46 protein-coding genes and 1 pseudogene are annotated in these 41374 nt (G+C 33.9%); 25 read left to right on the forward strand and 22 right to left on the reverse strand.

Going from position 1 to position 41374, the window contains the following annotated elements; all coding sequences use genetic code 11:
• The 4 genes and pseudogenes from QXW15_RS05750 to QXW15_RS05765 form a co-directional block, all read right to left on the reverse strand.
• Nucleotides 1-200: pseudogene (locus tag QXW15_RS05750) on the reverse strand (MFS transporter); the annotation flags it as partial.
• 124 nt (nucleotides 201-324) lie between these two features.
• On the reverse strand, nucleotides 325-2715 hold the full coding sequence (locus QXW15_RS05755; RefSeq protein ID WP_342790130.1) for a M1 family metallopeptidase: 2391 nt from the start codon (nucleotides 2713-2715) through the stop codon (nucleotides 325-327).
• Between the two features lie 297 nt (nucleotides 2716-3012).
• The gene (locus QXW15_RS05760) at nucleotides 3013-3138 is read right to left on the reverse strand and encodes a hypothetical protein (RefSeq protein WP_255350850.1); all 126 of its coding nucleotides are present in this window, start codon (nucleotides 3136-3138) and stop codon (nucleotides 3013-3015) included.
• A gap of 240 nt (nucleotides 3139-3378) precedes the next feature.
• Nucleotides 3379-4395: a zinc-dependent alcohol dehydrogenase family protein gene (locus tag QXW15_RS05765; RefSeq protein ID WP_048100910.1), complete on the reverse strand. Its 1017-nt coding sequence runs from the start codon at nucleotides 4393-4395 to the stop codon at nucleotides 3379-3381.
• 195 nt (nucleotides 4396-4590) lie between these two features.
• Between QXW15_RS05765 and serS the strand changes: the two genes are divergently transcribed.
• Nucleotides 4591-5919: a serine--tRNA ligase gene (gene serS / locus QXW15_RS05770; RefSeq protein ID WP_054964179.1), complete on the forward strand. Its 1329-nt coding sequence runs from the start codon at nucleotides 4591-4593 to the stop codon at nucleotides 5917-5919.
• 4 nt (nucleotides 5920-5923) lie between these two features.
• Nucleotides 5924-7093 carry a mechanosensitive ion channel family protein gene (locus QXW15_RS05775; RefSeq protein WP_054964180.1) on the forward strand — a complete coding sequence of 390 codons (1170 nt, stop codon included), beginning with the start codon at nucleotides 5924-5926 and terminating at the stop codon, nucleotides 7091-7093.
• 1 nt (nucleotide 7094) lies between these two features.
• Here QXW15_RS05775 and QXW15_RS05780 read toward each other — a convergent pair whose 3' ends face one another.
• From QXW15_RS05780 to QXW15_RS05790, 3 genes are read right to left on the reverse strand one after another with little or no spacing between them, the layout of a single operon-like run.
• Entirely contained in the window at nucleotides 7095-8015 is a 921-nt protein-coding gene (locus tag QXW15_RS05780) for an MBL fold metallo-hydrolase (RefSeq protein WP_054964181.1), read from the reverse strand.
• Nucleotides 8016-8061: 46 nt separating this feature from the next.
• On the reverse strand, nucleotides 8062-9243 hold the full coding sequence (locus tag QXW15_RS05785; protein ID WP_054964182.1) for a CaiB/BaiF CoA-transferase family protein: 1182 nt from the start codon (nucleotides 9241-9243) through the stop codon (nucleotides 8062-8064).
• 49 nt (nucleotides 9244-9292) lie between these two features.
• Nucleotides 9293-9901: a DUF996 domain-containing protein gene (locus tag QXW15_RS05790; protein ID WP_054964183.1), complete on the reverse strand. Its 609-nt coding sequence runs from the start codon at nucleotides 9899-9901 to the stop codon at nucleotides 9293-9295.
• 180 nt (nucleotides 9902-10081) lie between these two features.
• Between QXW15_RS05790 and QXW15_RS05795 the strand changes: the two genes are divergently transcribed.
• Both QXW15_RS05795 and QXW15_RS05800 read left to right on the forward strand, forming a co-directional pair.
• The gene (locus tag QXW15_RS05795) at nucleotides 10082-11473 is read left to right on the forward strand and encodes a glycosyltransferase family 2 protein (protein ID WP_342790131.1); all 1392 of its coding nucleotides are present in this window, start codon (nucleotides 10082-10084) and stop codon (nucleotides 11471-11473) included.
• A gap of 28 nt (nucleotides 11474-11501) precedes the next feature.
• Nucleotides 11502-12116 (forward strand): CDP-alcohol phosphatidyltransferase family protein, encoded by a 615-nt coding sequence (locus tag QXW15_RS05800; RefSeq protein ID WP_048100918.1) that lies wholly within the window; start codon nucleotides 11502-11504, stop codon nucleotides 12114-12116.
• On the opposite strand, the gene glmM is transcribed toward QXW15_RS05800, so the two are convergent.
• The 4 genes from glmM to QXW15_RS05820 are packed head-to-tail and all read right to left on the reverse strand — an operon-like array spanning nucleotide 12111 to nucleotide 14999.
• Nucleotides 12111-13448 carry a phosphoglucosamine mutase gene (gene glmM, locus QXW15_RS05805; RefSeq protein ID WP_342790133.1) on the reverse strand — a complete coding sequence of 446 codons (1338 nt, stop codon included), beginning with the start codon at nucleotides 13446-13448 and terminating at the stop codon, nucleotides 12111-12113. The two genes, QXW15_RS05800 and glmM, sit on opposite strands and share 6 nt — an antisense overlap.
• A 19-nt stretch (nucleotides 13449-13467) precedes the next feature.
• Nucleotides 13468-14550, reverse strand: a complete 1083-nt coding sequence (locus QXW15_RS05810; protein WP_055041117.1) for a glycosyltransferase family 2 protein — start codon at nucleotides 14548-14550, stop codon at nucleotides 13468-13470.
• Entirely contained in the window at nucleotides 14551-14817 is a 267-nt protein-coding gene (locus QXW15_RS05815) for an elongation factor 1-beta (RefSeq protein ID WP_342790134.1), read from the reverse strand.
• Nucleotides 14818-14822: 5 nt separating this feature from the next.
• Entirely contained in the window at nucleotides 14823-14999 is a 177-nt protein-coding gene (locus tag QXW15_RS05820) for a zinc finger domain-containing protein (protein WP_231563387.1), read from the reverse strand.
• Nucleotides 15000-15077: 78 nt separating this feature from the next.
• Here QXW15_RS05820 and QXW15_RS05825 point away from each other — a divergent pair, with 78 nt between their 5' ends.
• Entirely contained in the window at nucleotides 15078-15302 is a 225-nt protein-coding gene (locus tag QXW15_RS05825) for a hypothetical protein (protein ID WP_048100921.1), read from the forward strand.
• Nucleotides 15303-15333: 31 nt separating this feature from the next.
• Here the strand turns inward: QXW15_RS05825 and QXW15_RS05830 are convergent, their stop codons facing one another.
• From QXW15_RS05830 to QXW15_RS05850, 5 genes are all read right to left on the reverse strand, one after another.
• Nucleotides 15334-15942: a peptidase gene (locus QXW15_RS05830; protein ID WP_342790135.1), complete on the reverse strand. Its 609-nt coding sequence runs from the start codon at nucleotides 15940-15942 to the stop codon at nucleotides 15334-15336.
• Complete coding sequence (locus QXW15_RS05835; RefSeq protein WP_342790136.1) at nucleotides 15932-19435, reverse strand: hypothetical protein; 3504 nt, start codon at nucleotides 19433-19435, stop codon at nucleotides 15932-15934. Before QXW15_RS05835 ends, QXW15_RS05830 begins: the two co-directional genes overlap by 11 nt.
• A gap of 139 nt (nucleotides 19436-19574) precedes the next feature.
• Nucleotides 19575-19910, reverse strand: a complete 336-nt coding sequence (locus tag QXW15_RS05840; RefSeq protein ID WP_048100924.1) for a hypothetical protein — start codon at nucleotides 19908-19910, stop codon at nucleotides 19575-19577.
• 23 nt (nucleotides 19911-19933) lie between these two features.
• On the reverse strand, nucleotides 19934-20569 hold the full coding sequence (locus QXW15_RS05845) for an isochorismatase family cysteine hydrolase (RefSeq protein ID WP_342790137.1): 636 nt from the start codon (nucleotides 20567-20569) through the stop codon (nucleotides 19934-19936).
• A 10-nt stretch (nucleotides 20570-20579) separates the two neighbouring features.
• Nucleotides 20580-21071 (reverse strand): bifunctional precorrin-2 dehydrogenase/sirohydrochlorin ferrochelatase, encoded by a 492-nt coding sequence (locus tag QXW15_RS05850; protein ID WP_342790138.1) that lies wholly within the window; start codon nucleotides 21069-21071, stop codon nucleotides 20580-20582.
• 74 nt (nucleotides 21072-21145) lie between these two features.
• Between QXW15_RS05850 and QXW15_RS05855 the strand changes: the two genes are divergently transcribed.
• The 17 genes from QXW15_RS05855 to QXW15_RS05935 all read left to right on the forward strand — a co-directional run bounded on the left by QXW15_RS05855 (nucleotide 21146) and on the right by QXW15_RS05935 (nucleotide 35661).
• Nucleotides 21146-22288, forward strand: a complete 1143-nt coding sequence (locus QXW15_RS05855; RefSeq protein WP_342790139.1) for an acyl-CoA dehydrogenase family protein — start codon at nucleotides 21146-21148, stop codon at nucleotides 22286-22288.
• Between the two features lie 54 nt (nucleotides 22289-22342).
• On the forward strand, nucleotides 22343-23557 hold the full coding sequence (gene gatD / locus QXW15_RS05860) for a Glu-tRNA(Gln) amidotransferase subunit GatD (RefSeq protein WP_342790140.1): 1215 nt from the start codon (nucleotides 22343-22345) through the stop codon (nucleotides 23555-23557).
• Nucleotides 23558-23559: 2 nt separating this feature from the next.
• On the forward strand, nucleotides 23560-25356 hold the full coding sequence (gatE, locus tag QXW15_RS05865; protein ID WP_342790141.1) for a Glu-tRNA(Gln) amidotransferase subunit GatE: 1797 nt from the start codon (nucleotides 23560-23562) through the stop codon (nucleotides 25354-25356).
• Nucleotides 25357-25511: 155 nt separating this feature from the next.
• The gene (gene ndhC / locus QXW15_RS05870; protein WP_061950506.1) at nucleotides 25512-25946 is read left to right on the forward strand and encodes an NADH-quinone oxidoreductase subunit A; all 435 of its coding nucleotides are present in this window, start codon (nucleotides 25512-25514) and stop codon (nucleotides 25944-25946) included.
• Complete coding sequence (locus QXW15_RS05875) at nucleotides 25943-26407, forward strand: NADH-quinone oxidoreductase subunit B (RefSeq protein WP_048100931.1); 465 nt, start codon at nucleotides 25943-25945, stop codon at nucleotides 26405-26407. Before ndhC ends, QXW15_RS05875 begins: the two co-directional genes overlap by 4 nt.
• Before the next feature lie 4 nt (nucleotides 26408-26411).
• On the forward strand, nucleotides 26412-26867 hold the full coding sequence (locus QXW15_RS05880; RefSeq protein ID WP_048100932.1) for an NADH-quinone oxidoreductase subunit C: 456 nt from the start codon (nucleotides 26412-26414) through the stop codon (nucleotides 26865-26867).
• The gene (locus tag QXW15_RS05885) at nucleotides 26867-27970 is read left to right on the forward strand and encodes an NADH-quinone oxidoreductase subunit D (RefSeq protein WP_342790143.1); all 1104 of its coding nucleotides are present in this window, start codon (nucleotides 26867-26869) and stop codon (nucleotides 27968-27970) included. Before QXW15_RS05880 ends, QXW15_RS05885 begins: the two co-directional genes overlap by 1 nt.
• On the forward strand, nucleotides 27967-29022 hold the full coding sequence (locus QXW15_RS05890; RefSeq protein ID WP_342790144.1) for an NADH-quinone oxidoreductase subunit H: 1056 nt from the start codon (nucleotides 27967-27969) through the stop codon (nucleotides 29020-29022). The genes QXW15_RS05885 and QXW15_RS05890 overlap by 4 nt, the downstream gene beginning before the upstream one ends.
• 6 nt (nucleotides 29023-29028) lie before the next feature.
• A complete protein-coding gene (gene nuoI, locus QXW15_RS05895) occupies nucleotides 29029-29532 on the forward strand; it encodes an NADH-quinone oxidoreductase subunit NuoI (protein WP_048100935.1) in 504 nt (167 codons plus the stop codon).
• Nucleotides 29529-29780, forward strand: coding sequence for an NADH-quinone oxidoreductase subunit J (locus tag QXW15_RS05900; RefSeq protein WP_048100936.1), 252 nt, complete (start codon nucleotides 29529-29531; stop codon nucleotides 29778-29780). Before nuoI ends, QXW15_RS05900 begins: the two co-directional genes overlap by 4 nt.
• Complete coding sequence (locus tag QXW15_RS05905) at nucleotides 29770-29988, forward strand: NADH-quinone oxidoreductase subunit J (protein WP_048101330.1); 219 nt, start codon at nucleotides 29770-29772, stop codon at nucleotides 29986-29988. Before QXW15_RS05900 ends, QXW15_RS05905 begins: the two co-directional genes overlap by 11 nt.
• Nucleotides 29985-30284, forward strand: a complete 300-nt coding sequence (nuoK, locus tag QXW15_RS05910) for an NADH-quinone oxidoreductase subunit NuoK (RefSeq protein ID WP_048100937.1) — start codon at nucleotides 29985-29987, stop codon at nucleotides 30282-30284. Before QXW15_RS05905 ends, nuoK begins: the two co-directional genes overlap by 4 nt.
• Nucleotides 30278-32158, forward strand: a complete 1881-nt coding sequence (locus QXW15_RS05915; RefSeq protein WP_048100938.1) for an NADH-quinone oxidoreductase subunit L — start codon at nucleotides 30278-30280, stop codon at nucleotides 32156-32158. The genes nuoK and QXW15_RS05915 overlap by 7 nt, the downstream gene beginning before the upstream one ends.
• Entirely contained in the window at nucleotides 32158-33654 is a 1497-nt protein-coding gene (locus QXW15_RS05920; RefSeq protein WP_048100939.1) for an NADH-quinone oxidoreductase subunit M, read from the forward strand. The genes QXW15_RS05915 and QXW15_RS05920 overlap by 1 nt, the downstream gene beginning before the upstream one ends.
• A gap of 1 nt (nucleotide 33655) precedes the next feature.
• Nucleotides 33656-35065: an NADH-quinone oxidoreductase subunit NuoN gene (gene nuoN / locus QXW15_RS05925; protein WP_342790146.1), complete on the forward strand. Its 1410-nt coding sequence runs from the start codon at nucleotides 33656-33658 to the stop codon at nucleotides 35063-35065.
• A gap of 9 nt (nucleotides 35066-35074) precedes the next feature.
• Nucleotides 35075-35413, forward strand: coding sequence for a hypothetical protein (locus tag QXW15_RS05930; protein ID WP_342790147.1), 339 nt, complete (start codon nucleotides 35075-35077; stop codon nucleotides 35411-35413).
• Entirely contained in the window at nucleotides 35410-35661 is a 252-nt protein-coding gene (locus QXW15_RS05935; protein WP_342790148.1) for a hypothetical protein, read from the forward strand. Before QXW15_RS05930 ends, QXW15_RS05935 begins: the two co-directional genes overlap by 4 nt.
• On the opposite strand, the gene QXW15_RS05940 is transcribed toward QXW15_RS05935, so the two are convergent.
• The 4 genes from QXW15_RS05940 to QXW15_RS05955 form a co-directional block, all read right to left on the reverse strand.
• A complete protein-coding gene (locus QXW15_RS05940) occupies nucleotides 35658-36008 on the reverse strand; it encodes a TA0956 family protein (RefSeq protein WP_048100942.1) in 351 nt (116 codons plus the stop codon). The genes QXW15_RS05935 and QXW15_RS05940 overlap by 4 nt on opposite strands.
• A 111-nt stretch (nucleotides 36009-36119) precedes the next feature.
• On the reverse strand, nucleotides 36120-36362 hold the full coding sequence (locus QXW15_RS05945; protein WP_342790150.1) for a hypothetical protein: 243 nt from the start codon (nucleotides 36360-36362) through the stop codon (nucleotides 36120-36122).
• A 38-nt stretch (nucleotides 36363-36400) separates the two neighbouring features.
• Entirely contained in the window at nucleotides 36401-36928 is a 528-nt protein-coding gene (locus tag QXW15_RS05950) for a class I SAM-dependent methyltransferase (protein ID WP_342790151.1), read from the reverse strand.
• Between the two features lie 32 nt (nucleotides 36929-36960).
• On the reverse strand, nucleotides 36961-37581 hold the full coding sequence (locus QXW15_RS05955; RefSeq protein WP_342790152.1) for a hypothetical protein: 621 nt from the start codon (nucleotides 37579-37581) through the stop codon (nucleotides 36961-36963).
• Between the two features lie 84 nt (nucleotides 37582-37665).
• On the opposite strand from QXW15_RS05955, the gene QXW15_RS05960 reads away from it, so the two are divergent.
• From QXW15_RS05960 to QXW15_RS05970, 3 genes are read left to right on the forward strand one after another with little or no spacing between them, the layout of a single operon-like run.
• Entirely contained in the window at nucleotides 37666-38322 is a 657-nt protein-coding gene (locus QXW15_RS05960) for a radical SAM protein (RefSeq protein WP_048100946.1), read from the forward strand.
• Nucleotides 38322-38903, forward strand: coding sequence for a GTP cyclohydrolase I (gene folE, locus QXW15_RS05965; RefSeq protein ID WP_048100947.1), 582 nt, complete (start codon nucleotides 38322-38324; stop codon nucleotides 38901-38903). Before QXW15_RS05960 ends, folE begins: the two co-directional genes overlap by 1 nt.
• A gap of 2 nt (nucleotides 38904-38905) precedes the next feature.
• Entirely contained in the window at nucleotides 38906-39373 is a 468-nt protein-coding gene (locus tag QXW15_RS05970) for a 6-carboxytetrahydropterin synthase (RefSeq protein WP_342790153.1), read from the forward strand.
• A 3-nt stretch (nucleotides 39374-39376) separates the two neighbouring features.
• On the opposite strand, the gene QXW15_RS05975 is transcribed toward QXW15_RS05970, so the two are convergent.
• Both QXW15_RS05975 and QXW15_RS05980 read right to left on the reverse strand, forming a co-directional pair.
• Nucleotides 39377-40294, reverse strand: coding sequence for a hypothetical protein (locus tag QXW15_RS05975; protein WP_342790154.1), 918 nt, complete (start codon nucleotides 40292-40294; stop codon nucleotides 39377-39379).
• Between the two features lie 40 nt (nucleotides 40295-40334).
• The coding region (locus QXW15_RS05980) for a glycosyltransferase family 2 protein (protein WP_342790155.1) at nucleotides 40335-41374 on the reverse strand (1040 nt) is incomplete at its 5' end.

The raw sequence follows: 41374 nt of genomic DNA on the forward strand, positions 1-41374 counted from the left end.
ATTCCAATAATCAGCCATAGTGGAGACCATGATAGCAGCAAGGATCTAAGGCTTGCTGGCATTGCGACCCAGCCTGTCGCAATTGTTGACATCCCAAATATATATGCCTCAAGGAACATTCCCATTGAAAATGATATAAATGCCCATGTATCAACACGTGTCCAGTGCCCGAAACTTAAATTTCCAGCATTACCATCCATGGTATGATAAGATTATTTAATATTTAAAAGCATAAGTTTACATATTATACATTTATTTCAATTTATCAAAAAGTTTTAAAATTATTTACATTGTTTTAAAAATAAAAATGCTGTTATTAAATATTTACTGCCTTGACCTGGATATTAATTCGGAGTAAATGCTTAAATATTCCAGCCCCTTTTTTATTCCCCTTGATATCTCACTGAATTCCATGCCCTTTAATTTTTCCTCTATGGCATTTAGGTGGTTCAGGCCAATAAATGGTACGGCAACCTCAACAACCCTGGAGGCGTATCCTGATCCCTGAAATACCTTTTGTATACCATAGATTATATCCTCAAAATTCTCATAAATGTATTCCCTTGCCTCCGGGTTCATGGATGCATTTGTGTAAAACCTTATGGAATCCTGCTGCTTGATTTCATGATTTTCAATTAATCTTGATACATTTTCATAATTTTTATCTCCAGAAAGCCATGACATTGCCTGTATAACCTTTATTTTATCCTCGTCATTATTAAAATCATTAAGCATTTTATGAAGTCCATCAAAATCATTCTTAATAATTGCATATGCTGTTAGCACTGAAGACCTTAAATCAGGATCCATACTGGTAATATTATTTATATTTTCCGCAATTTTTGTGGCATAATCACGGTCTAAAATTGCAAGCCTGTATGATATCATTCCCCTTAATATGGATTTATTGATTTCCTCATTTTCCTCCTTGCTGCCAAGCATGTCAAGTTTATTTTTAAGAAGTTCAACAGTGAAATTGTGCAATTTTTCATTGTTTGTTAGTATTAAATTTAATATAAATAATTCCCCTGCTATTTCCTGATCAACCATTAATCTATTCTCACCGGAAAGTGCCTTTATTACATCCAGATATGAGTTTAGGTTAATTTTACCGGATATGAGAAATGAATAATAGTCATTTGCAATTCCCCATAAATCACGGTCTGAAAGCTTCTTTAAATTATTTACCAGTGATTTAAGGAGTTCATCCGAGTATAAAACCCTGTAAAATCCAGCCTCATCATCATTAAGCTTTAAAAATCCGTCAGTGTCTTCTATAATCATTTCAGATGCATCAAAAATAAGAGATTTTACACTGTTTTCATATTTTAACGTCAGCGGTATTTTCCATGTAACTTTTTGTGTCTTGCCATTAAGGAAAAATCTTGACTGTTTTAATAACAATTTTCCATCCACAATGCTGGCATCTATATATGGATATCCAGGTCTTTTAATAAATGATTCCATGACCTCCCTTACAGGAAGATCTGATACCTTTCCAATAAATTCCCAAAGATCAGAACCCTCTGCATTTTTATATTTAAAATTTTCAAGGTATAAATTAAGCCCTTTTCTAAAAACATCATCGGTTACAAATGAATTAATCATTCTTAATATGCTTCCTCCCTTCCCATAGCTTATTTCATCGAAGATCTGTGCTATATCATCAGGAGATTTAACATCAACCTGTATTGGATGGGAATTAACCAGTGAATCCCCAGCAAGGGCCCCGGAGGTTTCACTGATAAGAAAATCTGAGAACATGTCATAGTCTGGATATAATTTATCCACTGCCTTATATGACATAAATGTGGCAAAACTCTCATTTAACCATAAATCATCCCACCATTTCATTGTCACAAGGTCTCCGAACCACTGGTGTGCCAGTTCATGGGCTATTACATCTGCAATTGACCTCTTTACAGAAGTGCTTGTTGATGAATCGACATTGAGATATATTTCCCTGAATGTTATTGCCCCCCAGTTTTCCATTGCACCTGCCGCAAATTCAGGTACTGATATTAAATCCTCCTTTGGAAGTGGATATTTTATATTGAAATAATCCTCATAGAATCCAATTGATTTTTTGGCAATTTCCAGTGGATAATCCGATTGGGTTAGCCTGCCCCTGAGTGCTACAAGCCCTATTTCCTTTCCATCTTCCAATTTTTTAGTTTTTCTATCGAAATGTCCAATACCGAGGTAAAGTAGGTATGTTGACATTCTCGGAGTCTGCATAAATTTTACTTCCTTTTTCCCATCAATTTCTTTTATTGTTTCCACCGGCATATTTGAAACTGCATCAAGTCCACCATCAATTTTAATAGTTATATCAAATGTGGCCTTATATGATGGATTATCTATGCAGGGTATAAATTTTCTGGCCCCGGTTGGCTCAAACTGGGTTGTTATCATAAAACCATCCGGTGTTCTGGCAAGATATATCCCCTCAAGTTTTTCAGGTATCTCACCTGTAAAGTCTATATCCACCTGTGTTTTTGATGTTATTATCCCATCAACCACAATCTCCTGCTCATTTTTGTATTCTTTAAACCCTCTTATTACACCATTTACTGCAAGCCTTTTAATTTTATGCCCTATTGAGTTAAGTATTAATTTCTCCTCATTACCCTCCAATGTTATTTTTTCATGGCATGTGTAAGTAAATTTTTCTGTGTCAAAATCCAAATACAGGTTGTAGTTTATAATATTCATAATTACATATTGCATGGTATATTATAATTTTTATCAAATAAATAATTATATTATGAAATATCAAAAATTAATATTTTATTTATTTGTCATAAGGTTATGGTTTCTTTTAAAAATTTTAACATAGACCCTGGGAAGTTATCATCTCCATGATGCTTAAATTTACTGAATACAATATATTACATCAAATGATTCTGGGACTGCCTTTTTAATTATATTAATGATACCAATGCTATTATTCTTACATAACTTAATCCTGTTATCAACTCCAAATAGATTATCCATGTCGATTTTAATATTTCAATTATCTATAAGGTTTGTGGCATTCTCCACCATCTTAAAGATAGGAGCTTCAAGCTTCCATGGAAAAGCATGCCTAATCAGGTAAATATTATCATATACTGCATTTATTGTATAACCATTCATAAAGCATGAATGTTATAAAGCATGTATATGATTTTCCAGTTCTCTTGTTTTCTTTATTGTTGATACCCCTGAATATATCCTATCTTTCCTTTAAGGTTCCTGTTTAATAAATCCATAAACATACCAATATATTGTAATAAATGTAATTATAATGGCCACTGGGTATAACTGTAAACCTTATTGTACTTATTGAATATATAACATTAAGTCTTTTTAGGAAATACCTGTAAGGTTTAATACTCATTTGCATAAATGGTTATCAGAATTATTGACAATGACCTTTATTGAATCCTTTATACTGCCATTTAATGCTGACTCAATATTATTAATATCCACCTTTTTGTTTAATAGTATGTCAAGATTAATTGCGCCTGAAGATATGAGATTAAGGGACCTTTCCATGGTGTATGGATTTGTAAATTCACCGGCTATCTTAATCTCCTTTTGATATATTAGTGACGGTTTAATACTTGCGTAGGCATCAGGGTCATAAACAGCAAAGGCCAGAATTCGGCCATCATTTGAAATTATATCAATTGATTCCTCTAATAGTTTCATGCTTCCTGTTGTGTCTACTATAAGATCAACACCATAATTTCCCGTTTTTTCCTTTACATAGTTTTTAATATTCCCTATTACCACATCGGCACCAAGTTCCCTGGCAATATTTTTTCTGTACTCATTTAATTCAGCAACGATTAATGGATTATAACCCATGTTTTTAAGTATCTGAAAAAATGTTAATCCTATGAACCCCGCACCAAGTATTAGGGCTGATTCACCTATTTTGGCATTTACAATGTCCAGGCCGTGTATAATGCAGGCAACTGGTTCGGTAACCGATGCCCTTTCATATGATAAATTATCTGGAATTTTGTATACCTGGCTGTCAGGAACATTCACATACTCAGCAAAGCCCCCATAAATATTGTTCCCAATGCTAGTAAAATGCTCGCAAAAATTTTTTTTACCAGACCTGCAATACCTGCACTTATTGCACGGAATATTTGGATCAACAACCACCCTGTCTCCAGAATGAAACAAACTGCTTTTTGATTCAACCACAATTCCGCTTAGTTCATGGCCGGGTACCACAGGATATTTAATTAATGGATTTTTGCCATAATAGGAATGAATGTCGGAACCACAGACACCGCAGGCCATTACCCTAATTTTTACCTCATTTTCTTTTAAATCAGGCTCATCTATGTCCAAAACAGAAACATTTTTAACACCATTTAGGAAAAATGCCCTCATAAATTAATATAATTCATTTAATAGTATAAATAGATTTTTATTACCATAATATATTTATATAAATGCCCTAAATAAGGAAAATGCTTTAATTTCTCACATCGCCTAAAATATATAATAGATATATCACTTCTAAATTTTATAATTATCATAAAAATGAAATATTATTAACGTATTATTGATAAAAATGGTGTTGCAATGATAGACATAAAATTATTAAGATCAAACAGTGAGATATTTTACAAGTCCTGCCAGGCCAGGGGTTTTGATACAAAAGTACTTGATAACTTTTTTGTTCTGGATGATAAATGGCGATCGAATCTTAGGGATATCAATGGTTTAAAACATGAAAAAAACGAAATTACAGTTGAGATATCAAAAATTATAAAAAATGGCGGTGACCCTGAACCATTAAAAAATAAGGTAAATGAAATTAATAAAAAAATAGGGGAGCTTGAAAATCAGCAGAAAGAAATTGAAAAGGATAGGGATAATACGCTGAGGTTAATACCAAATCTACTGGCAGATGATGTCCCCCACTGCTTTGGAGATGAAAATAATAAACTCGTTCGATATTATGGTACAGCTAATGTTTATAGGGAAGATTTGGATTATTTTAAACAAAATAGTGGAAATAGCAGTGATTTTAATATAATAGACAGCAGACCAATGAGCCATGTTGATTTAATGGAGCAGTTAAACCTTGTTGACCTTGAAAGGGCAGGTAAAATAGCCGGGGCCAGATTTTATTTCCTTAAAAACAGATTATTTAAGCTTGAACTGGCACTTATAAACTACGCTGTGGATTTTTTATCGCAGAGAGGTTTTTCTGTTCTCGAACCACCATTTATGATAAACTATGCCTCAATGTCCGGTGCCACAGATATAGAGACATTCAAAGATACACTTTATAAAATAGAGGGTGATGACCTTTATTTAATTGCAACAGCAGAGCATCCCATAGCATCCATGCTTTCTGGAGAAATTCTTAATGAGGACGAGCTTCCCATTCGTGTTGCCGGTGTATCCTCATGTTTTAGGCGCGAGGCAGGTGCCCATGGAAAGGATACAAAGGGTATTTTCAGGGTTCATCAGTTTAATAAGATTGAGCAATTCATATTCTGCAGGCCAGAAGAATCATGGGATTACTTTGATGAGCTTGTAAAAAATGCAGAGGATATATACAAATCACTTGAGATACCATATAGAATAGTTAATGTTTGTTCAGGGGAGCTTGGGAATCTGGCAGCAAAAAAGTATGATATAGAGGCATGGTTCCCATCCCAGGGGAAGTTCAGGGAAATAGTTTCCGCCTCCAATGATACAGATTATCAGGCGAGATCATTAAATATTAAATACAGAACAAAAAATGGAAATGAATTTGTTCACACACTGAACAGCACTGCAATAGCCACAACAAGAATACTTGTGGCCATTATGGAGAATTATCAGAAGGATGGGTACATACAGGTTCCAAGGGCTTTGGTTCCATACACAGGATTTGACAGAATAGAGAGGGAGGATTAAAACTATGCTTAATAATGCAAGGAAAAGCAGGAGTGAACTTGCAAAAATTATTACAGAAATTATAATAGGCATCATACTTGCAATTCTTGCAGGCTTTGTGGTTGATTTTATCATTACCAGATTTTTGCCCGAGTATAAAAGCTATGAAATATATATAAACGAGGGTGTAAGGGCAGTAATAGTCCTGATAATAGGAATGATGATAACAAGGTCAACCATAAGATTCATAGAATACAAAATAAAGACATCAAGAAAGGAGCTTTATGGAATCTCGTTAATAATAAGAATAATAATGTACATTATAGTAATAGCCATCGTGCTGTCAATATTCCATGTTAGCGTTACAGGAATACTTGCAGGCAGCGCGGTTGGCGGTGTTGTCCTCGGCCTTGCCGTTCAAACAGTTGCATCCAATCTTATTGCAAGCATCTTTGTAACATCATCAAGAACATTAAAGTATGGAGATGTTGTTGGAATAAACTCTTGGGTATGGAGCATAGATACAACTGGAAAAATTATTGATGTTAAGACCCTTTTTTCCAAGATGTTAACAAAGGACAATAATGTGATTTCAATACCGAATTCCGCACTGCTTGGCAACTCGGTTATTACAGAATTTAAAACTGAGGATTCCTCATATATTTATCCACTAAATATTATCACACCATCTGATGTTCCAGCCGATAAGGTTATTGAGAATTTTAAGGCAATATCCAATAATAATGATATGACAATTTTTCTCTCCGCAAAAGGTGGTACAACAAATACGTATCTTATAATGTTCAAATTTCAGGATATTAATGAATTAAATAAAATTATATCAATTGCAAATATGAATCTGGACAGGGCATACTGGACTGTAAAATCACAGGCAAATGTGCTTGGAAACAATGCAATTTATGAGAGCATATACGAATTAAATTATTACCCGGTAACTGTTATATTAAACTCCGATGTTAAATCTGATGAGATATTGAAATACGTCAGTGAAAACCATGGGGATCTTGATTTAAAAGGTATACTAATGTCCAAATCAGGGTCAACAAACACCTACCTAATTTTTGCAAAAATAAAAGGTCCAGAGGATATAAATTCAACAATTAATGCTGTAAATATATTTATGGAAAACGCATACAATACATTAAAAGCCTCTCAGAGTAATCAGGGAAAATAAATTATAAAGAATAATATTTTATTCCATTCTTTTCAATTCCCCTTATGATTCCTGAATTTTCCATATAAATTAAATGTGCTGCAGTTTCCATGATTGCAAAATTTTTTTCCATAAAATTCATTGTATCCATATGCCGACCCCTGCTCCATTCCATGGTTGATGCTATATCATATACTGTTTTCCATGAATTAAGATAATTTTTAATAACTGTTATTCTATTACCATGATGTTTTTTTATTTGAATTATCCTTTCATGATAATTATTAAAAACATTTCCATGGCCGGGATAAACATTGCTGACATTTAAATTCTGAATTTTCTCAAGGCTTTCAAGATACATTTTCAGGCTATCCATTTCAGGTAAATACACACTAATATTTGGCGTTATCCTGCCAAGTATATGATCACCTGATAATAGTGATAATGAATTTTTATTATAAAGAACAATTGAACCGGGAGTATGTCCTGGCACATCAATAATATCAAAACCCTCTGGTTTGTTATTTACCGGCTTAATATCAAGTCCCTCATAATAATTTATATATTTCACAATTGGATTATAATCCATAATCATGTCTATAATTGAATCAGGTGTACCGTTTGATCTTAAGAAGTCTGTGTAAAATTTAAAATATGCTTCAGGGTTTTCATTAATCCTCTCTATATAATTGTAATCATTCTGGCTTATAAAAACTGGTATTCCATAATTTTTATTAAAATATCCGGCACCACCTATATGATCTATGTGCAGATGTGATATAATTATATATTTTATTTCCCCTGGATTTATTTTGGATATTATCTCCCTGTAAGAATTCTCAGACATGCCTGTATCAAACAGAATGCTGCCATTTATTAAATATGAATTTGCTGTTTTCAGCGCCCTTATTTCTATTGGGACCTCTATTTTTTGTATATCCATTGGCTATAATTTCTAAATGATAAATAATTATTATTGTTTGCACATATTATTTTACTGTTTTATTATTTATTAAATCTTTTATTTTTTCATCACTAAATCCCAGATTTTTTAGTATTTCCCTTGAATGCTCGCCTAGCCTTGGTGACATTAATCTAATTCCTCCCGGGGTTTCAGACATTTTAAACGGGGAATTTAGCATTTTTATATTTTTATTGCCAAAATGCACATCTTTTATCATTTCCCTGTAATTTAACTGTTTATCCATTATAACATCGCTTATCTTATTTACCCTGGAACACGGTATGCCATACTCATTAAATTTTTTAATAAGTTCATCAACAGTATATTTTTTAAACTCATTATTTATAATATTTATCAGTTCATCCCTGTTTTCAAGCCTTTTTTCATTTGTGCTGAACCTATCATCATTTTTTAAATTCTCAATATTTAATGCCGAGCAGAAAAGCCCCCATAATTTTTCAGTACCAACTGTTACGGCTATATAATCATCTCCAGCTTTAAAAACCTGGTATGGCACTATGCTTGGGTGGGCTGAACCAAGTCTCTCTGGATTTATACCTGTTGCTATATAATTCATGAATTGATTTACAAGGAGATATGAATTTACATCCAGCATTGATATATCTATGTACTGCCCCCTTCCTGTGATATTTCTGTAATTAAGGGCCGCAAGTATGGAAATGGTTGCAAATAAACCGCTGGTAATATCTGTAATTGGCACACCAAATTTTACAGGATCACCATTTTTTTCTCCTGTTATGCTCATAAGCCCGGATCTTGCAAGTGCTATAAGGTCATATGAGGGCATTGAAGCATCAGGGCCCGTCTGCCCAAATCCAGATATGCTGCAGTAAATTATTTTATTATTATAATTTTTAAGTGATTCATAATCTATTCCAAGTTTTTTGGCTGTGCCAGGCCTGAAATTTTCAATAACAATATCAGATTTTTCAACAAGTTTTTTAATTATTTCAGTGGCATCAGGATGCTTTAGGTCCATGCATATACTTTTTTTGTTTCTGTTTACACTTATGTAATATGCAGATTCATCATCAATAAATGGGGGTGCCCAGCTTCTGGACTGATCTCCAGCAGGTGGTTCAACCTTGATAACATCTGCACCGAGGTCGCCAAGTATCATAGATGCAACCGGTCCCGACATGGCCTGTGTAAAATCAAGAACTTTTAAACCTTTTAATGATTCCATATTAAGCTAAAAAAATAAAACAACTTAAATTTATGTTTTTATACAATATTTAGAAGTTCATATCATCATATATGCCTTCTTCAGGATTAACCGGATTCCTTGGTTTTGCATCACTGGGCAGTTTATTAAATCCTAGTATAACAAATATTATACCAATAAATATTAGAAGTATTCCTATTATAATTATTGTCAGTATTACACCGATTAAAAGCATGTTTGCTGCAGTATTAAAATCCCTCACACCTGTTAGTTCATATACAGATTTATATGCGAAATATTCAAAAATAATGGATGCTATAACACCGAGCAATAATATAAATAATGATACCAGCAGGCCATAGGCCGGACTTACTGGAGGGGCCGTGCCAGCATGTGTGGTTAAAGCATAGCTGGAAATGCCAAAAACCAGAATTACAATTAAACCGATTAAAATTCCAGATATTACACTTGCAAGCATATATTTGAATGGTTTTTTATTATCATAATAGTTGGATATCAAATTCATGGAATTCAGAAGCAGTATAAGACCCAGTACCTCTGCAATTAGGCCTGCATAATTTATGAAGATGTTTAAGATCCCGCCAAAGAATTCTAATATAATTCCAAGAATTCCATATGTTCTTGCAGGTTCAAGTTCAGGTATTCTCTGCGAGTACATTCTTGGGTATGCAAATTGAAATTAATAAATTTATTGTATTTTTCTAAATTAATATGTAAAAATTAAATAATAACTTTTGATTACGCCAGTAAATGTACATTCAATCAAATATTCAATATAAAATCAATGGTATTTCACACATTATAGAACAGGAATTACATGAATTGAGGAGTGGAACCAATGAATGATGCCTATTATATTATTCCAGTTTTAATATTTTTGCCCACAATACTGCTTATTCTGGCACAGCTGGTTTATTATTACCTAGGAGTAAATCATAAATATAAGGACCTTCAGGTTGCATCCATGCCATCATTATCCATACTGGTGCCAACAAAGGGTGAAAAAATAGAGACTGTGCAGGGACTTCTTGAAAATATTGATAATGCTGAATGGGATAAATCCAAAATTGAAGTAATTATAATTTCTGATGATACAGAGGAATATTTTAAGGAGATGCAGCAGAGGGTAAAAATACCTGAAAATCTAAAGGTTATCTTTTACAGGCGTGGAATTAATAAAAGGGGTTATAAAAGCGGCGCGCTGCATGACGGTTTTAAAAAATCAACGGGGGAACTTATACTTACAATGGATGTTGATGCAAGGATATATACAGATTCAATAAAAAAGGGGTATGCCCAGATAATGGCCGAAAATGCAGATGCCGTTACCATGAACTGGATTGGCTATGGAAGTGTGGAATCAACAACCGTAAATTCTCTTATAATATCAACATATTACACAAATACTTCGATAATAAATGGCAGGGACCATGCAGGCATGCCTGTAATGCCTGTTGGATGTGGAACACTTTTCAAGAGGGATGCCCTTAATGCTGTGGATTCGTGGGACCCTGAAATGATACAGGATGATCTGGAGATCGGCACAAGGCTTATACATGCTGGCAAAAAAATAAAAAGTTCTGATGCCAATATAAAAATAGAGGTTCCAGACACATTCAATGCATTTTATACCCAGCAGACACGCTGGGCCATGGGAAGCATGGAGGTTTTAAGCCGGCGGTTTAGGTACATAATATCATCAAAAATAGGAATTATTAAAAGGCTGGACATTATTGCATTTTTATTACAGTACATACCGCTTGTTCTTACATTTTTAATGGCCATTGCCCTTGTAATAATATCACCATTTATACATTTTGACATATTATTTAATCCACTGTTCTTTCTATGGATAATCCTCCTTGGGTTATATGCATATGTTTTCGTTAAAATCGGCGATAAATTTAATATAAATGCCAAAAAGGCAGTTTCTGCCATGGGCAGGTTATCATCCTACACTGTTGCCATCTCCCCATTTGTTCTGCTATGGATATTCAGGGCATTTAAATCAAGGAGGATTTACAGGATAACACCAAAGGGTGCCGGTCATAAAATGCCATCAAATATCTATGCCATTCTGGCATTTGGAATCTTTTTCATTGCCGGATCTTTATTTTATTTAATACACTTTTATCTTTTAACAGGACTCTGGCTTTTATATTATTCCATGGGTTACATATCAACATTTTATCTTGTTTATAAGGATACATGGCAAAAAAATAAAGAATAATTTAATAATTAATTATTAATATATGTATATGGTTCTGGATTCCTACAGATCAAAGGCAGATAAAATACTGGTGCCATTATCCAAAAAATTTTTAATGCTCAATCCCAATACAATTTCTGTTTCATCATTGATTTTTGCAGCATTTGCCGGTATATTTTATTATTTATCATTTTTTAGTAAGTATATTCTATTTTTATCATTTATATTCTTAATTTTTTCCGCCCTTTTTGATGCGCTGGATGGCAAGATTGCCAGGCTAAAAAATATTGCATCCAAAAAGGGAGACCTTATAGACCATGTTTTTGACAGGTATTCAGATATATTTATTGTCCTCGGCATGTCGTTTTCTATTTTCGGTAACATATACCTTGGTCTGTTTGCAATTTTAGGTATATTACTGACAAGCTACATGGGTACACAGTCACAGGCGCTGGGGCTAAAAAGGGATTACTCGGGTATAGCAGGCAGGGCCGACAGGCTCGTTTTAATGATGATTTTTACATTAATACAGATATTTGTAACCGGACATTTTGATGTTTATAATATAAAACTGTATGTTACCGGCATCCTTCTAATATGGTTTGGCATAGCCGGAAATATAAATGCAATAACCAGATTTTTTGACATATATAAAAATTTATAATTTGTTTATTATATTAATATATTTTTCATTAAGATCCATTGCAGTTTTTTCGTCTTTAGATTCTGTGAATATTCTTAATATTTTTTCCGTGCCCGATGGCCTTATTAAAACCCAGCCTGAATCCTCATATATCTTTATTCCGTCAAGTAGATCTGTTTTTTTATTTCCCAGTGCATCAAGTAATTTATTTTTAATAACATCCCAGTCATATTTTCTGGGTACTGACTTTTTTACCATGTAATATTTTGGTATCTCCTTTAGCAGTTCACTTATTTTTTTATTCTCACAGGCAAGCAGGTTGAGCATTAATGACATTGTCATGGCGCCATCTCTGCAGAACTGATGTTTACCATATATGACACCACCATTCTCCTCTCCGCCAATCACAGCATTGTTTTCTATCATGGTTCTGGCCACAATCGGGGCACCCACCCTTGTTACAATTATTTTTGCATTTTTTTGCTGGCACACATCCTTTAATGCATCAGAGCTGCTTGTTGGGGTAACAAGAGTTTCCCCGGCCCTTAATGTATATTTTGCTATTAAGGCCAGGCTTTCATTTCCATCTATAAAATTACCATTTTCATCTATGAATACGCATCTGTCAGCATCACCATCGTGTGCTATGCCTATATCGAATTTGCCAGTTTTCATAATGTTTATAAGATCCTGCAGATTTTCTGGTTTTGGCTCAGAATTTCGTCCTGTAAATTTTCCATCAGGGTTTGAATTTAATGTTACTATATGGCAGTTGAGCCTGGAAAGTAAAAGCGGGCTTGTATAATATGATGCACCGTTTCCGGTATCTATGGCCACATTTAATTTTCTCTCTGAGATCTTTTTAAAATTAATCAGTGATATTATGCCATTTATGTATAAATCCACTGCAGTATCATCATAATAAAATCTTCCTGCATTTTCCCATGAAACATTTTTAAATTTTTTATTCATTATTAATTTTTCTATTTCATATTCCTTTTTTTCATCTATTTCTGTTCCATCCATATCTATTGCCTTTATGCCATTATACTGTGGTGGATTATGTGATGCAGTTATCATAATTCCCGGAACATGATTTTTTTTGCAGTAATACTGCAGTGCAGGTGTTGGCAGTATACCAAGATAAACCACATCAGTGCCTGCGGACATTACTGCAGATGAGACCGCATTTAATATCATATCGCCGGTTATCCTTGTATCCTTTGCCATGGCTATTTTTTTAGCACTGAAGAATGTTGCCATGGCCTTTCCAACATCCATGGAGAATTCAGCTGACAGATCATCATTTGGTATACCTCTTATCCCATTGGTTCCAAAAAAATGTAATTCCATATAATGGTATTGTATGCATTTATAATAATTTTTTATTTTTTATATTGTAAACCCTGCCACGCCATGTAATATCTTTCATTCTGTTTGCCATGAAAAGATTAAGTGTATAAATAAATGGCATTAAAATTGCGGCAATTACATTTTCAGGCGATACCTTATTGAGACGCCTAATCATGTTCAAAATATATAATATCTCCGGTATTAAAAATAATAAAAAGAGTTTGTTATAAAATATGCCTGCAAATATGGCAGAGAAAAACAGAAACATGTAAGAAAAATAGAATAAAATTCCATAATAAAATATCTTTTTTGATGCAGCAATTGAAAGAGCAGTCTGCCTGTTTGCCCACTCAAAAAACTGCTCAAAATTTTCTGGAGAATTTACCACAGGCATTGCCCTTTTTACATAATAAAGATCCAGATTTTTATCCTTGGCTATTTTTGTTAGTGCTGTATCATCCGATATATTGCTGCAAAAATAATCAAAATAATTGTTAAGCAGAGATTTTTTGAATGCAAGAGAACCTCCCCACCCAAATCTTGTTAATTTTGCCTCCATAAGGCCCATGCCAACAAACCCCCAAACCTCCTTAACCCTGCTCCAGAATCCTCCAACAGGTTTAAAATATGGAAAGGTTGTGGAAATTCCGGCATTATCAATTCCAAGTGGCATAATAAGATATTTAAGCCACTGTGATGAGACCAGAATGTCAGAATCAGCAATAACATAAACTTCATAATCGGGATATTTTTCAATTGCAGTGCATAGGGCCCGCACCTTACCACTGCATTTACCGCACTGAAAATCTGATACAATGCAGTCTATTTTTAGTTTATTTATAATACTGCATGCAGGGTCATCAGGGGAATCAACAATTGTAACAGCATGGTAATCTGGATAATCCTGATTAATTATAGATTTAAGGTTCTCCTCCAGTGAATAATCCACACCACGGCATGGTATCATAACAAGCGTCCTTGGCCTGTAATTGTTTTCTATATCATCATTTACATTTTTATGTGTTTCTATTAAAATAAATCCAAGAGATACAAGCAGTAAAATGATTATATATATTACAAGCAAAATAAAATAAATTAACATTTATATTAATGAGATATCCCTTGTATCAACCTGGCTTACATTCTTTACAGAGGAGATTGCATCCTCAACCCTGTCTATTTTTCCCTCCTCATCTGGAACAATAACCTGAAACATTAGAGCCTTAAGGCCGAAGCCTATCTCCTCCTCATTAACACTATTTATCTTGCACAAATCCTTTATTTTCTCAGTAATGTCATTCTTTAGGCTTTCCAGGTCAATATCCACAGACTCTGGAAGCACTCTCAATAAAACCATTACATCTCCCATTTTAATCACGGCCCCATAAATCCACATTTTGGGCAAACATATGGCGTGGAATGTTCCCTGCACTGTTTGCACCTTCCTATAATCTCTTCCCCACAGTTTGGACATGGAAATATTGAATAACCGACCTCCACGAGTCCTATACCACATGATGTACAAGTATCCTTTGTATTTATATTAATCACTTCCAGTTCCTCATTATTTAAAAATATATAACCTTTATTTTATCAAAAAAATAATGACCATATTAATAATTACATTATATGGAAATAAAAATAGGGGAAAAAAATTTTTTAATAAAAGAGAATCAGATTTTTGTCGCATCTGAAAGGCCATTATATTACGGTATTATCTCAAGGCAAATGTCGAATATATGGAACGCACTTACAGACGCCAATTCTCTGGTATTAAACGAAAGGAATATGAATATAAAATACAGGATAGATGTTGGTGAAAATTCGATATTTTTTGCAACACCTGAAGAATAAATATTTGTACCATATAAAAGACTCATAACGGTTAAAGCCCGAATAATGATGGTATAAAGCCATCAACCACATTTAGGACCAGTGAAAGTATGAACAGGAATGCAAAAACCTTGCTGTTCCAGTAAAATACCTTGCTCCCATCAAGTGGGGGAACAGGTATTAGGTTGAAGAGCGCGAACCAGAAATTAAGAAGTGCAACATAATATAATATAAAACCAGCTATGCCGGTGCTTATAAAGATATATATAAGGTAAAATAACGCTCCCAGAGCAATATTTGTTCCCGGCCCTGCTGCGGCTATTTTTCCCTCACTTTCAGAATCATAAAGTCCGGCAAATTCAACCGCACCTGGCGCTGCTATGATGAAGCCAAATAATGAGGTTATAAGCGCAAGAATTATTCCGAGATTCCATAATTTAAAAAATGCAACAGCGCCGAGCCTTCTTGCAACAGTTCTGTGTGCAAGCTCATGAAGCAGAAATGCAGTAACTGTTACACTAAAGCCAGTAAGGGCAAAAATTGGCAGAAATGCCACGTTAATATGGTATATTCCACCTGTTAAAAACATTGTAAATGCCAGTGTTAATACTAGTACCGCAATAAATATATCATTTCTTTCATTAAATCTATTATACATCATTTTTAATCTCTCTGTTAACCGAATCCAGTATATTTATGGCATCAAGAACGCCTATATTAAACCTGGATACAATATCCATAATTGATCCTGGTTTATTTTCCAGGTCTTTATACATTGCAAGGGCGGCCTTTGAAATATTAATATTTATTTCATTATTCATGGCCCAATTAAGAAATATATAAAAATTTTTTGATTTTATAACATCATTTAAAATATGATTTATGTGATATATCTTAATCTCATGTATATTTTTAATGCCCATATTACGAAGCGCCCTTAATACTTCTATTGACATCTGGTTATACTTATATTTATCTATGAATGTGTACGGTTCTCTGGATTCCAGAAAATCATAAACCTCATTTATGAAATATTCCGGAATAATTGATGTTGCAAGCTCTCTGTCAATTATTTTATTATTATCATACTCTTTTTTCAGAATTAATTTTGCGTATTCTATAACGTTTTTAAATTTCAATGAGGCTATTTTTCTATTTTTTAATTCAGATTTTACCTCATGGTTTATCATGCCTTGGTACTTTGTTTCCATTAAATATAAATCATTATACATAAAAAGTCTCGCATATGAATATAAAATATATTTAATATTATTTGAATTTATAAGATTCTGGAATTTTTTGCTTACGTTTAATATACCCTCATAATTCCTGATTGAATAATAAAAATCTATTAATAAATTAAATAAATAAATGGATTTAAACCTTCTGAAACCTGCTTTTAAAAGGTACATGGATTCCTCCTCATTATTATTTAGATACTCTGCATGTGCCAGCTTTAAAAGAATGGCCTGGCTATTTCTGTTGTAATAATAAACAACCTTGAGTGTTTTTTCAGCCTCATTATAATTTTCATTATGTATAAAACCATCGGCAATCAGCTCACCAATAACATTATCATGTGTTTCATTGAAAACGTCCTTAAGGGCATTCATAATTACAGGCGAATCAAAATCCTTTAAAATTGCAAATGAATAAATTCTTCTTAATTTCTTTTCCACTAGTAGATCACCGAGGGGTATTAAATCACCCTTTACAATATATAAAACAGATAAAAGGAAATAATTACCAATTGATTTCAGGTAATCAACTGAATTGCCATAAATATCTACGGATTCAAGCAGCGTTTTAAGGTTAATTAAGTTCGCTTCAGGTTTTCTTATATATGCCATAAGATAATTAAATATGGCCTCATTATACATTTTTTTCGAGAAATAATAATCACCCAAAATTGAATAAATTTTATAATTTACAAGACCTGTTTTTAATAAAAATCTGGCTGCATTATCAGGATTTTTCTCATAAATTATATAATAGTGCTTGATCACATCGCTTACATTTAATCCATTTTTTAGAATTAATGCAGAATATTGAATTCTGTCTTTAAAATTATTTGCAAAATATCTCTTTATTCTAAGCAAATTTATATCCTCAATATTCAGGTTTTTAAGTCTAACATAAATATCCTCATTAGGAACAATGTTTGCCTGAAGTATCATATCATAAACATACTGATAAACACATGACATATCTTTATCAGAAATTGTATTGGCTATATCTACCATATCTGAATTTTTATCTATTAAGTATATTAAAAATTTCACAGCCATAAATTTTTCATTGTCAAGCTTTTCTATGGCATAATTAATGTAACGTTTTGCATCTGAATACTCCTTTTTATAATATTTAATAAGTGCCATGAAATAATTTATGAACGGATCATTATCGAATCCATCCATGCTTCCAAGCAAAGAAAGGGCCTGATCCATCCTCCCTGATCTTATTAATGTTTCCGTAACAGGGTATATAAAATATTTGGAATCATGCTCAGCAGTATCAATAATTCCAGAATAGATATCCATGATGTTCTCAATTAAAATTTTTATATCCCTAAATTTGTCCATGTCCAGCATGTCATTTATTTTTTTTGGTATTGAATGTTTTTCAAAATTTATTGTAATCAATGATATAATATAGGCACACGAAATTGACCCTGAATTTATTACAGACTTTATGTAACTAAATGGGTCCTTTATTTCCCTGCCCTTTAAAAAATCAATTATTAAAGAAAGCAGTTCATAATCATACTTATACTTTTCAAAAAATTCCAAAAACCTGTTATTCCTGCTAAATAAAAAGATTGTATCAATGACCTTGCCATTACCCAGTATTGAAGGGTTTTTATTTATTTGTGCAAGCCCGACATCAAACTTATTGGTGTATATTAACGCCGGAATATAATATTCAGGGTACCTTTCCATTATATTTTGTTTTTCCATAAAATTTATAATTTTTTCATTCTCACCATTTTTATAATAATAGTTAAGTATTGTCCTGTATACAAAATCATCAGCAGAATTATTTTTAACCAAGTTTAATGCAGTTTCAAACTCAAGGTCAATGTCGCCGTTTTTACGGTAATAAATTAGCATCTGTTTCAATATGTCATTGTCTGTTCCGTACTGTTTTTGATACTCTTTAATATCATCCTCGGCCTCGAAAAACATTAATAGGTTTATTTCTGAATTTATTTTATATATAAGCTGTTCTCTGCTTAGGTTATTTTTATTATAATTTATATATGTAAGCGTGGATGCATAATCGCCTATTTTATACTCTATTTCAATAATTCTGTTTATAACATTTTTATTAATATTATAGTATATATTTTTATATATTATAAGTGCATTTTCATAATTCCCTGAATAATAATAGGCATCTGCCAGCATTTGATTGGTGTTATCTGATAATATCATATAATCTATACTTTGCTTGTAATTGCCTGTGTAGAACAGGTACCTTGCTATCCTCATATTTGGTTTTTTTGGGTTAAGCGATATAATTTTATTTACAAGCGGTATTAATTTTTCCCTCTGGCCTGTATCAAGAAGCAGATCACCAAGCAAATACATACACTTTATATCATTATTGATGGAAATGCAATTATTAATTGCATCCATTGCATAATCCTTACCATATAATTCAATGATAAGATCCACAAGTTTCCTGAAATCATCATAATTATAAAACTTTTGAAGGTATTCATTAATTAGATCAGCGCTGTATTTACCAAAGTATATAAGGTAATATACACGGTCAAACTCTGGCCGTTTATCCAGGAAATTATTTAAAAGTGATACTATGTAATCATCATTAATCAATTCCCTTTTTGAACTTAGATAATCTATAAAACTGTTGAAATCATTATTTTTTATAAAACCTTTTAATTTTATGGTGTCAAAAATTTTATTTTCCGGGTCAACAGAATATATTAAATTTCTTAATTCTTCCGGTATATCATTAAATTTCAAATAATTATACAATATATCTGCAATATTTTTATTATAATATTTTTTAATGCTTTCCAGATTCTCCCTAAAGTAATCTATTATGGGGCCATAATCATGTGAATCATTAAACCTCTGCAGGAGCTGTATAAATTTATGATCAAGCCTTTTATGCATAATCGAAAACATTCTTTTGTGTATCATTATTTCCATATATTATCTTTATGATTTTTGTTTTCATATCAAATTTATAAAAATTGGGAACCAAATTATTATAAAAATACTGTATATATCATTTTGATTATGGTAATTATCATTTGATAAATATTTAATGTACAAATGGTAAATAGGCTAATACCACAGCAATTTTATGCAGTATGTCTATTCCTGTTAAATCATAGAAGGCTATTCCTATGCCCATGCCCAGGAACATAGATGATAATAAATAGGCAAGGGTTCTTATACCAAAGAATATTATTATACCAGTAATGATGGCAATTAATGGTGCATATATACCTGCACCGGATGATAAATTCATTGATGTATAATGTAAAACATATGCGCTTAAAAAGGAGATAAATCTTGCGCCAAATATAATACCAATAATTATACCTACAATAGTCTCTATGTCATTCTTAATTTTTATATATTTTTTAATATCCATAAAAATATAAAACAAAAATAATATTATAACTTTTCTAATGTTGAGATTATATTTTTTGTTGTTTCAATTATGGCAACACTTCCCATGGATTTCAGGGCTGCCTCATGTCCCTCCCTATTTGCCGATGAACAAGAATCAGATGCAACAACGGTATAATAACCGAGATTTAGAGAGTCCCTAACACTTGATTCCACGCCTATTTCTGTTGCAATGCCTGTAAAAATTAAGGTCTCTATTTTTGCGGCCTTAAGCATATTATCGATGTTTGTGCCAATAAATATGCTTGCAGTATTTTTATTTAGCACGAAGTCCCTATCAGAAGGCTCAAAGTCACTGTAAATTTCAGCCTCTCTGGATCCTGGTTTCATAAAAACCGGCAGTTTGGATGGGTCATCTATATGAAACCTTTTCATATAGGAATAAATTCCTGGTGCGGGCATGTATTCAAATGGAAGTGGTGTTATTTTAGTATAAATTAGCTTAATATTCTTTTTGCGTGCCTCTGCAATAAGAGATTTTATATTACCTACCAGCTCATCTTTGTTGAAAACATTTTCAACAAGACCATTTTGCAGGTCCCAGAGAACAATTGCTGTATGCTCAGGATTTATTATTTCATCAATATTCTCATATATTTTTTTTGTGCCAAGGTATTTCATAATTCATTAATTAATTATCTAATAAATATTTTATGTGTTTAACAAATTCATTTTTTCCATCCATGATATCATTGTAAAGCTCCTCTTTCAAAATTTTTGCCAGGGATGGATTTACACCGCCGGTATTTATTGAAATGCTAATGCCGCTTATTTTCATACTTGCAGAAGAAATAAAGTTTGATGTATTATGATTGGACACATTATCGCAGAGTATATTCATGGAATCTGCCGTTTTACATATTTCATTATTTAGTTCTTTATTTGATGTTGCTGCAAAAATAATAAAATATTTTTTACTAACATCATTTATACTGCCATTTCTGAGCATTAACCTTATTTTACCATTGATTGCCAAAGCCTTTATGTATTCTGTTGCATTAACGCTTATAACTGTTATTTTGCAATTTTCATCTATTATTGTTTTTATTTTTCTTTCAGCAATTCTGCCGGCACCAAAGATTAAAACATTCTTATTTGATATATTTAATGCTATATTATACACAGCACCAAATCTAAAATCTCCTTATAATTTTATTTCATTGCGAAAAATATTATTAATTAATACCATTCACTATTATGTTTAATGAGACAGAAAATCAGATAATAAATGTTGTTCATGAGCTTGCAGAATCAAAGATTAAACCCCGGGCACGGGAAATAGATGAGAAGGCTTATGTCCCTGAGGATATTATTCAGGCCATGAGGGATATGGGCCTGTTTGCACTTTATATACCAGAAAAATATGGTGGTAACGGCCTTCGATTCTCGGTTTTAATGAAAATTATTGAGGAAATCTCATATGCATGTCCAAGCACTGCATTAATACTTGATGGGACATTAACACTATTTGCCGAGCCGGTTATAATGTTTGGGAGCGAGGACTTAAAGCAAAGATACCTAACAAGGGTGGCTTCAGGTGAAATTGGAGGCCTCGCAATCACAGAACCCGGTGCCGGTAGTGACGCTGCATCGATAACCACAAGGGCGGAAAAATCAGGTGATGGCTATGTAATAAACGGAACAAAGACATTTATTTCAAATGGCAGAACGGCAAAGTTTTTTGTGGTTGATACAAGCACGGATAGAGCATTAAAGCATAAGGGCATAACAACATTTGTGGTTGATGCAAATACACCAGGTCTTGAAATAAGCAGGGATATACACAAGCTTGGAATCAGGGGGTCAAGCACCGTTGAACTGAATTTTAATAATGTATTTGTGGATTCCTCAAACATTGTGGGGAAATATAATGAGGGCTTCAGGGTTATAATGGAGACCCTGGACGCTGGAAGGGTTGGTGTGGCGGCCCAGGCCCTTGGAATAGCCAAATCAGCGTTTGATGAGGCACTTGAATATATTAATACCAGAAGACAGTTTGGAAATAAAATAATTAACTTTGAGGGTATACAGTTTACCATTGCGGAAATGGAATCAAGAATAAAAGCATCAGAGCTTTTAATTTATGATGCAGCTGATAAATATGATAAAAAGCAGAATTCAATTGAGGCATCATCAATAGCAAAAATGTATGCATCTGATACTGCCATGTATGTTGCAGAAAGGTCATTGCAGCTCTTTGGTGGATACGGTTACACAACAGATTTTAATGCTGAAAGGCATCTCAGGGATGCAAAGATAACCCAGATATATGAGGGCACAAATGAAATACAAAAACTAATAATTGCTAGGGAAATTATGAAAGGCCATGGTTTTATGTAAATTCTTAATATTAATAATTATAAAGTTTTTATATATTTTAACAATAGGCAACAAATGAAAACAGGGGAAAAAATTGATTTTGAATATAAGGGTGATTCATACAGTGGTATATTCATAAAAAATGATGGAAAAATTACCACAATAAAGCTATCAAATGGTTATAATATCAGCGCCCTAAATGAAAACATCAAAATTTTAAGGGAATATGAAAATAATTACGTTGCACAGGATAATATAAGGGAAATCAAAATAAATGGTAAAAACGAGGTTTACATATTAACCACCGGTGGAACCATCGGCAGCTCCGTCGATTACAGGACAGGTGCGGTTAAGCCTGTTAGGGATATATCGTATATATATAATTTTGTTAATAATATATCTGAATTTAATGTTAAACAGATAAATGTCGCAAATATATTAAGTGAAAATGTAAATTCAAAATACTGGATTGAGTATGCAAGAAGGGCCAGGGATGTTTTAAATAAAAATGCTGGTGTTGTAATATTCCATGGAACTGACACAATGCAGCATACAGCCTCTGCCTTATCCTTTATGTTTGAAAAATTAACAGGGCCAATAATACTTACTGGCAGCCAGAGGAGTTCCGACAGGCCAAGCAGTGATGCATTTATAAATATAGAGGCATCAATAAATTTTACAAAATCAGACATTGGCGAGGTCGGAATTGTGATGCATTCTGACACGTCGGATGGCACTGTGTCATTTCACAGGGGTGTAAGGGCCAGAAAAATGCATACAAGCAGAAGGGATGCATTTCAGTCTATAGGCATCAGGCCTCTTGCAACATACACTGATGGCAGGATCAGCGTGAATAATAATGCCATGAAAAGACAGGATGAAAATATATTAAATGATAAAATGGATGATTCTGTATCAATTATTTATTTTTATCCCGGAATGCCAGAGGAGGACTTTATTAATATTGCAGGAAACAAAAAGGCAGTTATAATTATGGGTACTGGCCTTGGCCATGTTTCAGACAATATTATCAATGCGATTAAAAGGCTTTCCAAGGATACATATTTTTTTATGACATCGCAGTGCCTTTATGGTTCAGTTAATCTGAATGTTTACTCCACAGGTAGATATCTTCTGGATGCCGGTGTAATTCCACTTGGGGACATGCTACCTGAAACTGCCATGGTTAAGGCAATGTTCCTCCTTGCAAATTACCCCGATAACCTTGTAAAGTTAATGAAATCAAATCTGCGTGGTGAGTTGAACAGCAGAAGAATTCTGGAGTGGTAATAATGAAAATAGGTTTGGAGATACATTTTCAATTAAAGGGCGTTAAACTTTTCTGTAGCTGCAGCACTGAAGGAGAAAAATCTAATTATCTTTTTAAAAGAAAAATGACACCAACAATGAGTGAGATGGGCCATATTGATCGTGCGGCAAGATATGAGAATATACGAAACAGGGATTTCAATTACTATACCAGCACCAATTCATGTTTGGTTGATGCTGATGAGGAGCCACCGCATATGCCGGATGATTCTAATATAAATACAGCAATTATAGTATCAATGGCCCTTCACTGTAAAATTGTTGATTATGTTTCCTTTATGAGAAAAATAGTTATAGATGGATCAAACACATCAGGTTTCCAGCGCACGGGGATTGTAGGGTTAAATGGATATGTAGAAACATCCCAGGGAAGGGTAAGAATTTCAACTGTTACACTAGAGGAGGATGCATCCAGAAAAATATCTGAAAGCGGTAAAAATGCGTTTTATTCTCTGGATCGCCTTGGAATTCCATTAATAGAAATCTCCACAGAGCCAGATATTAAGGATGAAAACCATGCAATTGAAACTGCAAGAAAGATAGGATTTATAGTCATGTCCACCGGAAAATTCAGGGGAGAGGTTGACTCCATCAGGCAGGATGTTAATTTTTCAATGGGTTACGGCCGTGTTGAGATAAAGGGAGTTTCCAAACTATCCCTGATAAAGGACACAATTAAATATGAAATTCAAAGACAAAAATCACTGGCAGACATATCCGGTATAATAAAGGCAAGGGGTGGAACAGAAATCACAGATTTTATGGATATTACATACATTTTAAAAGATACAGATTCAAAAATCATTAAAGCAGGGCTAAATAAAAATAAAAAGGTTTTCTGTGCTAAAATAAACAATGCCCGTGGCCTTCTTAAGAATGGAAATTACCGGCTTGGTAGAGAGCTTGCAGATGTCGCAAAAAATATGGGTATTGGTGGAATGATGCACAGTGATGAACTTCCCGGATACGGTCTCACCGATAATGATGTAAATAATATTAACAATTTTATGGGCATTGAAAATAATGATGCCATCATAATGGTAATTACGGATCCTGAAATTATAACTGCCTTTAAATCTGAGCTTGATGAAAGGCTGAAAAATTTAATGTCAATGAATCTGGCAGAAACAAGGGCAGCAACTGAGGATGGTGAAACAAGGTTTTTAAGGCCACTCTCAGGTGGTGAGAGAATGTACCCTGAGACGGATATTGGCTTAATAGAAATACCACTAAAACGGCTTAATAGCCTTGAAGTGCTTGTTCCCGAATCCATGGAGGACGCATTAAACAATTTAAAAAATAATTATGGTTTCTCACAAACAGAGGCCATGGGAATAATAAATAATAATCTTTATGGAGATTTCAAGGATTATATTAAAGTATTAAACGAACCAAAAATAATTTCAAGGATTATACTTCAAAAATTACCTGAATATGAAAAAAAATACAATAAGAAATTATCAGGAGATGAACTGATGGAGATATTTACCATGGCAAATGAAAACAAATGGGGTCGTGATTCTGTTGAAAAGGCTCTTGAATTATACATATCAGGGAAGTATCCATTAAAAATTCTGGCAAATGCCGAAGAATTAAAACCTCTGGATGCAGGCAGATTAAGGGAGATAATTATAGAATTAATGAAAACACAGGAAATAACAGAGAAAAATCTAATATATTTATTAAAGAATAAAACTAAGTCGTCATTTGATGCCAGAGACGCAATAAAAATATTCGAAAATATTAAAAATAATTCGTAATACGATTTTATGAAATGTACTTTTTTGATTAAAATTACAGTTTTTGTATAACAAATATCAAATAAAGTATAAAAAATTTTTACATTTGTTTATTGTGGAACCTTTAGTTTTCTTACTAACGACATTATTATATATAGATAAAAAATATACACTTAATGTTAACGGGTTACATTGCATTAATGATTACAATAATTTTGGTTGGCCTTTCCCTTTATTTGCTATTTAAAATCCTGCCATCAATTTCACAGAACAGGTACAGGCCATGGAAGATAAGCCTTAAAAGAAAGGATATTATGGAAAACCTGGCGATAGAAAACAATCCACCGGCAAAGGACGATTCATACCTGCATCCATTTGAGAGCGGTGAGGTTGCAAAGGAATATCCTGCTGGAAATATAACAGTGCAGTATTATGTAATAGTCTTATTATTTGTTCTCTTCGATATAGATATGCTTTTATTGCTTCCCTGGGCATTTGATTTTTACTCACTTGGCCTATTTTCGTTCATAGAGACAATTATATTTATAGCCATGCCATTATTTGCTGTATACTATGCCTTTAGACGTGGATATATGAGGTGGATGAGATGAAGACTGGAGACCTGGGAGTTAAAACAACAACCTTGGAAAAGGCCCTTGAATGGGGCAGATCCAACTCGCTCTGGCCCCTGACCATGGGGCTGGCGTGCTGCGCCATAGAAATGATGGCCACCCAGGCTGCAGATCTGGACATATCGAGGTTCGGCAGTGAAATATTCAGGAATTCTCCAAGGCAGTCAGATTTAATGATAGTTGCAGGTACAACAACAAAAAGAATGGCACCAAGGGTCAGAAGGATATATGAGGAAATGCCCTATCCAAAATATGTCATAGCAATGGGTGTATGCGTTATTCAGGGCGGGCCATACGTCGATGGTTATTCAGTTGTCCTCGGTGTTGATAAGGTTATTCCGGTGGATGTTTATGTACCCGGCTGCCCACCCTCTCCACAGGCCTTAACATACGGAATAATAACACTTCAGAAAAAAATAAGGGGCGAAACGGACAGGTGATTTTATGTATAATATAATTGCTGATGAAAAGGATAAGGGAGGAATGAGGGTAATAACCCTGGATAAGAAGGATTTAATAGAGGCAATGACAGAGTTTAAATCACAGGGATATTATCTCTCATCAATAACCGGCGTTGATATGAAAGATCATCTGGAGGTTATTTATCATTTACATAATTTTGATAAAAATGAGTACCTTGGTGTCAAGGTATTAACCTACGATTCAAAGGTACCATCACTTGTTGGTTTATGGAAGGCAGCAGACTGGGATGAACGCGAACAGTATGATCTTATGGGAATAATATTTGAGGGACATGAAAACCTAAGACGCATACTACTTCCAGATGAGTGGGTAGGCCATCCATTAAGAAAGGATTATGATTTAAAGAAGGTTCAGTATGTAAGCATGGATTCTGAGGGAAATGAGCATGTAAGCTTTGATGAAAGGGAGGGCTGGTAATGTCAAGATATACGGTATTAAACCTTGGCCCCGTGCACCCCTCAATACATGGAATATTAAGATTCAGGGTTAAATTAAATGAGGAAATCATAGAGGATGTTGATATAACCATAGGATTTCTGCACCGCAATGCAGAAAAGATCTGTGAGCTTAATATTTATGCTAACAATATCATATATTTCGATAGAATGGATTATCTGGACGCAATGAATATGGAGCTTGGATATGTAACTGCGGTTGAAAAATTAACAGGCATAGAGGCACCGGAAAGGGCACAATGGATTAGAATGATCATGGCCGAATTAAACAGGCTTGCAGGCAGGCTTGTTGGGCTTGGTGCTTTTGGCCTTGATATGGGCATGCTAACTCCATTCTTTCACTGCTTTGCAGAAAGGGAAAAAATCCAGAAAATATTTGTGGAGGCCTCCGGTGGAAGGCAGGAGGTAAATTACATAAGCATTGGCGGTGTTTACCAGGACTTTAATGAAAAAATTATAAATGACATCAGGGAATTTTCGAAAAATTTCAAAAAGAGGCTTGAGGACATATATAATATGTTTATACACAGTGAAATATTCTGGCAGAGGAATGATGGAATAGGAATCCTCGAACCTGATGTGGCACTGGATTACGGTGTTACCGGCCCACTTTTAAGGGGGTCAGGCATTGCATACGATGTTAGAAAGGATGCACCTTATCTATTCTATGATAAGGTAAACTTTGATGTGCCCATATCGCACAGGAAGGATAACATTGGAAGGTTTGTGCTGAAAATAGAGGAGATGAGGCAGTCCATCAGAATTATAGATCAGTGCCTTGATAAGATACCGGATGGGCCATATTTTAATAATAAGGCAAAAAAATCATTGATGCTAAGGGTTAAGGGTGATGGAGAGGTCTTTTCAAGAGTTGAATCCGACAATGGTGAATTTGGTGTTTATGTAAGGGGGGATAATACAGTAAAACCTTACCGTGTTCACGTCAGGAGCCCGGCATTTAAGAATATATCAGTAGTACCTGTAATGGCCAGGGGCTTAATGATAGCAGATTTGATTGTGATCATAGGATCAATAGATACTGTAATAGGTGAGATTGACAGATGAATCTATTAATTAGAATTCATGACTGGTTTTCGTTTCTTGGGCCTGGAGTTTCCTATGGTTTAGCATATTTGCTTGAAACAATATTCATCTTAATATTTGTTGGAATTTCATTTATGGCCCTAATATATGTATTCAGAAAATACATGGCAAGAATACAGCTGAGGATAGGGCCAAACAGGGTTGGAAAATATGGTCTGCTGCAGGTTGTTGCCGATGCGTTTAAACTTATTGGCAAGGAATCAATACTTCCAGCAAACAGGGACGATCTGGCCTACAGGCTCGCGCCCTTAATTATAATGATGACAACCATGGTATCATTTGTTATAATTCCATATGGAAGTCTTGCCTACTTTGGGTCGCTTACAATAACACATTCTGATGTTACACTAGTACTTTTATTTGGAGTTTTATCACTGCTGCCCATTGGAGAAATCCTTGCCGGAATAAGCACAAAGAGTAATTATGCATTGCTTGGTGCCTTAAGGGGGGTTGCAAAGGATGTTTCATTTGAGGTTCCAATGCTAATAAGTGCACTGGCCATAATAATGATATCATCCAGGTCGTTTATAACAGGGGCACAGACATATAACAGCCTGAGTCTTGCAGGTATAGTTGAAAATCAGGTAATACCATATGGAATTATTGACCCCCTCGGCCTTCTCATATTTTACATATCGATGGTGGCCAGGGCATCATTTACACCATTTGATCTGGCCGAAAGTGATAGTGAATTAATAACAGGATACACAACAGAGTATTCTGGAATGAGATTCGGTCTATTTTATATAGGTCTTTTTGGCATGGTTTACCTTGGTTCATTCTTTGTTTCAATTTTATACCTGGGTGCATATAATGGGCCGGCAAGTTCCGATTTAGGGTTTATATACCTGTTTATAAAAACAATAATACTTGTTTTAATAGCATTCCTGGCATGGGTGTCCCTGCCAAGAATCAGGGTTGATAAATTCGTAAATCTCGGCTGGAAATACCTGCTTCCCATATCCATTATAAATCTTGTTTATGCAGGCCTGTTTGTTTTGTATATAAGGTGATGAAAGATGGTTGCAACAGTAAAGGAGGTAAAAATACCAAAAAAGCCGATTCCGGTCATAGGTTCATTGCAGACAATGTATAATATAGGAAGATTTATGTTTAAGAAGCCTGTGACTGTTCAGTATCCAGAGGATAAGGGAGAAATACCTGAAAGATTCCGTTTTAGAATATTTCTGAGCCCTGAGGCATGTATTGGATGCACATTATGCGAGCAGGTATGTCCAAACCACAGCATTAAGATGGAGGTCTGGAAAATAGATGAGGAGGCAAAACCCAAGGGTGACGTTGTTATAGAAACTGCCAGAGGGGCAAGAGAAAATCTTCAGAACAAGAGACACATTTACCCGGATGTAAATTTTGGAACGTGCACGGTTTGCAGAAACTGTGAGGAAATATGCCCCACAGATGCAATATACCTAACACATCAGTTCGAGGATGCAAGAACCAGAAACAGTTTTACATACTCACCGAAGGAGCTAACAATGCAGGAGGATGAGGTCATAAAATGATTTATACGTTAATTTTTCTTATACTGGCAGCCATTGCGGTCATTTTTGCTGCGGCAAGCGTAAGAACCAATAATCTAACTCATTCAACAATATATCTTCTTATGTTTCTTCTTGATCTGGCTGCAATGTTTATACTGCTTGGCCTTAGCTTTATCGGCGCTGTTGAAATCCTTGTATATGCCGGCGCTGTTATAATACTAATTGTGTTTGTTTTAATGCTGACCGGAGGCTATGAAAATGAAGAATAAATTGCAAAAAATTGCGGTATCGGTATTTTTTATAATATTCGCGGCAAACATACTTTTCATTAGGGCAAGCTTTATACCAAGGACACAGAATTTATTTAATATAGGAAAATTACTCTTTTCAGCCTACCTTGTTCCATTTGAACTGCTTTCAGTTATACTTGTTGCATCCATCATAGGTGTTATGTTTATAGCAGGTGAGGTAAAATGAATATTATATATGTACTTGAATTATCATTACTTCTTTTTACAATAGGCATATACGGTATTATAACATCCAGGGTTGGAATAAGGCTTATAATATCACTCGAAATTCTTTTAAACGCTGCATTAATAAACGTTGTTGGCATAGCATCATTATATTATTCCACAAGCCTGATAATATTTGCATTATTTATTATTGCTGTTGGCGTAATAGAAACTGCTGTGGGCATAGCAATATTTACAGTTGTTTATAAAAAATATGGTAAGATTAACATTTCACTGCTGAGGGAGATAAAATGGTAGGCATATACTTTTTAATTTTTATATTTCCATTAATTGCATTTCCTGCTGAATACATAATTGGAAAATACAGACTAAAATTATCTGGAATTTTCAGCTCAATAATGATATTATTATCATTAATACTTGTAATAGATGCATATCTGTATCTTTTAAATCATAATGCAATATATGTCCATTACCAGTGGTTTTATAATATAGATTTTGGCATATACATAGACCATCTTACCGTTTTAATGGCAATGATGGTTTCCTTTGTTTCATTAATGATTAATCTCTTTGCCATATTTTATATGAGGGAGGACCCAAGAAAAAATATATACTTCTCAGAAACAAGTCTGTTTGTTACAGCAATGCTGGGGCTTGTTATATCATCCAATCTGGTTTTATTATTCCTTTTCTGGGAAATAGTCGGGCTTTGCTCATATTTATTAATAGGCTTCTGGTTTTTCAAGCCAAATGCAGCCTCTGCTGCAAAAAAAGCATTTCTTGTTACAAGGGTGGGGGACCTTTTATTTATTATAGGCATGGCAGTGCTTTACACCTCACTTGTTAAAATAAGCCCTGTGAGCCCCCTCAGCATACCATATCTTATTACAAATGCACATAAAATATCCATTTTAATTGGAAAAAATACGCTTGCACTTGCAACACTCTTAATTCTTGCAGGGGCCATAGCAAAATCAGCTCAGTTCCCGCTGCACGTGTGGATACCTGATGCCATGGAGGGCCCAACCACTGTTTCCGCCCTTATACATGCGGCAACAATGGTTACCGCCGGTGTTTATCTTGTGGCAAGAGTTTTTCCATTATTTGAGTATTCAGCGGCATACTCACTTTATACCGTTACCGCCATAGGTGCATTTACAGCATTTTTCGCCGGCATACTAGGCATAGTCATGAATGACATAAAGAGGGTACTTGCATATTCAACAATAAGCCAGCTGGGTTACATGCTGGCATCGATAGGCCTTGGAGGTATTATTGGCTATTCTGGTGTCACATTTGGCATGTATCATCTTGTGGTTCATGCCATATTTAAGGCACTTTTGTTTATGTCTGCAGCAGTTATACTAATAGCACTGCTTGAATTGAGGGATATAAAGCAAATGGGGGGTCTCTTCAGAAGAATGCCTGTAACCGCAATTCTTATGCTAATAGGCGCAATAACACTTGCGGCCATACCTCCAACAGCTGGATACTTTTCAAAGGGCCAGATTATATCAGCATCATATGAATATTATTTAAATGGGGGAAGCATTATACCATGGCTTTTGCTTCTCTTTAGCGAAATTCTTACTGCGGTATATACATTTAGAATGTATTTTCTTGTATTTCTTGGGAAGCCAAGATCATACCTTGCCGAACATGCCAGGGACCCAAAACTTGTATATTTAACCCCACTTATGGTGCTTGCATTTCTATCGCTTACCCTTGGAATTATTCAGAAGCCATTCTATAAATTTTTATACTCTGGAGTAAATATATATACACCACCACTTTACATAGCTGTAATACCCGTAATATTTTCATTTATAGGCATAGGAATAGCATATATGATATATTATTACACAGTAAATAAGAAGATAGATATATCAAGAAATCCTCTGTACAGAATAATTAAAAACAAATTTTATCTTGATATCATTTATACTGATTATGTTGCTGAAAGGATCATATTACCATTATCATTTTATATAGGCCATGGGGATAGAACATATGATAACAGCATAGATAAAATGGGTTCTGACCTTGCTGATGCCGGTACCGGCCTTAGAAAAATTCAGACGGGTTCTGCAGGTTATTATGTTGTTTTTCTGCTCATAGGTCTATCTATATTATTCATAATAATAGAACTTCTGGGGATGATTAAATAATGTTCCTTCCATATTTTCTTCTGGTATTATTTATAGGCGTGGTTATTACATTCTTTGCCAGGTCATATGCCAAATACTTTTCAATGGTATTTCTTGGTATAATGTCTGTGGCCTTTGTAATATACTCTTTCATTAGGTTTAATAATTACCTTGGAAATATAATTGCAAAATACAATTATGTTCTGGCAAATTATACAAGTTCAGGAATACATATAGAGTTAAATTTTTCACTTGGCCTCACAGGGTTCACAGATTTATTGGTTATTATGGCACTTATTGTGACAATATTTGCACTTTCCATAGGTGAAAGGGAAAATAACGACACATTCTTTGGGCTTTTAATGTCAGTTGGATTTGGTCTTGTTGGTTTATTTTCTGTCAGAAATTTTCTGTTCTTTTATATATTCTGGGAGGTTGTTTTAATACCGATGTTTTTCATCATAGCAAAGTATGGCACAATAAACAAGGAAAAAATATCAATTAAATTCTTTATTTATACACATGTGGGGTCACTTTTTCTGCTTCTATCAATATTCATGCTTTCTACATATTATTTTATTGAATTCAAGGTATTTACATTTCAGATATCAGATCTTATGAATCTGGCATTTCAGAAATCACTGCCAAAATTCGCACTTTATTTCTCATTTTTTGGTTTTCTCCTTGCTTTTCTAATCAAGCTCCCAACATTTCCATTACATGAATGGCTGCCCAATGCTCATTATACTGCACCATTTTCAGGGAGTATTTTATTATCCGGCGGACTTTTATCCATGGGTGGTTATGGACTTTTAGGCATATTATACCCGGTTACACCACTATTCCCAAAGAGTCTTGTCTACTTTTTAATAATACTTGGCCTAATAAGCGTTGTTTACTTTGCATTTACATCAATGTTCCAGACAAACCTGAAAAGGATGATAGCATATTCGAGCGCAGGCGAAATGGCATTTGTGACAATATCGTTTGGTACAAGCATTATATCAACAGGATATGTTAAAACATTTGACCTTGCAGGCGGAATGTACCAGACCATAGCCCATGCATTTGTTACATCCCTTGCCTTCGCCTCATTGCTGTTTATTTATAAGAGAACCCATACAATACAGGTTTATGGCCTTGGTGGCCTTTACAGGCAGATGCCATACGCATCAACATTTTTCCTTGCCGCACTCCTCGGATCGCTTGGACTGCCTGCACTTGCAGGCTTTATAGGTGAATTTTCTGTTACAGTTTCATCATTTGAAACAATAGGATTGTTTGCAATTATAATTATTTTCGGGCTTATAGTTACTGCTGCATATTTTATATGGGCAGCACAGCGTTCATTGTATGGTTTTTATAATGAAAAGCTTGGCCCGCTTAAGGATCTTACAAAACCGGAGTTCTTAATACTTTTATTTATGCTGGTATCTTCCATATTTTTTGGTGTTTATCCAACATTAATGTTTAAACTGCTTGCCTCCTATGCAAAAGCTCTTAGTGTGGTGTTTTGACATGGATTATGAATATTTTTACTCAATAATATTGCTTGGTATTGCAGGTTTCGTTGCGCTGGCATTTGGCATAAGAAAGGATAATAAAAAGGCCATGGCATTATTTACATTAATTGTACTGGCACTGGCCTTTATACTATCCCTGATATTTTCAAATAATTATTCTTCATACGGTCTTATTTTCAATGATTTTGATTCATTCTGGGCACTTATATTCATTGCGTCATCAATGATGATTGTAATACCATCATTAAACGATATAAGGGGGAGATATGATGTATTTTATTCCCTTATAATTTTTATGACATTAAGCATGCTGGTATCTGCATACACATATAACCTTTTAATATTATTTGTATCATTTGAGGGTGTTAGTATAATAACATATGTGCTTGCAGCATATAACAAAACAAGGCGTAACCTAGAGGGCTCACTTAAATATTTCATAATAAGCACTGTGGGCACAGCATTTAATGTTCTTGGAATATCATTCTTTTACCTTGGGCTTAGAACCTTTAATCTTTTCGATGTAAATCATATATATTTTGATAAGGCTGTTCTCATTGCATTTATATTTATAATAATTGGTTTCGGATTTAAGCTTGCAATATTCCCCATGCAGCAGTGGGCCATTGATACATATGATGGATCACCAAACTCAATTTCTGCCTTTCTTTCCACGGGCAGCAAGATTGTCGCATACATGATTCTATTAAAAATACTCGTTCTTGGATTTTCCGCATTTTATAACTATGTATTTTATTTCTTCGCAATATTATCAATACTTACAATGACATACGGCAATGTTGCAGCACTGTCACAGAATAATTTAAAACGGATTCTGGCATATTCAAGCGTTTCGCAGGCAGGTTACCTGATACTTGTTTATGCACTTATAGGCTATTCATATTACAATATTTCATCACCCGTTCCGGCAGCCACATATATAAGGCTTGGTATTGCAACGGCAATGTTTTATTCCCTTGTTTATATATTCATGAAGGGTGGGTCATTCATTGCCATGAGCCTTATTAGGAAGGATAAGATAATGATAGATGATATTAAGGGCCTGTCCAAAAAATCACCGGCATCTGCATTCTCGTTCTGGATTCTGCTTATTTCCCTGGCAGGCGTTCCAATTACAGGCGGATTCCTTGCAAAATACTTTTTATTCTTCTCACTTGTTGCAGCCGGTCTGTGGTGGCTTGCAGTCATAGCAATTATCAACAGTGTAATATCTGTATTTTATTATTTTAGAATTATAAGGGAATCCTATGTTTACGATAGCAGGGTGGAATTTAATTTAACACCATCGGTAAAGTATTCACTAATAGCCACAGCAGTACTTACTGTGGCCTTTGGTGTGGTGTTCTTCCTTTATACGTATCTGGTGGGTATAGCGGTAATATGAGGTGTTAATGTGGATGTAAATGATGTTATTGAGGTATTTAAGGATTCAATTGACCAGGGTGATCTTGTGAATGCCTACTCCGTTCTGGCAAAGAATTTAGAAAAATATAAACATGCCAGAAAAATTAAACAGGAAAAACTTTTACAGCATATAATTAATGTTATAGAGGGAAATGAATCCATGGATGATTTTTCCAAATTTCTTGAAAATGAGGACCTGAGCTTTATACCATACATTGAATCCTATGAACAGTATAAGCAGTCATTAATGGATCATATAGTATACGCAATGAACAGGTATAATATAAAATACCCGTCATATGATGCAAAGAGGTGCGGTGATCTATGAAAAGCTATACTGAATGTTTTGAGGAGCTTAAGGATGACCCATTAAGTGCTGCGGAATGCATACACTGCCTTCAGAAACATGGAGAGGTTGTCATTTTCAGTGATGAAAAGAAGAGGCTAATTCTATGGCGTGAGGAATTTGATAACTATCCGGTGCCATTTATGGAAAAAATATCACAGCTTCTTGAAATCCATACAAGAGATGATTACGAGAAAATGGATAAAAAATTTAACCTTACAATGTATTAATATGGAGTTTTTGCGTACTCCACCTCGGTTTTGTATCCAAGTTTTTTATATTTTTCCAGTATTTTTTCAACATTCTGCCTTACTATTCCGGTATTCTGGGTGAAGGTTAACGACACAACCTTCTTTTCCTTATTTATTATTATAAAACCAATGGTTTTGTCCTCAGGCATAATTTCGTCGGTTCTTGCATATCCCTCTATGAATTCCTCAAGGCTATCCTCTGGAAGCGGGGATGTAATCACATCCAGCAGCGCATTAAATGAATCCTCAAATTTGGAAAGCAGCACACATATTGTTGATGGATGCACATTTTTAAGTTTTAAATTATACATGACACACATTACCATAATTGGCTATGTCAATAATTTATATTGATTTTATGTTTTAGAGTTATTTACAAAATAATATTTTTATGATGCACATAGAAATTTATATTTAAAAATGGTTTTAAATCTATATTATTTTTTTCCAAATATTGCATTATTTTTATTCTGGTTATTTTTTGGTTTTTCCTTTATTATACTCTTTGAATTCTTTATTCCAAAAGGATTTATTTCAGGTTCATTTACCTCAAGTATCTCATTCTCCTTGCCACCCCTTATCTTTGTTTTTCCATTTTTAATTGGTGCATCAGGAATCAATAATTTTTTGTTAGGTACAGGTTTAATTGAATTACGGTTTCCGTTATTATCCTCACTCATGGTTTAATAATTATATTATTTTATAAATTTTTTATCATTTATTTCATAATATATGTATTTATGTAATTGTATTTAAGGTCTATATAATTTTCTTCCCTGAATCCATGGTTTTCAAATATTTTTTTAAGCCGGTCATGTTCTATCCTTATATTCACAGGTGGGCCCATTGGGGCATTGTTCTTAAATTCTATCAGTATGACCTTTAATGGTTTTTTAGAATTACCAATCATAAAATTAAAAATATAATCCTTGCACTCTATATCATGGAATACCAGTGAATAGAAAACCTTGTTAAAATTTTTTATATCAAGGCTGCATATATCCTCGTTTATAATTTTTATATTATTTTTATCCATTGAATTTTTTCTTATTAATTCCACAGCCTCTGGATTTATTTCAACAGAATAAACAGTGTCAACATAATCAGAAAATAATCTTGAATAATATCCGGATCCGGCACCAACATCAACTATTATGTCATTTCTATTAAGATCAGCTGCAGAAAGAACATCACCTGAAGGAATATTCTTTTCCCTGAATTCATTTATCCGGTCATAACGGCTCATAGGGCCATATGATAAATAACTATAAAAATAATTCACTCACCTATTTTTGACGAAATTATTTTAAAGGCATCTGTAAGATTTTTCTGGTCAAGTATTATAATTGTATCATTGTAAAAAGATATTATCTGCAATATATTTATATCTGATAATAGTGAGGTAATATAATTAATGTAACCTGTTGCCTTCTCTATTGCTTCTGGACTGTTTATTATCAGTTCGCCAAGGTTTGTATCAACCTTTAATATCTGTTCATCAGGCACATATTTCATTATTTCTGATGCTATAACATCCTCAGCTATTAATGCTATGCCATCCGATGTATCAACAATTTTTACAGAATTTAACCTTTTATTATTTAATATAATGTTGGTTATTATCTTTAAATTATTATATGTCCTTTTTATAACAATAATCGAAAGCCCTGAAACCATCTCAAGATTGGATTTTTTGAGAACCTCCTTTTTTAATGGGTATGGATCCTTATAATCATAGCGTTTCAACGCTGCAAGTACGGCGTCAAAATTTTCTATTGACATTTCATGCATTATATGTCTGGCAAGTGCCGACTGGTTAATTATTCCAATATTCATGCTATTTCTTATGTCCGGATTGTCCCTTAAAAACTGCTGAACTTTCTCAGAGGTTGTTGACATTTTTTAAGGTATATACTTAATATATTTATTAATTTATGCGATTTAACCATAAATGTTTTTTATCACATTAAACTTATTAAAAACATGCGGATAAATGAAATATTTCTATCATTACAGGGAGAGGGCATTTACACGGGTGAAAAAATGCTCTTCATAAGAACAGAATACTGCAATTTAAGGTGTTCATGGTGTGATACAAAGTACTCATTTAATGAGGGCACTGAATATTCATTGGATAGGATTATTGATATAATTCATGGATGGCATCAAAAAAACGATTTTAACTGGATATGTATCACCGGTGGGGAACCACTACTTCAGAGAGATTTAAATGATCTTGTTAAATTGATATACCCTGAATATAAAATACTTTTAGAGACCTCAGGCAGTATTGATATCAAAAGATTCCTACCATTATATAAAAATGTTTACAAGGATATAGACTTCAAGCTGCCATCATCTGGGATGTATGGAAAATTTAATTATAATAACCTTAATTATATGTCAGATGGAGATTATATAAAATTTGTTGCTGGAGATATAAAAGATTTTAACACTGCAATTGAGGAGATCATAAAAATAAAAAATAATATAAATAGAAAGATACAATTCATAATACAACCGGTGTATAAATCTAGCATTAGGGAGATTGCAGAAAAATTTATTGAATCTGCCCCCGCGGATGTTAAATTTATGATACAGGAACATAAATATATATTTGGCGATCTTAGAGGTGTATAATGTCAGAAACTGAATATGGTGAGGATGAACTTAGGGATAGCATTAAGAGGTTAATATACAATTTACATGAAAAATACGGATGGTTTAATGATGAGGAGCTCGAAAACACTCCAAGAAGAATAGACAGCTTTTTCAGGGAATGGCGCCAGTCTGGAGATTTCAATTTTACAAAGTTCAGGCTGGAGGGCAAGGAAAGCATGGTTATATTAAAGGATATAACATTTTATTCAATGTGCTCACATCATCTTCTGCCCATTGAGGGTACTGTTAGCATAGCATATCTGCCAAAGCCGGCAGGCTATATTGCTGGTGTCAGCAAGCTGGTAAGATCTGTTAATAAAATAGCGAGCAAGCCGCAGCTGCAGGAAAATATGACATCAGAAATTGTGGATTTTCTATACAATAATCTTGATCCATTGTTTGTCATGGTAATTGTCAAGGGGAAGCACATGTGCATGATGATGCGCGGTGTCAAGCAGGAGAATGCTGTCATGGTAACCTCATCACTTAAATATAATCCATCGGTTAAAAAGGCGGTAAGGTCATTAAAGGCCGAGGCCATGAAGATGATCGGTGATTAATTATGTTTACAATAAAAATACTTGGAAGGGAAAAAAATTTAACATGGAGTTCCGGGCACTACGTCCCGGATAATATAAAATGCAGGCGTCTTCATGGGCATGATTATGCCCTTGATGTTGAAATTCAGTGTAATGAAATCTCAGAAAACGGCATGGTTATAGATTTTACCGTGATAAAAAATCTTGTGAAACCTTTAATAGATTCCATGGACCATAAATTTATAATCCCTAAAAATGATATAAAATATGAAAAGGAAAATAATTACTATGTTTATGTCAATGGTCAATTAAAACTTGTAATAAACTCTAATGAGGCATTTGTTTTTGAATATAATGTCGGATCTGCAGAATATATAGCAATTTTCATCTATAATAAATTAAAAAATGAGCTAATTAAATATTTAAATAATTTTAAACTTTATATTACTGTTTATGAGGGATATGGCAATACTGCAACATTTACAGAATAATATTTAATCTTCGTTAATATTTGAATAATTTTCTATTGTAACAAGATCCATTCTCTTTATTTCCATCTGCGATGCAATAATCATATCAATATACTCCCTTGCACGGTAATCAGGTATTAAAAAACTGGCATAAATTCTCCCCATTTTTTCATAGATAAAAGAGTACTGCCACGATATCCTCGATTCAAATGTTTTTCTCCCCAAAACTCCCAGAAAATCATCCTCTATTTTGGTTGTATAAATACCATCCTCCCTTGATATTACATTTATACCATCATATTTTGTTAAATCATCATTTGAATACAAAATTATTCTGAATTTATTATTAACCGGATAATTATCTATAAGCTGGGCAATTGTATCTGTATTTTTAAGCAGCTGGGCAACCCTGGCATTGTTAAATTCATCATACTTGATGCTAATTACTATATTTTTAAAATTTTGGCAGCAATTTTTAATGTTAGCATATATGCTTTTAACCGGCCTTAACAATATTTTATTTATATTTTTAGCCTGAACAATCTGGGATAAAATTATATTGGAAAATTCCTGCAGCTTATTATGATGGAAGTAACCCTCCATTACTATGCTTCCTGATTTAAGCCAGTATGAATTAATAATTAATCCGTCTATATTGGATATACTGTCAATTGTATCCTTTATATTTCTATTATTTATCCTTCCAAGTGCCATAAAATAATTTTTTCTTTCCTCAACATCAAACAACGGAAAAAGGTATCTGTATTTATCGGCATCATTTTTGGGGAAAAAAGCATAGAAATATATTGATTTTTCTTCCGATATTATTGTTATTTCACCGTTATAAGAAAGCTCCCTTGATATCTCAGTAATCTTGGACCAGTCATTGAAATGTATCTCAAAGTGCATGTCCAGTTTATTATCTATATCCTCTATCTCCACAATATATTATTTAATATTTATATTAAAATGTTTTCATATTTTAATTTGCATTTTTAAATACTGGCATATCCATTTCTGATTGCTTTACAGGTCTGTTAATAAATATAACCGGTATAAATAAAATGAACTGAAATACTGCCCAGAATGCAGTAATTGCATTATACAAAGAAAAGTGTATTATTAGGTAAACAGATGAAAATCCCAATAAAAACATCATGGTGAACTGCGGCCAGAACCATCTCCATGGCATTGTACCTCCTGTTCTTGCAGTGGTGAACGGTTTTTTCTTTCTTAGAATTGCATAAATCACAGACTGTATGCTCAATGAAAACATAAGCATGTTTGCACCCATATTGTATAATACATACTTAAATGGGGCCCCCTTTGATACATTTGAATAAAAGAATGAAAACATTACTATAATTGTATACGGAAGCCATGCAAAAAAATATATGATGCTATTAACGGTTAGAACCTTTATACCGAGGACATCAAGAAACGGGGCTATTAGAAAAACAATATAAAAGAATCCGAAGAAATACCACGTAGCAGCCGCAAACCAGTCAATCCTCTCTACCATGCTGTATTTTTTTGAAAAAATTATGTTTTTAAAAACCTTGGGTACAAGTGCCAAAGATCCAAGCATCCATCTCGATTGCTGGTTTACATAGCCCTGCATTGTTGTTGGAGCCCTTCCAAATACCAGTTTTTTATTATAGTAAAGCCCGCGCCATCCCCTGGCTATTAAATTTAGTGATGTGGCTATATCCTCAACTATATTTGTTTCATCAAAATAATTTACTGATTTTAAAGCCTCAAGCCGGTAAATAACATTTGTACCGCATGAGAATAATGATCCTGTTACACTCTTCCCCTCTGTTAAAATTTCATAAAATAAAAACTGTTGCGCCTGGGCCAGCTCTGGAAGAACACCACTGTCAGTGTTGGCATATACCTGCGGAACCTGAACAAATCCAGCCTCTGGATGACTATCCAGCAGTGCAACAGTCTCCCTGACAAAATCCGGTGCAGGCGTCTGGTCTATATCTATCACAGCCACATACTCTACATTAAGTGTTC

This window comes from Acidiplasma sp., from assembly GCF_038728925.1.
Lineage (GTDB): Archaea > Thermoplasmatota > Thermoplasmata > Thermoplasmatales > Thermoplasmataceae > Acidiplasma > Acidiplasma aeolicum.

Excerpts from the sequence above, each read along its gene's own strand:
- QXW15_RS05755 (WP_342790130.1), bottom strand. The coding sequence starts at position 2,715 with ATGAATATTATAAACTACAACCTGTATTTGGATTTTGACACAGAAAAA.
- QXW15_RS05760 (WP_255350850.1), bottom strand. The coding sequence starts at position 3,138 with ATGAATGGTTATACAATAAATGCAGTATATGATAATATTTACCTGATT.
- QXW15_RS05765 (WP_048100910.1), bottom strand. The coding sequence starts at position 4,395 with ATGAGGGCATTTTTCCTAAATGGTGTTAAAAATGTTTCTGTTTTGGAC.
- serS (WP_054964179.1), top strand. The coding sequence starts at position 4,591 with ATGATAGACATAAAATTATTAAGATCAAACAGTGAGATATTTTACAAG.
- QXW15_RS05775 (WP_054964180.1), top strand. The coding sequence starts at position 5,924 with ATGCTTAATAATGCAAGGAAAAGCAGGAGTGAACTTGCAAAAATTATT.
- QXW15_RS05780 (WP_054964181.1), bottom strand. The coding sequence starts at position 8,015 with ATGGATATACAAAAAATAGAGGTCCCAATAGAAATAAGGGCGCTGAAA.
- QXW15_RS05785 (WP_054964182.1), bottom strand. The coding sequence starts at position 9,243 with ATGGAATCATTAAAAGGTTTAAAAGTTCTTGATTTTACACAGGCCATG.
- QXW15_RS05790 (WP_054964183.1), bottom strand. The coding sequence starts at position 9,901 with ATGTACTCGCAGAGAATACCTGAACTTGAACCTGCAAGAACATATGGA.
- QXW15_RS05795 (WP_342790131.1), top strand. The coding sequence starts at position 10,082 with ATGAATGATGCCTATTATATTATTCCAGTTTTAATATTTTTGCCCACA.
- QXW15_RS05800 (WP_048100918.1), top strand. The coding sequence starts at position 11,502 with ATGGTTCTGGATTCCTACAGATCAAAGGCAGATAAAATACTGGTGCCA.
- glmM (WP_342790133.1), bottom strand. The coding sequence starts at position 13,448 with ATGGAATTACATTTTTTTGGAACCAATGGGATAAGAGGTATACCAAAT.
- QXW15_RS05810 (WP_055041117.1), bottom strand. The coding sequence starts at position 14,550 with ATGTTAATTTATTTTATTTTGCTTGTAATATATATAATCATTTTACTG.
- QXW15_RS05815 (WP_342790134.1), bottom strand. The coding sequence starts at position 14,817 with ATGGGAGATGTAATGGTTTTATTGAGAGTGCTTCCAGAGTCTGTGGAT.
- QXW15_RS05825 (WP_048100921.1), top strand. The coding sequence starts at position 15,078 with ATGGAAATAAAAATAGGGGAAAAAAATTTTTTAATAAAAGAGAATCAG.
- QXW15_RS05830 (WP_342790135.1), bottom strand. The coding sequence starts at position 15,942 with ATGATGTATAATAGATTTAATGAAAGAAATGATATATTTATTGCGGTA.
- QXW15_RS05835 (WP_342790136.1), bottom strand. The coding sequence starts at position 19,435 with ATGTTTTCGATTATGCATAAAAGGCTTGATCATAAATTTATACAGCTC.
- QXW15_RS05840 (WP_048100924.1), bottom strand. The coding sequence starts at position 19,910 with ATGGATATTAAAAAATATATAAAAATTAAGAATGACATAGAGACTATT.
- QXW15_RS05845 (WP_342790137.1), bottom strand. The coding sequence starts at position 20,569 with ATGAAATACCTTGGCACAAAAAAAATATATGAGAATATTGATGAAATA.
- QXW15_RS05855 (WP_342790139.1), top strand. The coding sequence starts at position 21,146 with ATGTTTAATGAGACAGAAAATCAGATAATAAATGTTGTTCATGAGCTT.
- gatD (WP_342790140.1), top strand. The coding sequence starts at position 22,343 with ATGAAAACAGGGGAAAAAATTGATTTTGAATATAAGGGTGATTCATAC.
- gatE (WP_342790141.1), top strand. The coding sequence starts at position 23,560 with ATGAAAATAGGTTTGGAGATACATTTTCAATTAAAGGGCGTTAAACTT.
- ndhC (WP_061950506.1), top strand. The coding sequence starts at position 25,512 with ATGTTAACGGGTTACATTGCATTAATGATTACAATAATTTTGGTTGGC.
- QXW15_RS05875 (WP_048100931.1), top strand. The coding sequence starts at position 25,943 with ATGAAGACTGGAGACCTGGGAGTTAAAACAACAACCTTGGAAAAGGCC.
- QXW15_RS05880 (WP_048100932.1), top strand. The coding sequence starts at position 26,412 with ATGTATAATATAATTGCTGATGAAAAGGATAAGGGAGGAATGAGGGTA.
- QXW15_RS05885 (WP_342790143.1), top strand. The coding sequence starts at position 26,867 with ATGTCAAGATATACGGTATTAAACCTTGGCCCCGTGCACCCCTCAATA.
- QXW15_RS05890 (WP_342790144.1), top strand. The coding sequence starts at position 27,967 with ATGAATCTATTAATTAGAATTCATGACTGGTTTTCGTTTCTTGGGCCT.
- nuoI (WP_048100935.1), top strand. The coding sequence starts at position 29,029 with ATGGTTGCAACAGTAAAGGAGGTAAAAATACCAAAAAAGCCGATTCCG.
- QXW15_RS05900 (WP_048100936.1), top strand. The coding sequence starts at position 29,529 with ATGATTTATACGTTAATTTTTCTTATACTGGCAGCCATTGCGGTCATT.
- QXW15_RS05905 (WP_048101330.1), top strand. The coding sequence starts at position 29,770 with ATGAAGAATAAATTGCAAAAAATTGCGGTATCGGTATTTTTTATAATA.
- nuoK (WP_048100937.1), top strand. The coding sequence starts at position 29,985 with ATGAATATTATATATGTACTTGAATTATCATTACTTCTTTTTACAATA.
- QXW15_RS05915 (WP_048100938.1), top strand. The coding sequence starts at position 30,278 with ATGGTAGGCATATACTTTTTAATTTTTATATTTCCATTAATTGCATTT.
- QXW15_RS05920 (WP_048100939.1), top strand. The coding sequence starts at position 32,158 with ATGTTCCTTCCATATTTTCTTCTGGTATTATTTATAGGCGTGGTTATT.
- nuoN (WP_342790146.1), top strand. The coding sequence starts at position 33,656 with ATGGATTATGAATATTTTTACTCAATAATATTGCTTGGTATTGCAGGT.
- QXW15_RS05935 (WP_342790148.1), top strand. The coding sequence starts at position 35,410 with ATGAAAAGCTATACTGAATGTTTTGAGGAGCTTAAGGATGACCCATTA.
- QXW15_RS05940 (WP_048100942.1), bottom strand. The coding sequence starts at position 36,008 with ATGGTAATGTGTGTCATGTATAATTTAAAACTTAAAAATGTGCATCCA.
- QXW15_RS05945 (WP_342790150.1), bottom strand. The coding sequence starts at position 36,362 with ATGAGTGAGGATAATAACGGAAACCGTAATTCAATTAAACCTGTACCT.
- QXW15_RS05950 (WP_342790151.1), bottom strand. The coding sequence starts at position 36,928 with ATGAGCCGTTATGACCGGATAAATGAATTCAGGGAAAAGAATATTCCT.
- QXW15_RS05955 (WP_342790152.1), bottom strand. The coding sequence starts at position 37,581 with ATGTCAACAACCTCTGAGAAAGTTCAGCAGTTTTTAAGGGACAATCCG.
- QXW15_RS05960 (WP_048100946.1), top strand. The coding sequence starts at position 37,666 with ATGCGGATAAATGAAATATTTCTATCATTACAGGGAGAGGGCATTTAC.
- folE (WP_048100947.1), top strand. The coding sequence starts at position 38,322 with ATGTCAGAAACTGAATATGGTGAGGATGAACTTAGGGATAGCATTAAG.
- QXW15_RS05970 (WP_342790153.1), top strand. The coding sequence starts at position 38,906 with ATGTTTACAATAAAAATACTTGGAAGGGAAAAAAATTTAACATGGAGT.